This window comes from Leptothoe sp. EHU-05/26/07-4 (genome assembly GCF_043421015.1).
Classification (GTDB): Bacteria; Cyanobacteriota; Cyanobacteriia; order Phormidesmidales; family Phormidesmidaceae; genus Leptothoe; species Leptothoe turfae.
Genome location: NZ_JAXSQV010000002.1, coordinates 1,384,117 through 1,441,787 on the forward strand (window position 1 = coordinate 1,384,117; position 57,671 = coordinate 1,441,787).

The following is a 57,671-nucleotide window of genomic DNA, read 5'->3' on the forward strand; positions in this document are numbered from 1 at the left end:
TGCTGGCCACTACGTCAAGATGGTGCATAACGGCATCGAGTATGGCGACATGCAGCTAATTGCCGAAGCCTATGATCTGATGAAAAATGTCTTGGGTTTGGGACATCAGCAGCTCCATGAAATCTTTGCCCAGTGGAATACAACTGAGGAGTTGGATTCCTTTTTAATTGAGATTACGGCTGATATTTTCACCAAAACCGAAGGTGATACGGCTCTGGTAGAAAAAATCTTAGATGCTGCTGGTCAAAAAGGCACTGGTCGTTGGACAGTGATGAATGCCCTGGAAATGGGTGTGAGTATTCCCACCATCACAGCAGCGGTCAATGCGCGGATTATGTCTTCTCTTAAGGATGAGCGGGTGGCCGCATCTACCCAGATTAGCGGTCCCGATGGCACGATCACGGATAACACCACCCTGTGGATCAACAAGATTCGGGATGCGTTGTATTGTTCTAAAATTTGTTCCTATGCTCAAGGAATGGCCCTGTTGCGTAAGGCATCAGAGACCTATGATTATGACCTGGATCTAGGCGAATGTGCCCGCATTTGGAAAGGTGGCTGCATCATCCGCGCCAGATTCTTGAACAAGATTAAGCATGCATTCTCTGAGAATCCTGTACTGCCTAACTTGTTGTTGGCTCCTGAGTTTAAGCAGACAATTTTAGACCGCCAGTCTGCTTGGCGTGATGTGGTTGCCATGGCCGCCCAATATGGTGTGCCAGTGCCTGCCTTTAGTGCATCTTTAGATTACTTCGACAGCTACCGTCGGGCTCAGCTACCCCAGAACCTCACCCAGGCTCAGCGCGATTACTTCGGTGCTCACACCTATCAACGTGTGGACAAAGACGGTACCTTCCACACAGAGTGGACTAAGGAAACAGCCACGGTCTAACGCTTTACTGTTGATAAACAAGATTGGTTAAGTTCCAAAAGGGTCTGTCATTTCAGCAGGCCCTTTCTTTATGGGAGTAATCTAACCTTCAAAGAGTACCGGAAGAGGTTGGCATGCTGGACGCATTTCAAGTATCTGAGTCACATTGCTGTGATTCAGATACTATGTTCGCTGCTTCAAGGCGACTTCGAAACTCTGCATCATAGATAGCAAAGCCTTTATTTTTAGAAGTTTTGACCTGTTCGATCGTCAAACCTAAAGCTCCTCGAAAATCTGTACACAGCAGATCTGCATTATCTAAATTAGCGCCTGTCAGATCGGCACCGCTAAAATCGATACGGGCTAAATTGGCATCACTCAGATTGATCTCTTTAAGATTACTTCTTTGAAAATCAAAGCTCCCTAGATCCAAACCTGCTAGAAAATCACTATTTTGGAACTTTTCAAACGACAGACACGATAAATCCAGACGGTTTTCTTGTCGACGGCCTTCTAGATAACTCTTCAAGTTATTCTCTGTAAACTCGCCTTGGCCAGGTATATGTCCAATTACTGTGGAATTATATTTGGCAGATTCTTGCAGTAAAAAGTTAGCTATTCCACAAAGTTGATCTGTATTTCTAAGTTCATCACTGTAGATGGCAACACTATTGTTTGTTGCAGCAAGAATCTGTTCTACATCAATGTTTGCTGAGGGAATACCAGAAAAATTAGTGTAATATAAATTTGCCTCAGCCAACTGAGCATCGCTTAGATCGCTATTGGCAAGACTCACTCTAGTCAGTATGGAGTTGCTAAAATCTGCGCCTGAGAAGTTTTCTCCCTCAAAGAATTTTGTATTTTGAAAGACGGTTAAGTCATAACAGCTGAGATCAATAGTCTCGTATTCTCTTAGATTGTTCAAATATGCTGCCACCTCTGTTTTTGAGATCACCTCGTCCTCATTGCCTGAAGCTTGTTTCTTAGCATCATAGGAACGGATTGACCTCCTATCATTAGGGCGTTGTTTGATTAAGAACTGCACTTTCCTACACAGTTCTTCTTGACGCCTCATGGACTGGCTAAATAGAGCAACCTTCCAATTACTAGTTTCGGAGATAAGGTCTTCGAGATTGAGCTCATCCGAACTCACCTCGGTCAAGTCAGCATATTGCAGATCAGCTTCAGTCCAATTGACGTTGGATAAGTTACTTCCTTTAAAGCTAACTCGCGCTAACTTAGAATGACTAAAATTAGCCTCTGATAGGTTAGTTTCTTCTAAACTAAGCAAGACTAGATGTGAGCGACCAAAATCTGCCCTCTGTAAATCTTCTCCCTCAAAAAAATCTACATTACTGAAGTTTTTAAAGCTATAGCAACTAAAATCTAAGCTTCCACTGCCTCTTAACTCACCAATGTATTTTTTAAACTGAATTTCATCAAAGTGTCCTTTCCCCTCACCATTGGGATTGCCCCCCTTAGGCAAATGTCCCAAGACTTGAGAACTTGAATTACCATCATGTATAAGGAAATAAGGCTCGCCAATTGAGGAGAGCACAGAATTATCACCTTTACAAAATTCTCCCCTTAATTCCTTGCTGTAAGCTGCTAATCTTTCGTTTTTGGTTTTCACTAACTCCTTGACATCAATCATCTCAGGAGTAATACCTGTCAAGTTCGTGTGCGTGAGGTTGGCGTTTTTCAAAGAAGCATTAGAGAGATTTGTACCACTAAAGTTGACTTTATTTAAGGTTGAGTCTGTAAAATTGGCATTGATAAAAAGCTCAAGTTCATTGCTCAGAAAGTCTGAATCTCTAAAGGACTGAAAGTCAAAACAGTCTAATGGAATTTGTTTTATTTCATCATCCCCATTACTAGCAAGATTCTTTATATGGTCTATAAATTTTCCCTTTGTCATCTGACTGGGGAAGTGACCTAAAAACTTAGGAGGTGATTCTGTACTGAAAACAGAAAACTTAATTTCACCACATAGAAATCTATTACCTTCCGAAGTGCTTTTATATGTTCTCAGTTCAGGATCATATATGGCACTTTTCCAATTCTTTGCTTTTCGGAGTTCTTCAATAAAGACCTTATTATCTCCAGAAATCTTAGCACTTCTGAAATCTGCTCCTATTAAATCTGCACCATTAAACATATTTTCATTAATGCCGTCTCCAAATCCCCCAAATGTCGCCCATCTAAAATTTACGAACTCAAGAATGGCGTTTTCAAAGGTTACATTGGTTAAATCGGCATTGTAGAACGAGACATTAGTCAAATCAGTGCGGGTTTTATAAGCAACATCAGTTCCCTGATGTTGGCCCGAGGATTTTTTTTCATCAGGTTTGAGGCCTTCTTCAGAATCTGGTGCAGCTATTTCTGATATTGCATTAGAATCTACCTCCTGACTATCAGGAACAGACTCGTTACTTGGAGAACTTACCTGATTGTCAGAAGTCGTCGTAGCCTGAGCCGAACCATTGGACGTAGTATCATCACTCAACTTTACAACTTGGGCCGAAGCATTATTTTCCTCAAGACCCGTTTCATTTTCAAGCTCTGATGAGTCACTAAAATCAGCTTGAAGTAAATGGGCATGGTCAAATCTTGAGCTTTGCAGCTTTGATCCACGAAAACTTGAGCGAGCCATGCTGACACAGGTAATGCCGTCTCGAATACTGTTAGACCAGCCTTCCTGTTGAGATCTCTGAACGCAATTGGGTTCGGGCTCGGCATTAATGTCTTTTGTATCCGCTGTTCTATTCTTGGCGTTATTCCCTTTAAAAAAATCAGTGAACCAGGCCCATTGACCTCTGGCAGTTAGCGATTTCTTTATTTTCTCAAGGTTGTTGGGGCTAAGATTCAATAGAGTTAGATTTTTCTGATTTATCGTAATCCCATCTAGAGACCTGCCTTCAGCTGCGAGCAGTTCAATGGCACTTTTGATTTGTAGACTTCTGTCACCCACACCAGCTGTATCGATTGATTGTAGGGCGGCTTGGATCGATTGTTCTCGGGCTTGAAGGATTTCTTCTCGTCTTAGTTGATTACTTGCGGACCATTCCCAAATAAAACTTGACGCAGTGATTAAAGACGCAACTCCCCCGAATAGAACTACCCAACGCCCAGATAGATTAACAAACCAGATACCACTTGCCCGTAGCCAAATCAACGGTTTTGTAAAATCAATTCGCTGCGGGGTATGGCGGATCCTCTGGGCTACCATGAATTTATGATAGGACTTGCGGATCTCATCTTTAGGAATATCGAATTCTTTATTGATAAATTGAAAAGCTGTTTCCTTCTTGATCAGCCAGTTTTGGCTAAATAGTTTTTTGTTATTGTACAGGTCCTGTAACTCATCTATGGTCTCTCCTGTAATTAGCTTACTGCTATCAGATAAACCCTCATTACGACTTTTTAACTCCAGAGCAGATATATACTCGAAGATTTTATCGATTACGTCCCAGTTGCCAAGAAGGGCATGTGGTTTTTCTGAGGCTTCATCGGTTTTAGAAGACGTTTGTGACGTTTCCGAAGCTTGGCTAGTTTCTTGGGGTTCAGGGATTGGAGAAGAGTCGCTCATGGTGGTAAATTTCTGAATGTCAAAGATATGACTCCAGGGGCAGCAGCGAGATCAGCCATGGTTATCGAATACCCTTTATATGGAGAATGCTATTTTTGAACTCAGACGCTTTTAATGTCGCAGGTGCTTAAATTTTCTCTGAATATCTACGTTGCAATCGGTTATATCTAGTCTAAGCAATAAAAATTTGCATAATCAGCGCCAAACCCTGGCTAGATGCTAAAAAAATTGATTACTAGCTTTGGGTAGAAAAATAAATTAGCAATTTACTCTACTTGTGTAGCCATAAGGCATCTTGTACTGGTTTAAATTCAAAGGGCTCGTCATTTTCTAAAAATAACGAGCCCTTCGGATTATTGTTTATTTAATCAATCAGTGCTTAGCCCCTAAGGTTGCTGCTCAGTTTGGTTTTGTGTCAGTTGGACGGGAGCTGTAATATCCGCAACAGCCAGGTACAAAAAGCCAGAGAATAGACTAATGCAGCTGAGGGTAAACCAGGACCATCTAAATCGTGGTTGTTCGAGGTTGGGGTCTTGAGGGTGTTGCATATGACCAGTATAGGCAGAGGTATAAAAAGACACATCTATCTCAAGCTAAACGTGCCCACCTGGCTTCACTGACTATCGATAACAATATCGATTCACTAAAGTTTCAATTATTTCATTTTTAGGAGAGTTTATGGGTGTTTCTACTAAGTTGATAAAATCTATCTATCCGCAATTATCCTGAGATTTCTCAGTCGATTAATGATGGCGGCGAGTTCATAGCGACGAAATTCACTGAGGTCGGCCATGGGATAAGGAGTGAGTGAGTCAAAGTCTCCTCGGTTTACCCAGTCCATGATGTCGTCTAAGAGACTTTTTAATGAGTGGGAACGATTTTGCTGTTGCCAGGTGAGAATGGCGTGGGCGATGGCTCTGGTTTGATTGGGCTCTATGAGTTGTTCAATGCCGCGTAGGTCGATATTTTCTTGGCCGATGGTTAGGGTGGTGAGACTTTGGGTTTTGACTTTAGCCGGTTTGCGATCGGTGTCAAATTTAGGTAGCTGAATGTGTCGTTGGGTGATGGTGCCAAAGTTCTGACCGCCTTCTATTTTGCGATCGCTAGGATACTCAGCCGCAATTGCCTTAGCCTCAGCAGTGACATCCTTAGCCCCATAGTTATCCAGGGCAATCACATGGTCAGCCACTTCAAAATAGTCACCGCTGCCGCCCATGACCAAAACCGTAGAAATACCGTGATCGGTGTAAAGCTGTCGGACCTTATCAATAAATGGGGTGATGGGTTCTTTATCCTTGGCGATGAGCGTTTGCATGTTGCGATCGCGAATCATCAAATTCGTCGCCGCCGTATCCTCATCAATCAACAATACCTGCACCCCAGCTTCAATCGCCTCTAAAATATTGGCGGCTTGGGATGTACTGCCGCTAGCGTTAGTGGTACTAAAAGACCGGGTGGATATTCCCTGGGGCAGCCGATCAATAAACGGTGAAATATCCACACCGGTCACACTGCGACCATCCTCTGCTCGAATCTTGACAGTGGCTGTATTGGCGACTACCTGTTCACGACCGTCACCAGGGATATGATTATAGGCCCCCTGGGCAATGGCTTTGAGTACTGTCGATTTGCCATGGTAGCCACCACCGACTATTAACGTTACCCCCTGGGGAATACCGAGACCTGTGACGGGTCCACCATGGGGGGTTGGTAGGGTAGTCTCTAAAGAACCTGGCGATTTAAACGGCATGGCTGTTGCTAGAGGTCGAGAATCGACACCGCTACGTCTGGGTAAAATTGAGCCATTGGCGATAAAAGCTACGAGGTTTTGAGCCGACAACTGCTGTCTGAGGGCATTGGCATCTTCGACGGTCGCAATATGCTGCTCCACAGCCTGACACCATTGGGGCTGATAGTGTAGAGCCGTAGCCACAAGATGCGGTAAATCTTGAATTAGCAAATCCCTGACAGCGTGACCTGCGATTCTGCGGCCAAAGGCAGGTAAACCCACCCCCAGGCGCAGCTCTATCCCCTCGGCAGTGACCTGCACAGCTGTGCGCGCCAAAACAGCCTGGCTAGTGTCTGCAATGATCAGTCGACCGCTTTTGCCGGAGCCCCGCCGTTGCTGAATTTTGGGGATGGCCTGATGAATTTGCCGATGCAGAAAATCGGCTAGCACGATGCGTCGCGTTTGGTCATGCCAGTAGGTTTGTGGCCATTGACTGTGTTGGTGACTGGTCCAGAGGCTGACCCGACTGGGGGCAGCAAAGGGATCTCCCTGAATATGGGCCAGGATGAGCTTAAACCCAGGGAAGTCATAGCTGCCCTTGAGGCGTTTGTAAGCAGAGTAGCTGCGTCCATCAAGCTGCTCTAGCTGTTGCCTAAGGGCATTGTGTGACGTCATGGGTGGGATGTGAACGGCATTTGCGTCAAGCAATCATGATTTTACGGTTAAAGCTGATCATTTTCACCGCGTTAGATCTGTATAAGTCTTGCAATACAAGCAATACAGTTCATTGTGACGTCAGTCACATGACCCAGTGTTAGACGTCATCAGCCATGTCTAGAGGTATCACTTAGCTAGCCCAAAAATTCATCAATACTAGTTACATAAGAGGTGTAATCACGTATCCCATGGCTTATTTGTCAGTTCACCCCCGTTGCCCGAAATTCGTCAAGTCTGCTCTCGTTTTCCTCGGTGCTACCTTGCTAAGCTCAGCTAGCGCTCTAGCCAGTCCTTTATCTAATGCCCCCCTGGTAGACGGTGTTTATCTATATGGTCAACAACCAGCAGCGGCTCAACCTGGGTCAGTTTATATGGTGTTTGAAGTAACTGGCGATCGCACGGTTGGTGCTTTTTACATGCCTAGCTCTTCATTCGACTGTTTCCATGGTGATATCTCTGCGACCCGTTTAGACTTAATGGTTGTGGACAGTTACGAGCAGACAAGCCATCCCTACTCTCTTGCAGTTGAGACTCAGCCGACGCTAGCTGCCGGTGGTGCCGCTCCTGAATTTGGTATTGATGGATTTACTCGTATCAATACCCTATCTGAGCTAGATGAAAGAATTTTAGAAACTTGTCATGCCGATCAAGCTGGCGTTATCTAGGGTGTCTCAAAAGTAGCTGACAGACTGCCACACAAAGACGGTTCATGATTGAGTTTCTAAACTAAAACTTTGTTAAAACATTTGACATGAACAGACCGTAGAAAGTTGTGTACGTGTAATGGATATATAACTGGGCGGTTTTGCCCTGAGTTTTTATTGCTAGGTCTGATAGTTTTTCCTCTTGATTGATTTTTTTAGGTTATTTTTTACGGCTGATAGAATATTGCACCGTACCACTCGCCCTCTTGATAAATTCTTTCTAGAATTCTTCTTTTAAGCTGAAAGAAAATAATCAATTTAAATAGATTCCGTCCGGATGCCCCCCTGCTGACCACGAGCAAACATCAGTGAGGGGGCGATTTCTTTATCAATTTTTTATCCACCCTGCATAGATATGGAGATTCGGTCTTCGTTGATTCATAGACCTATAAATTCCTTTATCCTTCGGGCAAACTGAAACCATATCTGTTGTCTACAGGGCTATACGGATTACCCCACTTTCTCAACTTCGGCTCTCCAGGCTGTCGAGATGCAACGAAGATGGGTATATTTTTATTACATAGTTAAAAAACTTAATGTCTGGAGTAATCTTGGTTAACACCGATTACTTAGTGTCTTTTATAGGTTTCGACTCCATATCCTGGCAGAGGTCCACAAAATATGTTTGAACATTTCACCAATGCGGCAATTGCGGTGATCATGCAAGCTCAGGAAGAGGCAAGACGCCTGGGTCACAATTTCGTTGGTAGCGAGCAGTTACTACTTGGGATTGTGAAGGAAGGCTCTAGCATTGCCGCTCGAGTACTCAGTGATTTTGGAGTCAACCTGGCCAACTCTCGTGCTGAAGTGGAGTCTATTATTGGTCGTGGATCTGGTAACGGGCCTACTGAAATTCCTTTTACGCCTAAGGTTAAGCAAGTTTTTGAGCAGGCTTTCCAAGAGGCACGTAAGCTGGATCATCCCTACATCGAACCAGAGCATTTACTGCTGAGTCTGACTCAAAACGTAGAAAGCGTTGCTTATCGAGTCCTGACTAATTTAGGTGTAGATCCTACTCAGGTCCGTACACAGTTGATTCGCACCATTGGCGAGGTGTCGGCGGTGACGGCTGGTGGTCGTTCCCGTGATGGTGAGCGACCGGAACAGGCCTCTAAGCGCAACAGCGGTGTCCTGGCTGAATTTAGTACTGACTTAACGGAGCTAGCCGCCAATGGAAAGCTGGACCCAGTCATCGGTCGCTTTGAAGAAATTGAGCGGGTGGTGCAAATTCTGGGTCGGCGCACTAAGAATAACCCCGTGTTAGTAGGTGAACCGGGTGTAGGTAAAACTGCGATCGCAGAAGGTTTAGCCCAGCGCATCGTCAACCAAGATGTGCCTGAGGCGTTATTTGACCGTCGCGTTATCAGTCTTGACCTGGCAATGCTGGTTTCGGGTACCCGCTTCCGGGGTGACTTTGAAGAGCGTCTCAACCAGGTAATGTCTGAAGTACGGGAAGCTCAAAACATCATTCTAGTGATTGATGAAATTCATACCCTGGTCGGTGCCGGTTCGTTAGAAGGCAGCATGGATGCGGCTAACCTGCTGAAGCCCGCCCTGGCTCGCGGTGAACTTCAGTGCATTGGAGCGACGACCCTGGAAGAATACCGCAAGTACATCGAGAAGGATGCAGCCCTAGAGCGTCGTTTTCAGCGAGTGACTGTGGCACCGCCTTCCGTCGAAGATACGTTAGAAATTTTGGGCGGTATTCGGGGACGTTACGAACAGTTCCACCGGCTGACCATTACAGATGAGGCCCTTGAGGCCGCAGCGACGCTGGCAGATCGCTACATCAACGATCGTTACTTGCCTGATAAAGCTATCGACTTGATTGATGAAGCCGGCTCACGGGTGCGTTTGCGATACTCACAGAAAATTCCGGCTGGGGAGAAGCGCACGGAGCTGCGTCAGGTGCAGGGCAAAATTATGGAGCTTTTGGAAAGTCAGGCCTTCAATGATGTGGCAGCTTTAAGGGTTAAGGAACAGGGTCTATTGGCAGAGTTATTGCCCAATGGCACGCCCCATCCTGAGGTCACGAATGAAGACATTGCCGACATTGTGTCCTCCTGGACTGGCGTACCCGTTAACCGCTTGTCTGAGTCAGAATCTGCCATGATTCTGCATCTGGAAGATACGCTGCATGAACGTGTAATAGGCCAGAACGAAGCGGTCGAAGCGGTTGCTAAGGCGGTGCGACGTTCTCGTGTGGGCATGCGTAACCCCAATCGCCCCATTGCTAGCCTGATTTTCTCGGGTCCCACGGGTGTCGGTAAAACTGAGTTAGCTAAAGCGTTAGCAGCTTCTGTCTTTGGTGCAGAAGACGCCATGATTCGCGTCGATATGTCGGAATTTATGGAACCTCAATCGGTGTCTAAGCTGATTGGCTCTCCTCCGGGATATGTGGGCTATGACGAAGGCGGACAGCTAACCGAGGCCGTACGCCGTAAGCCTTACACCGTCATTTTGCTGGATGAAATTGAAAAGGCTCATCCCGATGTCTTTAACATTTTGCTACAGCTGTTGGATGATGGTCACCTAAATGATGCGAAGGGCCGCAAAGTTAGCTTCAAGAACACCTTGATCATCATGACTTCGAACATTGGTTCCAAGGTGATTGAGAAAGGTGGCGGTGGTTTGGGCTTTGAGCTCAGTACCGATGATGAGATGACGTCTCGCTATAACAATATTCGTAACTTGGTTAACGAAGAAATGAAGCAGTTCTTCCGCCCTGAGTTGTTGAACCGTATTGACGAGATTATCGTCTTCCGTCAGTTGATCAAGCAGGAGGTTGCTCAGATTGCCGATATCCTCCTTGCTCAGGTAACTGGACGCCTGGCTGAACGCAACATTACCTTTGAACTCACCGATGCCTTTAGGGAGCACCTGGTGAATGAAGGCTATGACCAAACCTATGGTGCTCGCCCCATGCGTCGAGCCATCTCTCGTTTGGTAGAAGATTACCTGGCTGAAGCCCTGCTGGCAGGAACGATCACAGATGGCGATACGGCTGTTTTTGATCTGGATGATGATGCTCGAGTTGTAGTTAGGTCTGCGAAACAGCCTGCGTTGGTGGGTGTTAGTCGTTAGCGACTTAGGTGCCTTAAGCCCTTAGGGCACCCCAATTTTTATGGGTGCCCATCTTTTCAGCTTTGAATTAGCGATTGCTCGGTCATCTATCCCAGTGGCTGAACCCGACTGGGTGGCCAGTAGATTTTGTAGGCTGCCCCTAGAATGTTGGCTTCAGGAACATATCCCCAGACATGGGAATCCTGACTGTTGTTACGGTTATCGCCCAATACAAAATAACTGTTTTCGGGCACGGTTTCCGGTCCCCACCCATAGGCAGATGTTGCTTGAGCGTAAGCTTCTGTAAGCGGGCGATTGCCGACATAAACACGACCCTCTTTAACGGTTATTTGCTGACCCGGTAAGCCAATCACGCGCTTTACATACAGTAGATTCTCGGCTGTCTCTGGCTCAGGAAGATCGAGCAGGGCCTCATCGGGTGGGGTAAATACAATAATGTCGCCAATGTTAGGGCGATACGTTTGATCACGCCGTACAAAAAGGCGATCGCCCACTTGCAGGGTCGGGGCCATGGACTCACTTGGGACAATGCATTGCTCAACCGCCCGTTGAATCCAGCCTGGTATTGAACCTAAGCACAGTCGGATCACCAGGAGACCGATAACGAGGCGTGCGATCGCGTCAGCGCTGGCTTGGTAGTTTGCACCTGATTTACCCCTGGTTCGATGGGGAAAACTGGCATACACGTGATAACAACTCAGTGCCCAAATCAGCGGTGGAATGGGCACCAACTGGGGAATAGAATTCGCTAGCCAAGCCGTCAGCAGACCTGTACCAAGAAATAACCCACCAGCCAAAGCCTGCTGTAGATACAAATGGCCTAATCCAGGCAACAGCTGTGATAAAAAAACGGCATACCAAGGATCGGACCTGCCCTGAGGTACTGAAATCCGGCTGGCGTACCCCGGTTGAGTGCCACGATAGGCATCCAAAATACTAAAGCTATAGACCATGAGGAAGCAGCCTATCGTCCAAAATCCCCACATGGTTTGGCCATGGGCCCCAAAAATAGACCATGTGGCATAGCCGATCATGACAACTGCCATTAGCACCAGGCTGATTCCTTTCCACCAGAAAGCGCTGTATAACTGCCCCAGCCCTGGAAACACCAGCGAATAATTCACGGCTAGCCAAGGGTTCAGATGGGTTGACCGGCTTGACTGAAACGATGGTTTCATGCTTCAAGTATCAGTAAAAATTGACGATAACCTGTCAAGGAGCGCGAACGTATAGCAACCAGTTATAGGCTAACAGCGTACTATGACGGCAAAAGACATTAGTAACATTCTTCGAGACCTTGCTGATCCTGTTATAGCAGAACATTCACAACGCTTCTTTAAGACAGGAAAAGGTGAATATGGCGAGGGTGACCAATTTCTCGGCATTCGTGTTCCTGCGCTTAGAAAACAGGTGAAAAAGCATCAGGCAACATCACTACCAGACGTCAAAAAACTGTTAATGTCCCCTTTTCATGAAGAACGCTTGTTTGCGTTGTTACTCCTGGTGCACAAATTTAGCCAAGGTAACGATGCCGAGAAAACAACGATTTATCAGCTATATTTGGACCATACTCAATACATCAACAATTGGGACTTGGTGGATAGCTCAGCTTACAAAATTGTGGGTGTTTACCTCGAAACAAGGGACCGACAAATTCTCTATCAATTAGCTCAATCCTGTAATCTCTGGGAAAGACGAATTGCAATCATGTCCACGTTTCAGTTTATTCGCAACGATCAGTTTGACGATACGCTACAGCTGTCAGAGTTGTTGCTAAATGATTCAGAAGACTTGATCCACAAAGCTGTGGGCTGGATGTTGCGAGAAATTGGCAAGCGGGATGTGGCAACTGAAAAAGCGTTCTTGAAAACCCATTACAAAACAATGCCTCGCACCATGCTGCGCTATGCCATCGAGAAATTTCCAAAGCAAGAACGGCAACAGTATTTGACCGGTGATTTGACTGGTGTAGTATGAAAATGAGAGTACATCCTTCACGCTATACCTACCGCTCCATGGCATCAATCTGCCTCACTGCGGTTAAGGCTGCATAGCTAACGCCAGCGGTTCCTTCCCCTGGATGCACACAGTCTCCTACCAGCCATAGCTTAGGAATCGGCGTCCGGGTGGCAAAGCCAAAGGGACCAAAGGTCGATAACCGCTGACCGATGCCGCCTACCATGCCCTGGTGTCGAGCTGTGTAGCGCTCAAAGGTGCGGGGAGTGCCCGATTCAGCGTGGATAATGTGCTGTGGGTCCAGGTTGAAGTATTGGTTTAGTTTTGCGATCGCATCCCGTTCATACTCAGCCTTCAAAGCCCCATAGTCATCACACTTTTGCCATGCCTGCACATCCGTAAATGACGACGCCACGATCGTTGCCTTGCCTTCAGGGGCACGACCATCTCCCGATCGACTGACTGACACAAACAGCGAGTTATTCTCCCCAATTGGGCCATCATAGTCATAGAGAAACTGTAGATGCGGTGGGCAATTTTCAGGAATCGCCGCTTGATCGACACCGAGGTAAACCACAAAAGCTCCCGATGACGGCATCAGCTTATCCACCCGCCGCTGATAGCCTTGGGGCGTTTGCTCACCCAGCAATGTGGTTAAATTCTGCACGGTCACATTAGCGACGATATGATCGGCAGACTCTAACCAGATGTCATCCGTTTTCTGATGGCGGACCTGGGCAAACCGGGGTCGATTATTCTCTAGCTGAATTTTCTCAACGGCATGTCCCAAAAAAACCTGACCGCCAAACTGTTTGATTGCGTTTACCAATGCAGTGCTCAACCCCTGCATACTGCCCTGTAGATGAAATAACCCCTGCGGCGCTTGGGATACGCCTAAGGCTGTTGCCGCATATAACAAAGCTGTTTCATCTGCACCCACCTGGGAATAGAGCTTGAGCTGTAGGTCCAAAAATGTTTTTAGTCGACGATTTTCATAGAGGCCATAGCCTTTAAGCAATTGGCCCACGGTTGAGAATGTGTAGGGCACTGTCAGCAGCGTGTCCGGTCGCAGTGCATTACCCAGCTGCCAAGCATCCCAAAGATTGCGCGGTGGCAACACCGGCTGTCTGGCCTGAAATCGCCAGCTATAGCTAAATAGATCGCTCAGCTTTTGCCAAAACGGTTCACTACCTGGAAACTGCTGTTGACGCTCGGTTTTCCACCGCTGCGGATCCCGCCAAACATTGATCGGCGTCGTTTCTCCGGGTAAGAAAACGGCACAAGCCGGATCGCAATGCTCAGCTGCCGGTAGATCTATCCCTAATTCTGAAAAAATTTGATGGTGAATTCCCCCTGGTTCTAAGCCAGCAACCTGGGTCGCACCGACATCAAAGGTAAACCCCCGTCGTCGAAAGGTAGACGCACAGCCCCCCGGCACCAGGGCCTGTTCAAAAACACGAACCTGGTAACCCCGTTTGGCCAGTAAAGCTGCAGCTGTCAGCCCGCCAATACCCGCCCCGACGACAAGCACCTTGGATGGGCCATAGTGTGTGTGGGATTCTACCAATGGGGTCATGTTTACATTTGTTTACCTGACCCTAGTGTAACGGTCTGTGCTGACCACTAGATATCTAGATCAATGATGCGGTGCTTGTTATCGACAGCTAGAAAATGCATCTGACCAGCAAATACAATCGTCAGCGTATTGCCTTGAACATCGTCAATGACTAAAACGGTTTGATCGTCTACTTCAACATGCTCTGCCTTAAGGATGCGTTGGGGCTTTTTCTCCGGTTTAGGCAATGTCCCTTCAGATAGGGCGATACCCAGGGTTTTAGTGGCCTTAATCAGTAAAAAAATCGGTTCGTTCTGATTGGCTTGACGGGTGATGGCTTCGGGAAGCCACAATGAATCCCATAGTAAACAAAGAACAGTTTCACCATAGGTTTCTGCACTTTGATACGTTCCTAGCAAATAGGCATCGTGCAATGTGTAAACCTGGCTGAAATGACTGTAAGCCTGACATAGACCATGTTGCCAAGGTAGATTCCCTAACAAAATATTTTCGCAGAGCCAGCGTGGCAGGGTGGGTTTGGTGCTAACAAATACCATAGTCAAGACGTATGGACTAAAGAAACGGCAATAATATGAGTCCCCTAGATGCCTCCAAAGACCTTTGGCATAGAATCAATCTTGAGCCATTGCATTTATTGATCATGCAGCGGCTCAAGCCATATATCATCCATGGGTAAGAAAAAATCCTATGCCGTGTTTGTCCATAGAATTATTCCTACTAACTTTATGAATCCAGTAGCTTCTTAATGAAATCTTTTTGATAAAATTTCTTTCTACTAGTGAAATAAAGACTCGTATATCTCACATAGGTAAATTACTGTATTCAGCATCTGACAGGTATCACAGGTGCTTTAAGGAATATTAGCTTAATAATTTAAAGTGTTGCTGCTCCGAACTATGATTCTATTCAGCCGGATCGGTAACAACATCTCATAATAAACCCATAATTGTGCTGATTGATGAGGCCAGTAAAAAAATAGGAACATTCCTACGCATGGGAGAATTAAGTGACACTAGATCCTCTTGCACAACAATAATAAGTTATTCATAACTCTCTGTCCATAACAGTTTCAGCGGCATCAATTGAAGCTGGGATTTTTGGCTACTGACTTCTTTCTGGCTACTAACCTCTGAGTACCATGCTTAGGAAAACGTCTCGATTTGAGTTGATACCCCGTTTTCAGAGAATAAGATCTTTGCCATTGCTGATCCTTGGGAAGATTTAAGTGAAAAAACATTGATGTAGAGTGATCTTGCCAGATCGATCCATTTTCTAAATCAACAACGGTAAGTCTTGCTGATCTCATCTAAATTCAGTAGGACATTAGATGAGGTAATTGTTTCTCGTCAGCGATTTTACGTTGTGCCTTTTGTCACTTCGTTAGTGCTTACATCAACTCACAAAAGAGAATGTGATTGCTATTTCCACGTTGCGGTAGGTCTTCATCACTTGCAAAGTTCTCTAATAACTAAGGCTTTAAATATTTTTTAGCAAAAATGTTTTCTCGGCTGTCTAGTTATACAGACAATCAAAAACATAGGGTTCTATGTCAGTGATCATTGCAACGTACTCAATGTTATGCTAACCGCCATAAACTTCGTAAGACCTACTAATAATAATGTCGGTCATAACAGAGTAAAAAAACTGGCTTCGCTGATCCTCGGCATAATTTCATCCTTCAGGTTATGGATTGATATTCTAATAGATTGCTCAGTTTCTCCCCTAAATCAGCAACAGCAAAAACTCAATCTAGTTGGATGTTTTTTCGAATTGATAGACCGTTGATCCGTCAACTTGCCGGTTTTCCTGGTCAAAACCTGATTAATTATTGGAGCCAGACTTCCCTGATATCAGGACTTTAGCTTGTGACACTAAAAAACTAACATGGCAATACTGAGTGAAGCCATGGCCGCCTAAATAACACTGAAAACATGTACCAAGATCATTGCAATTATTGTTTTTTGATGATAATGAAAAATGTTAAATAGGTAACTTTTTAGGCATTAGCATTAGCAAAATCTGACTTTACAGAAACTCCGCACAAAGAATATAAAGATACGTAGCTCATTTTTAAAATTTAGGTTATGTTAGACCCAGATATGCAGTTTAATTACTAACGCTTAGTGCTTCAGAATGTTTATCTGTTTTCATTTCTGAAAGCCCCTAAGAAAATTTTTCTTGTACGCATCTATGGTTAGATACAGTCAACAATGTCTATGTGAATCTAAAAGTCTTCTATTTTTGCTAGATACCTGATAATCGTCATTCATGCTCGTGGCTTTTAAGTTTTAAGCGTGGTTTCCCCATATGAGAACGCCTAAAAGCCAGAATGGCAAGCAAAATTTTGACTAGATGACATTTAAGTACTATGTTTACATCGACTCCGTTTCCCTTCTTGGGGTGAGTGCACAAGCAGATTGTGTCGGTAGTCCACGAGTCACTGTTTCCTGAATGGTTAGTTAAGGCTAGATCTTATTGTTGTCCTGTATGTAAGCTTACGAAGACTGGTTTTTCATCTATAGTGTGTGATCCCAAAAAATAAGAACTGTAGTAGACGGCAGAGTTTTAGTTAGATATCTGTAGGATACCTATGGGTATGTGGCTCTGTTGATTCTTAGCGTGCAGTTCTTGACGAGTTTTTCAAGTTTCAATGTTATCACTGCCTAAATTCTCTAGCCCTGTGGTGGGAAGAGTCTTGCATGTGGTTTACATCTGTGATCAGTGATGATGCGATCGCTTTAGGCATCTAGATGTTTGTATTTATTGTTGGCAGTCATCATGAAAAAGCATTTTTCAACTAGAGGAATATTTCTGATTAAGCTGACTCTGATGTGCCTGGTTCTAGGAGAATCTGCAGGCCGCTATGCGGTTGCCCAGTCTACGACTCCAGCTGAACCGTCGTTACCCCCCTTGCCTGTCGAAACATCAAGTTCATCAGAGTTGGCGGCCCCTGATCCTACAGTAGGAGAATCCTACATCCTGGGTGTTGGTGATTACTTACGCGTAGATGTGTTTAACATCCCTGACTACAGTGGTGAATTTCGAGTATTATCCAGTGGCAATCTAAATATTCCCATCGTCGGAGCCATTGATGTTGAAGGTCTTTCTCTCCAGCAAGCAAAAGTTCAGATTGAACAAACCCTTGAACCCTATGTTCAGCGTCCTGTGGTTACCCTGAGTGTGCTTGAGACGCGTCCTATTCAGATTGCCATCGCTGGTGAAGTCCATCGACCTGGCTCTTATCGAATCTCCGCGCAGAGCGGTACAAATGTTGCAGCTGAAGATATCCCCACCTTGACCCAGGCAATTGAGTTAGCAGGGGGAATCACCCAGTTAGCAGATATTCGCCAAATTGAAGTGCAACGTCGGCTGCCGCGCTCATCAGCTGCCTTAGTATCGAGTGCTACTTTATTAGCTGATCAACGTCATAAGGAAAATAAATCCCAAACAGTTGCCGTCAATTTGTGGAATCTCCTAAAAGAAGGTAATCTCAATGAAGACTTGCAGTTGCAAGATGGCGATCGCATTATCATTCCTACGGCTAGCAATCTGAATTCAGATGAAGCAGCTGAACTAGCCACGGCTAGCTTTTCACCTGATGAGATTTCCGTAAATGTTGTTGGGGAAGTAGAATCTCCTGGCAATATTCGGATCCCTCCCAATACACCGCTTAATCAAGCAATCTTAGCTGCAGGTGGGTTTAATAATCGGGCTCGAAAAGGAACCGTAAGACTTGTTCGCCTAAATCTCAACGGTACAGTATCCCAGAGCGATATCGACATTGATTTTGCTCAAGGGATTAATGAGGAGACTAACCCATCCTTACGCCCGAACGACACGGTTATTGTCCAACGTTCTGGAGTTGCTAGTGTAGGCGATGCATTCAGCTCGGTTTTATCACCTTTAAACTTTGTTTTGCGTTTGTTGGGCATTTAGGAAAGTGTGGGCTTTGAGTCGACAAACAACGACCTTCAGTACCATAAATAGAGATTCTTCAAGGATCTTTGTTCCCTCTAGATTGTTACTAATTCAACATTGTGATTATTTCTAGAGATTGGTTTTAGTATGAAAATTGCATTGGTGCATGATTACCTTACCCAGAGAGGCGGCGCAGAGCGTGTATTTGAGCTTCTTTGCAGACGATTTCCAGACGCAGATATTTACACCTCATTATATAGTCCGAAAGATACGATTAATCTGGGTGACCGACCTGTTCACACGACTAAGCTTCAGGCGATCCCCGGAGCAAGTCAGAATTTTAGATTGCTGGCTCCCTTTTATTTCCCAGCTTTTGAAGCCTTAGATTTGCAACAATATGAGCTGATTATTAGCAGTACAACCAGCTTTGCAAAGTCAGTGATCAAGCGTCCTAATGCGTACCACATTTGTTTCTGTCATAATATCACTCGTTTTCTTTGGGATACGCGTACCTATATTGATCAATACAAAAGTTATAAGACTTTGATGCCAATCATTCAGCCAATTTTCCAAAAGCTGAGAGAAGTGGACTTTGTACATGCCCAAAAACCAGACCTGTATATTTCTAACTCATCAATTGTCACTGAGCGCATTCAAGAAACCTATAAGCAACCGGCAGTTACCGTTAACTATCCAATTGATATCAGCCAGTTTGAATTTTCGGATCAGAAAGATGATTATTACCTGGTGTCATCTCGGTTATTGGGATATAAGCGTGTAGATGTAGTAGTAGAAGCCTTTAACTGGTTAGGGTGGCCACTGATTATTACGGGTGATGGCCCAGAGAGAGAGAGATTAGAAATGGCTGCTCTACCCAATATTTCTTTCTTGGGTCATGTCAGTGATGATCAGCGTAAAAGCTTGATGTCAAGAGCTAAAGCGGTAATTGTTACAGCCCTGGAGGATTATGGGTTGGTGCCTATTGAAGCAAATGTTAGCGGTACCCCTGTTGTTGCTTACGGTGCTGGAGGGGTGTTAGACACACAGTTGCCTGGGAAAACAGGCGTCTTTTTCTACCGCCAATCTCCAGAAGCTGTCCATCAGGCCTTGCTCAGAGCCGATACCATCGACTGGAATTATCGTCAGATTCGCGAGCATGTGCTCAAGAATTTTACTGAGAAAGTTTTTTTTGAACGGGTGCTGAAAATTATTGAAGAAGCTTACGCGAAACATAAAGCCGTTGCTCCAGTTTTAACTTCATCTGCATAGTGGCCACGATAGTTAGTGCAGCTCGATAAATCTGATGGCGAATAACAACACAGATATGCGAACATCACAATTTTCCTCCTCCTCAGATAAAACAGAGATTGGCTATGGTCAGCTTCTGAATATACTGCTAAGACGCTTTGTCTGGTTTGGTGGAGCCGTTGTGGGGACGGTGGGGATTGCGATCGCATTAACTTTAAAAGAAGATCCTCTTTATCAAAGTTCAATGCAGTTATTAGTTGAGCCTAACTATCGTCAGACGGTTGATATCACCAACGGACAACAGCAAGGGCGACGTTCATCCTCTTCCCAAACAGACTATGCAACTCAGCTCAATCTGATGCGCAGTAAGTCCTTTGTTGAAAAAACGGTTGAACAGCTTCAGTCTGAGTATCCAGAGCTATGTGATGCGTCAGCCCCACTATCAGAATGTGCTGATGGTTTTCAAAAGGCGTTGACCCTATCCCAGGTGGCTGAAGGCGATGCCAAAACTGGTATTTTCAAAGCAACCTTTACCGGTAAGGATCCAGAAGTTGTTCAAAGGTTTTTAGAAAAATTAGGCGATGTCTATTTAAGCTATAACAAAGATCAGCAAGAGCAGCGCCTTAAGCGAGGATTAGCCCTGGTTAATCAGCAAATAGAAAGCGTGCAAGAAAATCTTGCTGTGTCTCGTCAGGCCTTAAAAGAGTTTCGCGAGTCAGAGAACCTGATTGATCCAGAGCAGCAATCACTGACGGTTGCTGAATCCCTCAGACAGATTGAGCAATCGAAAGTGGATGTCGAGACTGAATTTTTAGATGCTCAGGCTAAATATAATTCCCTGCAAGATCAACTGGCCGCCGATCCTCAATCGGCGATGATTGCTTCACGTTTAAGTCAGTCATCGCGTTATCAGCAGCTTTTAAATGCATTGCAGGCAACCGAGCTAGAGTTAGAGGAACGGCGATCACTTTATGCAGAAGCTGATCCCGGAGTGCAGGATCTGGTAAGTCGACGGGAGGGAAATATTTCTCTGTTGCAATCAGAGGTTGAACGGGTATTAGGTGATATTCCACAACAGATTAATCTGGATGAAACGGCGTTGTTAACCGAAGGGCAGTTGGGTGAAATTGAACTGGGATTGGCCGCTGAGCTGGTGCAGGCTACGATTAGCTTACAGCGTTTTAAAGCACGAAAAAATGGGTTGGAACAGGCTGCGCAACAATTAAAATCTGAACTCTCTAAATTCCCTAGCTTAATTGCAGAATACGACCGCATTCAACCCGAAGCTCAAATACAACAGCAATCGTTGGAACAACTGTTACAACTACGCCAAGAACTAAGTAATGAATTAGCTCAGGGTGGTTTTAGTTGGGATATTGTTGAACCTTCGCAGCTAGGTGAACAAATTTCACCTCAACCCAAGCAAAACATACTGTTGGGTGTAGTGGCTGGTATATTCATTGGCGGTGGGTTAGCCTTTGGTCGAGAAGCGATAGACACGGTGGTACGTACATCGGATGAGCTGAAAAAACAAGCTGCTTTACCTCTCTTAGGGGTGATTCCTGAAATACCCACCCGCAAAGCCGATGCCTTGCTGACCATTCTGGATGCTGAGCGGGCTCCTGCGGATTCTCCTGCCCTCAGCCAAAGTCAGCCATTTCGAGACGCTGTCGATCTGATTTATAAGACTATTCAGCTGACCAATTCTCAGTCATTGTCTTCTTTACTCGTCACATCGGCTCTGATGGGAGAAGGGAAAACAACATTATCCATTGGCTTAGCGCTTAGTGCAGCTCGATCTCACCAACGGGTGTTGTTGATTGATGCTAATTTCCGTAATCCATCGTTGCATCAATATCTGGGTCTATTAAATGTTCAGGGTTTATCAACCCTGTTGCATCCAAATTTGGCACGGTGGAATAAAACAAAAATTTCTCCTGTTTCTCTGTCTCATTCCGGCACCAGTGTTGATGTTCTGCTGGCAGGAGCGGTACCTGAAGACCCCATGAGGCTTCTAAGCTCACAACAAATGCGACAGGTGTTAGAAAAAGCTGAAGCAAATTATGATCTTGTGATTGTTGATGCCCCTGCTATTTCAGGCCTGGCTGATGGACTACAGCTGGCATCCATGTGTAACGCATCCATTATTGTCAGCCGCCTAGATCGCATTACTCAGGCTGATTTAACCCATACCACTACCATGCTGGATCAAGTAAATACCATTGGTATTGTCGCCAATGGTCACCGCGAGAGTATGCGACCTATGAAACATTATGAGCGAAATGGCTCTTCAAAACTCTCCAAAGAGCCCGTAATGCTCTGGCGCAGCTAGACTTTACTCTACTAGTTCAGTCACTGAATTGACACAATTGTAGTTAATCGGACATACCAAATGGAGATTTATTTGCTATAAGTTTATCTAAGACAAGTTTTTAGGCAACAGGCTTAACTTGAATCAGGCTTTCTATTAAGAGACTCTTCAGACGTATGACAACTTCTACAGTTTTGTTAAAGGCTCCCATTGTTTTTCAAGTGCCACCTACCAAGAGAACACCATCTGCATTTGAAAACTGTACATTGATTTGGGAAAAAGATGCATTAATCGTAAAGCCTCGCTCGTCTAAATTAGAACCCGAGATTCCTGCTCTCAGCAATAAAGTTTGGTTGCGAGACTGTCTGCGCCGCTCACCTGTCAAGCGAGTATATCTTGACCCACAGTTAGAATCATCGAAGTTTACTGCCTGGGCAGATATTTGTAGCGCTACTAAAAAGCAGGTCTATTTGAGAGTACCTTTGGCTCCCGATTTACCCCAGGCTCGACAACCCATCCTCTGGCGAGTAAAACGGTTGGCAGATTGGTTAGTTGCATCTTTCCTATGTATTCTACTCAGCCCATTAATGGGGCTATTGGCTTTATGGGTTCGATTAGATTCTCCTGGGCCTATCTTATTTCGTCAGTGGAGAGTGGGTTACCAAGGCAGACTGTTTCAGATTTGCAAGTTCCGCAGTATGAAGACAGATGCCGAAGCACAGCACCATAAGGTTATGAGGAATCAGACCGGCCTACATAAACTGGAAAAAGATCCACGGGTAACAGGGGTGGGTCGTTGGCTACGAAAATTTAGCTTAGATGAGCTGCCTCAGCTGGTTAACGTGTTGCGCGGTGAGATGAGCTTAGTAGGGCCAAGACCTTGGGCTCTATATGATGCGGTAAGGATTGAGCCAGTATTGCGGAGACGATTGAGAGCGTTACCTGGTATGACCGGCATGTGGCAGGTAACGACCCGCTCTCAAGGATGCGATCTGACATCGGTCAATCGAATGGATTTGGATTACCTTCGACAGTGGACATTCCAGGAAGATTTAAAACTGTTGCTAATGACAGTCCCTAAAGTCATGACAGGATTTGGTGCGTTCTAACGTATTGCTTACTTACCTTGTTTCTTTTCTTAGATGTGAGTAGTTTCTTATGAGTTTGCGACAGAAAGCAATTCAAGGAGCAATGTGGTCCGCTATAGAAAAATGGGGGGCTCAGCTTGTCTCAACTGCAATTTTTCTGTTGCTAGCTCGGCTGCTCGGTGCTGAAGCCTTTGGTTTAGTAGCTCTGGCAAATGTATTTATGTATTTTATGCAGATCTTTTTGGATCAAGGCTTTGCTCAAGCCATTATTCAAAAAGATAAGCTGGAGCCGGAGCATCTAGATACAGCTTTTTGGACCAGTGTATTGATGGGGGCATTGTTCCTTTTAGCTGTTTTAGCTGGAGCTGGAGCTGTTGCAAACTTCTACAGTGAGCCAGAGCTAGCACCGATTATTCGGTGGATGTCCATCAGTTTTCTGTTTGCAGGGCTAAGTAGCGTGCAGTCTGCAATCTTGCAACGTAATATGCAGTTCAAGGTTTTTGCAGCACGTTCTTTAGTGGCAACGGCAGCCTGTGGGGTAGCCGGCATTGGGGCTGCCCTTATGGGGTTAGGGGTTGGGAGTCTGGTTATTAAAGAAATAGTATTTGGCTCAACGGGAGCCTTAATGTTGTGGAGTTCGAGCGACTGGCGGCCAGGATTTAGGTTTTCTCCTCAACATTTTAGAGAACTCTTCTCATTTGGCATCAATATCATTGGCTTTAACTTTCTAAACTTTTTGAGCCGTCGCTCAGACGACTTGTTAATTGGCTACTTCTTAGGAACAGTTGCTTTAGGCTATTACAATGTGGCCTATCGATTGCTGTTAATTATGATTAAACTGCTAACAAATGTCACAGCTCAAGTTGCATTGCCTACGTTTTCTCGACTTCAAAAAGAACCAGAGAGAATGAGAAATGCTTTTTATCGAGTCACTCGATATACGAGTCTTGTTTCGTTTCCTGCTTTTTTAGGGATGGCAGTACTTGCCCCAGAACTTATCCAAACTGTTTTTGGCGATGAGTGGTTACCAAGTGTGCCAGTTATGCAAATATTAGCGCTAATTGGCATTCTGCAGTCAGTACAATATTTTGCTGGAACGGTACTCTTAGCTATGAATAAACCTTTGTGGCGACTGCGAGTTATCTTCATGATTACAGTGTGTAATATTGTTGGATTTTTCGTAGCAGTGCGTTGGGGGATCAGCGCAGTTGCCGCATCCTATGTTATCTGTGTGTATCTATTTTCTCCTGTATTTTTAGTCCTAATCAAGAAGCTCATCAATATAGACTTGAAAAAATATTTTCTTCAGTACACTGCTCCATTGCTAAGCAGTCTACTGATGGTGACTTCTATTCTAGGTGCGAAACAAATCTTGTACGACTGGGATAATGCTTATATAACGCTGATATTGTATTCAGCCATAGGATTTCTAGTCTACTTATTAGGAATTATGATTTTGTCACCAGGGTTATTCAATCAGGCCTATAGCCTTGCCATTTCTTCTCTCCCTAGATCATTCCAGAGTAAAAAGTAAGTATTCTTCTTGAGCTTAAAACTATGTTTGGATTAATTAGGAAACTCAAGTTTGCTTTAGGAAAAGAGATTGTTAGATTGGTTCTTTGGGCTGAGCCAGCGATCTTGGCAGAAAATAATCGACGGGTAATTGCTCAAATGAAACATTCTGGTCAAGGAGTTTTTCTCAATGGTCGTATCTCTATCATTCAACCTGAAATGCTAGAGGTCCATGATAATGTTCACATTGGCAATAATGCCTACATTGATGCTCGTGGAGGTATTGTTATTGGTGCAAATACTCACATTAGTCGAAACTTTGTAGTTCATTCTGCTAATCATAGATATGAAGGGAAATATCTTCCCTATGATGAAACCTATGACTTGAAACCAACTATTATTGGACGAAATGTGTGGATTGGTACCAACGTAGTTGTTGTCCCAGGTGTCAATATTGGAGAAGGGGCCATTATTGGAGCAGGTGCTGTTGTGACTCAAGATGTCCCACCACTTGCTATCTTTGGCAATCAACGTGGAAGAGTCATCAAGTATAGAGATGAAAGCCATTATCAAAAACTAGAATCACAAAAACTATATAGTACTGCTAAAGGTCAAAAGCTCCATGCTTGAAAAGATAATATGTCAGTTTTTTCTAAGTGATTAAAATGTTACTGAAGTAACTTTAATAACCTAATGAATATGACTAAAATTAAAAAACGAGTATTTTTAGTAGGGTGTCCTCGTTCTGGGACAACTTTACTTCAAAGTGTTATTTCATCTCATCCTAAAATTGCTTCTTTCCCAGAGTCTAAGTTCTTCAAATTTCTTACTAACCCTGGTTCGAAACGACATTTTTTCAAGCTGGCAAAGCCTGCTGTTCGAGAAAAAGTTTCTGATTTCTTGAGGGCCATTGATAGAGAAGATCTACTTCATCAATTCCCCTGTAAGCCTTGTTTTATAAAGACTTATTCTACAGCATTTGTAAATATTTTAGATACGCTAACGCTGGAGCAAGACAAATCTATATGGCTGGAAAAAACTCCAGAGCATATACAACGTATTAATTGTATTGAAGAGAATATTAGAGATGCCGCATTTATTCATATTGTTCGAGATGGGAAAGATGTCGTCTCATCTCTATACGAAGTGAGTCATAAATTCCCAGAATTCTGGGGATGGCCTCGAACGGTTGATCAATGTATCCAAAGATGGATCAATGATGTTGAAATAACTAATTATAATGTTCATAAATTGAATCATCTTTTAGTTAGATATGAGAATTTGGTGGCAGATCCTGAGAATGTCTTTGAGAGAATTTGTTCTTTTCTTGCTATAGATTTTCAAGCTAGTCATTTAAATAATAGAGGTAAGTCTGGTGACACAATTATTTTAGATCGCGAGTCATGGAAAGCATCTATTCATAACCCTATTGAGGAAAGTAAAGATAAAAAAATCAATCGCCTCTTCAATGATTCTCAGATAGAACATATTACTCAAAAAATTTCATCTTTAGATATCAATACTGCTGGAAGAAAGCTAAAAACTTCTAACAATACTGATTGTGATTTCCGATAGTGCTGAAAATCTATGAACAATCATCTAACAAACATACATACAAGAATACTGTCAGTTTCCCAGCAGTTTTCTCCAGAAACGAATCCGACTGCGATTCGTTCTAGTAAAACACTAAAATATTTGCCAGATGCTTGGCAGGTCCATGTTTTATCTGGTAACCAAGATGCAGCGCTAGAGCATACTCAGGTTCATTTTGTTCGATCTTGGCTGCCTGAAAAACTGCTTAATTTTATTAGATCGATTAAGTTTGGCAAATTACTAGATTGGTTTGTCTGGCCTGATGAAGATATTTTTTGGTTGTTGCCTGCTGTTTTCAAAGGCATAAACGTTATCAAAACCTATGATATTGATTTAATCATTGTCTTCCTCAAACCCTATTCTGCAGGCCTCATTGGTATTTTGCTGAAATGGCTAACGGGTAAACCTCTGGTTATTAATGTCTGTGAACCTTCAACCTGTGATGATCTCTATGCGGTTTTTCCAACTAAACTTCACTACTATCTCAACCGTTGGCTCGAAGACATTTATGTTAGACAGTCTGATGCTATTGTTTATGTATCACAACTAAGTTTAGAACAGGTATGTTCTAGACAGACTAAAGAGCAACATTCTAAATTTCACCTTATCCGTGGCGGGGCTGATCCTCAAGATTTTCAAGGGATTATTGGCAGTAACGCTGTCTCAAATGATTTTAAAATTGTCTTCACAGGTGGTATGACAGGCTGGGAAGAATTTTTGAACTTCCCGAATCAGCGCGTTATTAAGAAGCTACGTCACGCATGGATGAACTGGGGACGGTACTTTAATGTCAACGTTAACCCTGCTAGCTCAAGCCCTATCTTTATTGGTCGTGCTATTAAACAGGTTGTTGCTCAGAATCCTGATTGGGCAGGTAAGATCAAATTAAAGATCTACGGCAATAAATTTGAATCAGCGTCAGCCGTTTTAAAGGATCAGGATCTATCTGATGTGGTGACTGTAACCGGACCGGTGCCATACAGTGACGCACTCCAGAAACTGCAATCGGCAAATTTGTTATTTATGCCTTTACCCGATCGTCTTGACGGAACTCCTGGCGATCGCATATCGCTCAAAACCTATGAGTATTTGATGACTGACCGCCCCATTTTGGCCGCTGTGCCACCCGGTGAGAATCGCAACTATTTGAGTGATAAGCCAGGTGTGCATTTAGTTAATCCCTTTGATGTGAAGGCGATGGCTCAGGTGATTGAGCAGCTAGTGGCTAAACATATGGTAGGCGAAACGTTAGTGGTCGATAGGGTCGAGACGCAGAGAAAGATTAGTTATTCTAAGCGGGGAGATGAATTAGCAACGCTAATTCTTGATGTTTTGCATAAGGCAGATGATGGCAAGTCCTTGACAGGGCCACTAGTCATGGGGACGACAAATATTTCTGGGCAGAGATGAATCCTTTTCCAGGCATAGGTTAGAGAACTATTTAGCGTATTATTACATCGATGGAATCTAGTCCTAAAAAGCTACTCATGATTTTCCCCTCCACATTACGTGGAGGTGTGGAGCAATATAACCTCACAGTTTCTGGAGGGGCTGTAAAGCATGGATGGGATGTGCATGCTGCATTTCCTAATGTGCATGGGACGGCTTCACTAATTCAAGATTTTGTGGAAAGCGGTGTAACCTATCATCCACTCTCCATTGCTGAAGATAGAAACTGGCTGCCGGGCATCGCTCGACATGTGCCTCGTTTTTTTAGAACACTACGGTTGTTGATGACGCTTAAACCTGATGTTGTTCAAATCACCTTGCCTGCTCCAGAATATTGTTTTGCCAGTATCCTTGCCTGTGGACTGTTGAAGATTCCAACGGTTGTGCGATTTGGATTGGTTTTGCCACTGGAGATACCGGTTAATCAATGGCGAGTTAAGCTTTATAACTGGGTTAGAACTCGTCAGCAACAGTGGGTGGTGATTTCACAAAATAATAGACGTTTACTATCTAATCTGTTTCAAATTCCTGAAAGCGAACTTACGTGTATCTATAACGGTGCTAACTCAGATGCGTCTCTTCCATTAACGGCTGCTCAGCAGCAAACAAGTCGTCGGCAAATTCTCGACGAGCTGACGTTACCTGATACGACCAAGTTACTGATCACCGTTGGTCGGTTGAATTTTCAAAAGGGCCATTGTGATTTAATCCCAGCGATTTCGCACATTATTCGAGATTTTCCCGATGTGCGATTCATTTGGGTTGGTGATGGCGATTTGCGAGGGACTCTAGAGAGTCAACTAAATGAGTATCAGGTTACAGATAAAGTCTTTCTTTTAGGCTATCGTTCAGATGTGTCCCAATTGTTACAAGCATCTGACTTATTTGTATTTCCTACTCATTTTGAAGGGGGACAATCATTTGCTATAGCAGAGGCGATGGCGTCTGGCTTACCGATTATTACCTCCAATGCCAGTGGCATTCCAGAAGTGATCCACCATCAAATCCATGGGCTTGTTTTTAGAACAGGGGATAGCTGTGATTTGCTGGAGTCTGTTCGCTGGGCGCTTAAACATCCTGACGAGATGAAGCAGATGGCGAATAATGCCTGCGATCGCGCTCAGGACTTTACTGAAGAAAAAATGCTCCAGAACTATATAGAGATTTGGCAAAACCTTTGCCGGGCTGTCCCTAGTTCTGCCCAAACGTTGTCGCCGTTGCTCAATACCGATCGTGCTTAGTTCCATGAGAATCTTACTTATTTCCTGCCGATTTCCTACGGATCTTAAACGAGATGTTCAGGGCACCTTTAGGCGGTTTAATTTATTTCTGGATGCGTTGAAGGCGATGGCACAGCTTGACGTCCTGTTTTATGTGCCAGCGGATGTCGATTGTTCTGTGGATGCGATCGCAACTCATCAAAAAGCCCTATCAGAACATTGGGGAGCACCCATTAACCTGTTCCTATGCCCGCAACACACAGCTGACAATTCAGGCCCCAAATGGCAGCGACAGTTTGCCCCCATCTTTGACTATCGTGCCCAGGGGAACTTTGTGGCAACTAGCGCGGCTAAACAGGTAAAGGCTTTAGAGACTTGCTTAGAACGGCAGCCCGATGCAATTTTCTGCCATCGCCTAGAATCAATGACGCCTATTTTGCAAACTCAGAAAACCCTGCCGCCATTGTTCTTTGACCTGGATGATGTTGAACATATTTCCTTTGCCCGTCAGATTCGTCAGCCGCCCACTCGATTGATAACAAAGCTTTATTACTTGCAAATTCCTGCCCTCTGGTGGGGAGAACGGCGCAGCGTGCAAACAGCTCTACGCACATTTGTTTGTTCTCAGTTAGATCAGCAATATTTGACTCAGCAAGGACGACTAAAGGGAGTGGTGAGCGTGCCCAATGCAGTGGCAATTCCCAAGCCACAATCCCTCTGCCCTGAACCTACCATCATGTTTCTCGGCGGCTATTACTATTACCCTAATCTCAATGCCGCTAACTTTTTGATTGAGCAAGTCTGGCCCCAGATTACCAAGGTCAGATCCGATGCTAAGTTAATCATTGCTGGCACCCATCCTGAGAATATTCGCAGCTATCACTCAAGAATTCCGGGAGTGGAGTTTACTGGCTTTGTTGAAAATTTGGATGAGCTCTATGCCCGTAGCCGAATAGTCTGCTGCCCAATTTTGTCGGGTGGCGGCACCCGTGTCAAAATTATTGAGGCCGCAGCCTATGGCAAACCCATTGTCTCCACTTCCATTGGCGCTGAAGGATTATCTCTCAATGACGGTGACGATGTACTGATTAGAACGTCAGCCCAGGGGATGGCGCAAGCCTGCATTGACTTGTTGAGCAACGATCATCTCTGTCAACGTCTGGGCTCTGCTGCCCACCAACAAGCGTCTCAGCAGTACGATCGCGCCAACGTTATTCAGCTGATTCAAAACCATGTGCGAGCTGCTTTGGCACCAGATTCAACAGTTAACGTGCCTTCATTAGCCACCTCTTAGTTCAATACTCTTTTGATGATGGATAATCCTTTAGAAAAAACGCATAATTCAGAACTGCCACTGATTAGTGTGATTATTCCCACCTATAATCGTCCGGCTTATTTAAAAGAAGCGATCGCAAGTGTCGTTAATCAAACCTATGCCAATCTTGAGATCATTGTTTCGGATGACTGTAGCGATCACAGTCCGGAAGACATGGTTAATTCATTTCAAGACCCCCGCCTGCGCCTCAGACGTAATTCTAGAAATCTGGGTGTTGGCTTAAACACGAGCTATGCTTTTGCTGAGTCTAATGGCAAATATGTGGCCAGTCTCAACGACGACGATCGCTGGGCCAGCGACTTTCTAGAAACACTGGTGCAGCCGCTGGAAGAAAATTCAGAATTAGTGCTGGCGTTCTGTGACTATTACGTGATTGATGACAATGGTATTGTCCAATGGTCAGCCAGTAAAAAACAGACTCAAAAAGAAAAACGTCATCACCTACAAGAAGGTGTTTATCAGCCTTTCTGGAAGATTGGTTTAGTTGATCAGGCGGTCTTTACCGCATCCGCTGCATTAATTCGTAGGGCTGCTGTACCTTGGGAGCAGCTATTTAAGGCAGGGGTGTTTTGGGATTACTACATCGCTTATCTAGCCTGCCGTTCAGGGAAAGGGGCCTACTACTGCGATGAGCGCTTGGCCTATTATCGGGTGCATGCTCAGTCTGAAAACATGGTTAGTGGAAGCCGTAATATTCAGGCAAAAATCCGTAAGGGCAAAGCTGCTACATTTTGTCATCAACAGTTTATGGAGGATGAAAATCTCCAAGACTATCGGCCTTATTTTCAACGGGAATTGGCCCACGCCAGTACTACCTTAGGAATTGGTTTTCTGCGGCTTGGGCAGCTTGACGATGCCCATTTTCATCTGAAACAAGCCTTACGGCATCAGACTTTCAATTTGCGTACGCTGGTGGCACTTAGCGCCAGCTACCTACCACAGTCCATGGCCTACTCCTTAGCCCATATGCGCAGTCCTGGACTGTTCACAAGATTCCGATAGCAGACAGCGCTGGCTATTTATTTTCTGATGCTAATAATTCCAAGACAGATTTCTGAGATAGACCTCTAACGCCATTAGATGATCTTGCAAGAGCAACAACCAGGCAATTATTTCCCGAGCCATGGCACGTTTTCATGGCTGCGTTTTCGGCCTGCGTTAGCCTGGACCGGTATTCTGAGCTTGGTGCTAATCACAGGCCTGGGCACGGTTGCTGGAGCAGGCAGCCTGTTACGGCTGTTATTTCCATTGATGGCCACTGCCGTCGGTGTTTTGTTGTATGTGCGTTATCCCTTACTCTACATAGGATTTACCTGGTGGATTTGGTTTTTAACGCCCCTGGTACGTCGGTTAATTGATCAGCGCAGTGGTTGGCAAGATCCTAGCATTGTCTTATTGGCACCCCCTTTGGTGACCTTAATCTCTGCTGCCACACTGGTGCGCTATTTGCCGAAGATTCATCGTCAGGGGGGACTGCCCTTTATTCTCTGTTTTGTCAGCGTCTTTTATGGATTTCTGATGGGCCTAGTGCAAAACTCGGTAGCAGGCACCCTTGTTGCATTGTTAAACTGGCTGCCCCCACTCCTATTTGGCTTTCACCTATTTGTTAACTGGCGTCAATATCCTGTGTGTCGTCAAACAATCCAGCGCACCTTCCTCTGGGGGACTTTGGTGATGGGGGGCTACGGCGTATGGCAGTATCTAACAGCTCCGGAATGGGATCGCTTTTGGTTAAGCAATGCGGTGGATACAAATGTGTTTGGTTATCCAGAACCCTTAGGGATTCGGGTATGGAGCACGATGAATTCTCCTCAGCCGTTTGCAGCTGTGATTATGGCAGGGCTGATTTTGCTGTTGAGTAATCGCGAAAGCATAAAGTTTGTTGCCACTGGCGTCGGATATCTCTCCTTTTTACTGACCCTGGCTCGCTCAGGGTGGCTGAGCTGGGTGGCTGCGCTAATGCTTTATCTGCCCTCACTTAAATCACACTTGCAAGTTAGGTTGCTCATTACTCTAATGAGTATGGCTTTATTGGTAGTTCCATTAGCCTCCGTAGAGCCCCTGGCCAGCGAGATTGCTCCTCGATTAGAATCTCTGTCAAACACCCAAGAGGATGGTAGTTATCAAGCCCGTTTGGATGGCTATAACGAGTTGCTCGGGCAGGCTCTTACTGAAGGTGTGGGTCGCGGTTTGGGAACAGTGGTAGAAAGTAGCCGTTTAGGAAGCCAGGACAGCGGTATTTTGACATTGTTATTTTCTTTGGGGTGGATGGGAACAATTCCTTACATTACCGGAGTATTTTTGATCTTCTTCAAGCTGTTTGAGGGAACCGAAGCGAGTTTTGATACATTTGCCAGTGCGTCACGTGCGATCGCATTTGGCATTTTTGCTCAGATGGGTCTCAATGTCTCCATGGTGGGTGTTGTTGGCATGGTGCTGTGGGGCTTTTTAGGCATTGGCCTAGCGGCATCCCGCTATCATGCCAAATCCAAATTTGAGCGTTATGAAATTTGGGACCAAAATTAACTCCATAATCTAAACAGTTAAAATCATGATTGCTAAAGGCCTGATTAAAAATACAAAATATCGAACAGGACACATCATGGGACGCCATGAAATCCTGTTTCAGTTCCTTCCTTTTTCTGAAAAAAACCGATGGAAGAAAATATCACCTGATAAAGATATTTGTATAGAAGGGTTCCCCCGCTCGGCGAACTCTTTTTTTGCGAAGATGTTTCGGTTGTATAATCCGACTGCTAAAGCCGCGCACCATATGCACGCGCCATTGCAGGTCATTAAAGCTGTCAACTATGGCATTCCCTGTGTTGTGTTGATTCGCAATCCCATTGATGCTATCGCTTCTGTTTTGGTAGTTGATCGTACTCTGTCTACACGTTTTTCCATTCAAAGCTACATCAATTTTTACGAGAAGATTTGGCCCGTTCGCGATGATGTCACCATTTCAGACTTCAAAGATACAACCCAACGCCCCCAGTATGTGGTGGAAAGAATCAACCAGCGCTATGGCACTTCATTTCATATGGAGCCCATTACCCCTGAAACCCGAGATACGATTTTTAATCAGCTACAGGAAACTCAAAAACAACTGAAACAACCTGAGCATTTAGTTGCTATTCCAACTGTAGCTAAGGCTCGAATTAAACAGGATGTGCTTCAAGAACTGAAAGAACATCCGCTCTTACCCACCGCTAATTCGCTCTATCGGAGATTTTTGGAAATCTAAACCTATGAAATCGTTGTTGTCACCCTGGATTCAGCGTCGTCAGTATTTGCTTGTGTTATTGGTGAGCACTGTATTTGCCTGTAGTACGGTGCTGCCAGGTCAATCCCAGAACCCATCCGAAACGGCTCACGCGGCTAGCTCATTTATTGATTCACTGGGTGTTGTTGTCCATCTAAACAGATCCAATAGTGCCTACCGTAATTACGATTCCATTATTAAGCCGAGATTACAAGAACTGGGTGTTCGTCATATTCGAGACGGCGTTCGGCTAGATGATCGAGAAACCCAGCAAAAATTTGTGGATCTTGCCACCGTCGGTATCAAGTCCACGTTAGTAATGGATCCCAGAGATCAGCAAGATGCCTCCGTTGCCGTTGATATTGTGAAGGCAATACCCACAGCGGTCGAGGCGGTTGAAGGTCCGAATGAGTGGGATGTTTGGCCTGATTTATCCTACAAAGGACAGCCCTTTCCCCAGGGAGTAAGATTGTTTCAGTCTGAACTTTTCAATGCTGTCAAGCAAGATCCAGCCACCGCCAGACTTGACGTACTGAGCCCGACGGTGGCCCTTTGGCATAATGCCACATCGCTGGGTGAAGTTGTTTGTGATTATGGAGCGATGCATAGCTACCCCGGCGGCCAGCCTCCGACAGCGGGCTTAGATTGGCACTGGATTCCATCTACACGACAAATCTGTCCTGATAAGCCTCTGATCGCAACAGAGACTGGCTGGCATAATGCAGTTGCAGCTGAATCTGGTCAGCCAGGCATTTCAGAAGCAGCGGCTGGAAAGTATGTCCCTCGCCTTTGGCTGGAATATTTTAATCGCGATATTCAGCGAGTATATATCAATGAGTTCATCGACAAGTGGCAGACGGCTGATAAGGAGGGGAATTTTGGTATTCTGCGGCAAAATGGCACCCCTAAACCAGCGTTTACTGCGCTACAGAACCTAATAGCGCTATTGCGAGATGGGGAAGGTGTATTCTCGCCAGGTGCTCTCAGCTACACTATGGTTGGAGCAACAACAAATGTGCATCACACCTTGCTACAAAAACGGGATGGACGCTTTTATCTGATTCTCTGGCAAGAGGTGCCAAGCTTTGATGTATCCAACAAGCGAGATATTTCAGTGCCAACCCAGGCAGTGACAGTGAGATTAACCACGGCCATTAGATCCGCCAGCCTCTATCAACCCCTAAGGTCAACGGATGCTACGGCCAGGTATAACAATCCTCGGTCACTGGTCTTAAATGTTGCTGATGAACCCTTGGTGGTGGAGCTTGCTCCAGCGTAGATGCAATATAGCTTGTGCTCTCTACGGCTTAACGAGTAGCGATTGATGCCAGAGATTTTGTATTCGATCTTTAAGAGTCAAAATGCCAAAACCATTTATTAGTTTATTTATTCCCAATCTTGATGGCGGCGGGGCGGAGCGAGTCATGCTCCACCTGGCGGAAGGATTTGCTGAGCGAGGATTTGCTGTTGATCTAGTGGTTGCCAAGGCTGAGGGAGCCTATCTATCGAATATTCCAGACAATATCCGGCTGATAAATTTAGAGGCCAAATCACCTGTACTTCTGTTTAAGACATTGGCCCTAAAACAGTATCTGAAGCAGGAACAGCCTGCTTTCTTAATCTCAACGCTGGATATTTTTAGCTCTGCTACTTGGGCAAAACTTTTAGCGGGGGTGAACACGCGGGTGGTGATGTGTGTTCAAACCAATCTGTCCCAACAGTTTCAAGATCGCCACGCCATGCTGATGCAAAAGATTAAGTGGGCGGTGGTCAAGCGGTTTTATCCATGGGCCGATGCCATTGTGACCGCATCAGAGGGGGTGGCCCGTGATTTGGAGCAACATACCCAAATCTCAATGCAGCAGATGACGGTTATCCATAACCCCGTGGTTACCTCAGACTTTACTCAGAAAGCGCAGGAAACCATTGCTCATCCATGGTTTGAAGAAGGTCAACCGCCTGTGTTGTTGGGGGTGGGACGGATTGTTAAACAAAAGAGTTTTGCCACCCTTGTACAGGCGTTTGCCCTTGTGCGTAAACAACATCCGGCACGGCTAATGATTTTGGGAGATGTAGATCCGCGAGAGCCTGAGGTTAAGCCTGAGTTGGATGCCTTAATTGAAAAGTTTGGATTACAGGACGATGTGTTGTTTCTGGGCTTTGTGGAGAATCCCTATGCCTATATGGCGAGAGCCAATGTCTTTGTGTTGTCGTCTATCTATGAGGGCTTTGGCAATGTGGTGGCAGAAGCGATCGCAGCTGGCACTCCGGTGGTATCCACTGACTGTGAGAGCGGTCCGGCGGAAATTTTAAACAAGGGTCAGTACGGTGCACTGGTGCCGGTGGGTAACTATGAAGCGATGGCTAATGCTATCGTCTCGACCCTGAAAGACCCCATGGATACCACGGTGCTGAAGGCGCGATCGCAAGCCTTCACCATAGACTGCATCGTTCGCCAATATCTAGACGTCTTAAACAGTTTACAGGCTATGCAACAAACCACTGCTGGAGCCATATAATGCGAGTCCTACACATCCTCAACCATATTCAAAAAGTAGGGAATGGGATTGTCAACGTTGCGGTGGATTTGGCTTGCCTTCAGGCTCAAGCTGGATATGAGGTCAGTGTTATCTCTGGTGGTGGTGAATATGAAGCATTGTTAGACCAATATCAGGTGACCCATTTTCGGTTAAACCAAACCCGAACCTGGCGTAATTTGATGCATGCAACGTCCCAGTATCGTACGATTGTGCGTCAGGTAAAGCCTGACATTGTCCATGCCCACATGATGACAGGGGCTGTCCTGGCTCGTGGTTTAAAGCTTTGGAGCCAATACGGTTTAGTGGCAACCGTTCACAATGAGTTTCAAGAGAGTGCTAAATTCATGGGTTTGGCCGATCGCGTCATTGCCGTGAGCCAGGCGGTATCTAAATCGATGCAGCAGCGAGGTATTCCCACACGCAAGCTGCGAGTTGTCACCAACGGTACCCTTGAGAGTCCTCGGGTTGGTGCCCTAACAGAGTGCTCCCCTGCCTATTTACAGCGCCCGGCAATTACCACAGTAGCTGGCATGAATTCTCGCAAGGGTATTTCTGAGCTGATTGCGGCATTTGAACGAGTGGCTTCAGATTTTCCAGAGGCCCATCTGTACCTGGTGGGCCATGGTCCGGAAAAAGAACAATTTCAGTCCCAGGCCCGCCAAACCCGTGTAGCACATCGCATTCATTTTGAAGGGTTTCAGTCTGATCCTCGCGCCTATCTATTATCGACGGATGTTTTTGTTCTAGCCTCCCATCGAGAACCCTTTGGGTTGGCTATTTCAGAAGCTCGAGAAGTTGGTTGTGCCATCGTCGCTAGCCATGTCGACGGTATTCCTGAAGTATTGGAACATGGCAAAGCCGGGTTGTTAGTGCCACCAGGCGACAGCCAAGCCCTGGCCACAACCATAGCCGACCTGCTGAAGCATTCTACCAAGCTCAATTATTGGAAAGAACAAGCCCAAAAAAATCTTGACTGGCTTAATGCTACCCGTGTTGCCACCGAAACTCTCGGAGTATATGGCGAGCTCAAACCCAATTGACTGATATAAAAAACTACTCCCTATTCCCTATTCCCCCACTCCCTACTCTCCAACTTAAAGCAATACCAGGGATCTATGACGTACGCCAATAAAATGAGAAAACAACCCCCTCAAAAGTTGGAGCTTTTAGAAAGTCTTAGAGGGATCGCAGCTCTACTTATTGTTACCTTTCATGCAGCGGAGTTATTTACGCTCAAATTTGATCAACCCTTTTTACTATCTTTATTTGATTTTGGAGATTCGGGCGTTGATTTCTTTTTTGTCTTGAGTGGCTTCTTCTTAGCACTGTCGAGCTTTAAATATATGGGTCATCGGCATACGGCAAAAGCTTTTCTAATCAAGCGCTGTGTTCGTATTTATCCCCTCTATTGGTTGCTGAGCCTCTGCGTAATTCCAGTTTACTTTTTAGTCCCATCCTTTGGAAAAGGTCATGAGCAAGATATTGGTGTCATTATCAAGTCATTGCTACTTATTCCCCAGGAGCATCCGCCCATACTTTCCGTAGCCTGGTTCCTAAGCCATTTAGTATTATTCTACTTAGCGTTTACTACTGTTATTCTGTTGCCTAAAGTGGCATCTAAACTTATTCTTGCTGGTTTGTCAGTGTCAGCAGTTTTTATGCTAACTGATATACTCTCAGGTTTTCAGCTTCGGAACAACAATCACTTTCTGCTAAATTTTATTTTCTCTTACTATAATTTTGAATTTGCAGGCGGATGGTTAATCGGTATTTTCTTTAGACGAATCCAACTGAAAAAGTCAGTCAGTTTATGGATATTATTAACGGGCTGCTGCACCTTTATGATGTCAGGATTATTAGATGTGTATATTCTCCAGACAAGTGCTAATAACTCGGGCTTTGCCCACTATTATGAATTTGTAGCCTATGGCCTATCGTCAATCTTAATTGTAGGAGGTGCTGCTTTTCTAGAAAAAGATCATAAGCTGTCGGTTAGTAAAGGATTCGTGGTTTTAGGAACAGCTTCTTTTTCCATTTATCTCACCCACTATCTGATCTTGTCCATATTCACCAAAGTGATTCAGGTCATAGGTATCAACAGTATTGGTTTTTATACAATAGGGATGATGTTGGCCTGTGTGGCAACGGTTTTGATTGGGTGTATTATCCACTTTTATGTTGAAAAGAGACTCGCGTCAATATTTAAAAATCGTCTAATGTATAAACGAGCATGAAGATCCTGTTTCTAGACCAGAGTAGCAAGCTAGGAGGTGCTGAACTTTGTTTAGCCGATATTGCGCAGCAGTTTTCTACAACTAGCCTGGTGAGTGTGTTTAATGAGGGAACATTCCCAGAGCACCTACGCCAAAACAATATTCCGATCAAAATCCTTGCCGACCAAGCTTTGCAGGTACAAAAGGCAAGTGGTCTGCTGGCAGGACTCAAAAGTCTCAACCGGTTAATCCCTTTGATTATTAGGGTAGCCCAACTCAGCAAGCAATATGATGTGATCTATGCCAACACCCAAAAAGCTTTAGTGGTTGGAGCCTTTGCCAGTGTTTTAAGTGGTCGTCCTTTTGTTTATCATTTGCACGACATTGTTTCCCCTGACCACTTTAGTTCGGTCAATCGTCGCATTATTATTACATTGGCCAACCGAGCGGCTTTAGTGATCGCTAATTCTCACGCTAGTTGTGAAGCATTTATTCAAGCAGGCGGACGAGCAGATCGAGTGCATGTTGTTTATAACGGGTTTCGCCTGGAAGACTACGCTGACTGTAGTAGCCATCAAGAGTTTTTAAAAGGAGAAATAGTCTCCGAACTATCTGATCTCACAGAGGGTATGTCTCCATTTGTGGTTGGACATTTTAGTCGTCTTTCTCCTTGGAAAGGTCAGCATGTGCTGATCGAAGCTCTGCAACATTGTCCGGAGAATGTTATGGCCGTATTTGTGGGTGATGCTCTTTTTGGTGAGCAAGAGTATGTGCAACACCTACTTCAACAGATTCAGGGCCTTAATCTGGAGCATCGAGTAAAGTTTATGGGGTTTCGGTCGGATGTTCCTCAACTGATGGCAGCCTGTGATTTAGTCACCCATACGTCTACAGCCCCTGAGCCCTTTGGGCGGGTGATTGTGGAAGCGATGTTGTGTGGTACTCCAGTGGTAGCAGCAGCGGCTGGAGGAGCTGTGGAGTTGATTGACCATGGGCAAACAGGCTGGTTAACGCCTCCTGGAGATGCTGAAAAGTTGGCAGACATTATCAGCACCTGTCAGGATCAGTCTAGTCAATCGAAAGCCCTTGCACAAAAGGCACAGGTGCAAGCTGGTCAAAGGTTTAATTTAGAAACGACAAATGGTCAAATTTCACAGTTGCTCAGTGAGACGATCAAGGTTTAGCTTTGAGCCACTTAAACCTTGCCGCATAAATACTTGTGCATAGACTCTCTAAAGAATTAGAGACTCTCTAAAGAATTAGAGCATTATGCTACTTCACCTGCAGCTTTAACCAGCTTAAATTGAAACTGAATGGACGGTACTGGGCTCGAACCAGTGACATCCTGCTTGTAAGGCAGGCGCTCTACCAACTGAGCTAACCGTCCGCAATTGCCTGTGCCAACAGGACTTAAGTGACTTACCTATAGGGTAAGTATGGACGGTACTGGGCTCGAACCAGTGACATCCTGCTTGTAAGGCAGGCGCTCTACCAACTGAGCTAACCGTCCGTGAACATGCGTGTTTGCACAGGAATAGATATTAACAGATGACAGCGACTAAAGGCGAACTTTTTTTCAAAGAAAATGTAATGCAGGTGACAGCGGTCAAAGGTAATCTTTTTTCAAAACAGCGGTAATTCATTTGTATTATTAAAGCCCGAGGAACGCGCGCTGTGCTGTTGAGGACCTATGCCATCTGGAAAACATCATGACCGAATTACGCTGTGGCTATTACCTCTGGTGCTGATAGGCGCTTTTTTCATAACCCTTGATATGCCGCTAACGGTTATTGTCGGTCTCAGCTTTTTGCTCAGTGGCTTGATGATGGGTCCCGATCTAGATATTCAGTCAGTGCAATATCGCCGATGGGGTCTGATGCGCTGGATTTGGTATCCCTATCAGGTAGCTATCAAGCATCGTTCTAGGTGGTCCCACGGCCCTCTGATTGGCACGATAGTTCGGGTGCTTTATCTAGGTGTTTGGATTGCGCTGTTTGCAACTGTAGGGGTACTTGCAATCAATCATTTCTGGCAGGCCCAGCTATCTTGGCAAAGGCTCGAACCCATCTTAGTCAGCCTGTTTGTTCAATACTGGAGGGAGTGGCTAGCGTTGCTAGTGGGTCTTGAACTCGGGGCACTAAGTCATTACACCAGCGACTGGCTAGTCTCCGCATATAAGAAAAAGCGGCGTCATCAGGGCCGTCGTAAACGATAGGCTGAGCTTAGTCACAACCTGCCTCTATTGCTAAAATCCATGACCATAAACCTGCAATCTAAAACATTAGAATCCCTCCAGCGTCTGATTGATGTCGTGGCTCAGCTGCGTAACCCTGAAGGCGGCTGCCCGTGGGATCTGGCCCAGACGCCTGAGAGTCTGACTCCCTACGTGCTGGAGGAAGCCTATGAGGTGGTCGATGCAATTCAACAAGGTGACCGTGATCATATGGCTGAGGAGCTAGGGGATTTGTTGCTGCAGGTGGTGCTGCAGTCGCAAATCTTTAGTGAGACAGATGCGTTTGACCTTGGAGATGTGGCTCAAGGCATTGCGGAAAAACTGATTCGACGTCATCCCCATGTATTTGGTGACAGCCAAGCGGCAACCCCCGAAGAGGTGCATGTTACTTGGGAAGCCATCAAAGCGGCAGAGAAGGGCAATCAAGATGAGCAGACCTTAACCTCTAAGCTGGCTCGTTATGGCCGTACGTTGCCTCCAATGACTGCCACCATGAAAATTTCTAAGAAAGCGGCTAAGGCTGGGTTTGAGTGGGAAACCCTGGATGGTGTGTGGGAAAAGGTGGAGGAGGAACTGGGAGAATTTCGCCATGCTCTGGCCCATGAAAGTGCCGAGAACCAGGCAGCTGAGTTTGGTGATGTGCTGTTTAGTTTAATGCAGGTGGCCCGCTGGTGTGACATTGACCCGGTGGCGGCTCTACAGGGGACAAATCGTCGCTTTGTGCAACGGTTTGGACTGCTGGAGCAGTCAGCGGAAAAGCCTTTGGATGATCACAGCATTGAGGAACTAGAGGCACTCTGGCAGCACGCAAAACGGAAGATTGCGGGGGAAGGTTGAGGACGCATAGGACGCGTTATTCTAGGTAACCTAGATGAAATGAGTAAACATCCCACGGAACCCCATGTCTGTATCTTCGGTTGCTGTTGAGAATTCTTTGGTTGCGATCGCAACCAGCACACGTCAAGCAGCCCGCACCCTGGCCAGTCTGTCCACCCAGCAAAAAAACGAGGCCATTGAGGCCATTGCCCAGGCGTTAGAAGCGGCGGCGGCAGATATCACAGTCGCCAATGAAGCTGATTTGCAGACGGCGTTAGCCGATAACCTGGCGAAGCCCCTTTACGGACGGCTAAAGCTGGATGCTGTAAAGCTGAAGGGAGCGATTAAGGGTGTCCGGGATGTGGCTAAGCTGCCCGACCCAGCTGGTGCAGTCCAGATTCATCGGGAATTGGACGATGGCCTAGAGCTCAAGCGGATCGCCTGTCCGCTGGGAGTACTAGGGATTATTTTTGAATCCCGCCCCGATGCTGTCATGCAGATTTCTACATTGGCTGTGAAGTCTGGTAACGGTGTCATTCTCAAAGGGGGAAAAGAAGCTGTGCGCTCTTGCCAGGCGCTGGTCAAGGCCATTCGTCAGGGCTTGACTAATGTGGGTTTGGACCCCAATGCCGTGCAGCTATTGACTACGCGGGAAGAGACGCGGGCGCTGCTGGAGCTAGACAGCTATGTGGACCTGATTATTCCCCGTGGTTCCAATGCCTTTGTCCGTTTTGTTCAAGAGAATACTCGCATTCCTGTGCTTGGCCATGCGGATGGTATCTGTCATCTCTATGTGGATGTGGCCGCCGACTTAGAAAAGACGGCCAAAATTGCTGTGGATGCCAAAGTGGGCTATCCATCGGCCTGTAATGCCATTGAGACGTTGCTAGTTCATAAAGATATTGCAGTTCAGGCCTTGCCCGTTCTAGCTGAGGCTCTAGGGAAAGAAGGGGTGAAACTGCTAGGGGATGATGCTACACGACAGGTTTTAACTGATATTCAGGCAGCAACGGAGAGCGACTGGTCCACTGAATACAGTGATTTGATTTTGGCGATTCGAGTGGTGGATTCAGTGGATGCGGCGATTGACCACATTAATACCTATGGGTCACGGCATACGGATGCGATCGCAACCGAAGACCAAGCCACTGCCGATCGATTTATGGCCCAGGTGGATGCCGCAGGCGTTTATCACAACTGCTCTACCCGCTTTGCCGACGGTTTTCGCTATGGCTTTGGCGCTGAAGTAGGCATCAGCACCCAAAAGATGCCTCCCCGTGGCCCGGTTGGGTTAGAGGGTTTGGTGACCTATAAATATCAGGTAGTCGGCAACGGTCATGTTGTTGCCACCTACTCAGGAGAAAACGCTAAACCATTTACCCATCGCGATTTAGCCTGATTGTTAATGGATGTTGTTAATCGACAGCTGGATTATGGGGACAGCATCAGCCTTTCTATAGACCATTTAAGCCCCTTCATGACTTTAGTCACTAGATTGTGGCCACCTATGGCCAACCCCATATTGTGTCGCCTAGAATGAAACGTCCCCACAACAGAACAACAAAAAGACTTTCATGATTGCACTGATTGGCACGGCTTTCCTGTTGATAGGAGCTGTCAATATGGCCTGGTTTCTCCTATGGTTTCTATTGGCATGGAGTAGCACGCTTGGGGCAAAGGTTTCCAAAAAAGTTGGCACCGACAATGAAAGTACAGATAGCAATATTCAACTAGGAGAGGCTTTTAAAAGAGAAGCACTACAAAAATTCGCCATTAGTACAGCTCTTTTGATAGTGGGTTCGGTACTTTCCCATATTGGCAGCTGATTTTAGTGGCCGCTGACTGAACCCGCTACAGTCAGCGGCAAGACTAGGACCCATAGAGGTTCACCTGGCAGTAGAGATTCCTTGATTGGAAATAGTTTAGATAACTGTTAAATGGCTGATCGTATTAGTGTGACCGGCATCCGTGCCTATGGCTACATTGGGGCCCTGCCCGAAGAGAATGTTTTAGGTCAATGGTTTGAGGTAGATCTGACGCTGTGGATGGACTTGTCGGTGGCGGGCAAATCCGACAGTCTGACAGATACCCACAACTATGCCGATATTATTCAGCAGACACAGCAGATTATTCAGACGGAAAAATTTAAACTCATTGAGCGGCTAGGAGATGCGATCGCAACCCAAGCCCTTGCCAACGATGAACGTCTAGAAAAAATTCAAGTGACAGTCACTAAACTGACTGCTCCAGTGCCTAATTTTGATGGACGAGTGGCCATAACAATGGTGAGAACCCGTTCTTAATCTGGAGTGAATCGGCTACCATGCTGGGGGCACCATTAGCGAGAGCAAACCATTGCCTAAGCTGAGGCTAAATCAACAACACCCTTTAGCGCTGATTTTATTACTGGCAGCGCTCCTGCGATTGTGGCGTCTAGCGGCTAAGCCCCTTTGGGTGGATGAGCTTTACACCACGTTCTATAGTCTTGGGAAGAATCTGAATGAGATTCCCATGAATACGTTACTGCCGCCGGAACGTTACTGGGCGCTATTAGATACTCCCGGTTCTACCCTACAGGCCGCCCAGGCATTAACCACCTATAGCAACCATCCACCGCTGTTTTTTATGGCGATGAATGTTTGGTTACACGGACTGGGAATATCCATTTGGACGCTACGAACCTTTGCCGTGCTCTGGGGGATTGTGGCTGTCGCTGGCGCATTTTACCTGGGACGTCGATTGGCGGGAGAACGCGTCGGCACCACAGCCGCCCTGCTGATGGCAGTGTCGCCCTACGGCATCTACCTATCCCAGGAAGCGCGGCATTATAGTTTGGCCGTTGCGATCGCACTGTTTGCCCTCACCAATTGGATGGCCTTACTCCAGGGTGATCGGTCTCCCTGGCGCTGGTTGAGCTGGGTTGGCTTAAATGCAGTAGGTATTTACGTTCACTACTTCTATAGCTTTAGCATTATTGCCCAATGGTTGATCACCGCTAGCCGCATCCTCTGGCGTCGAGACCGACGCTCTGAAGCCTTGCCTTGGTTGCTAGCGATGGCAGGTACAGCGCTGTTGTATGTGCCATGGTTGCCCACCGCCTTCATCCATTTTCACAGAGAAGGCGGCACTGGTTGGCTGAGTCAGTCGGCCCCCCTTTGGGAAACCCTGATATTGCCATGGCTACAGTCCCTGGTGACCGGGCTGTTTATGCTAATTTTGCTGCCTGTAGAGCAGGTGCCGCAATGGGTCACCATTGGGTCAGCCCTAATTATGCTGGTGGTTTTTGGCATTGTGCTGCGTCCGTTAATTAGGGGGTGGCATTTGGAACCGCAGCTGGATTTAGGCGCTCCACTTGTAGGCTATGGTGTGGCCGTATTTGCCATCATGATTGCCATTACCTATGGTTTGGGCAAAGATCTCACCCTGGCCCCCCGCTACTTTTTTATGCTGTATCCAGCGGTAACGGTGATGGCAGCCATGGCAATGGCTCGATGTAAACCCTGGGTATTGGGGGTTGCGATCGCAGCTGGTGTCCTCAGCCAGGTTTTGATCAGCTACGATATCGCTTTACTCAAACCCTACCTGCCCGGTCAAATTGGTCGACGTATAGGGGCAGATCCTGAAGCTACGGTTGTTTTGGTAGCCCCCCAGCGAGACGGCTATCGTGCCCGTGCCTTAAGCTATGTGTTAGCTATTCCCCAGCGTGAAAATATCCAAGTTGCCTTTACGGGGTCGGCTGATGTCAAAACTTGGCAGCCCAGCCTGAACAATAGCGCAGCCATACCAACCAATAATTTCACCCTTTGGTTAGTAGAACCACAACGTCAGGGGCCATTTCCACCCACTGTTAGCCTGTCTCAACACAGGTGTTTTCAGATAGGCAAACGGGTTAAAACAGAAGGCACTCGTCAACAACAATATCAGTGTCATACAACGACTTAAGGGGCGCAGTTAGCACCGCCTCACACTATGACAGCTTAAAGAGTTTCATAGATTACCAGTAGTTTATGAATCAAGTCGCTATACTCATTTCTTGAAAGCGCCCATGCAAGCGCTGCCATCGTTCACAGCGCCCACTTCATTAGGATAGGCACCATGACGTTTCGAGTTTTGAATTTTTTTAATCGTCCCAAACGCTCTTTAAAGTTCTTCGGGGCGCTAATGGCCGCAACACTGACCATAACGACGTCTCCGGCGTTAGCTGGCGACCCATTTCGCGCTGGTGACGAGCGCAATATTGGTCCCCATGCCGAAGAGGCCTTTGAAGCCTTCTTTAAAGAAGGTGACTATGTGGGAGCCCGGGCTGCTTTGGAATTGGCAAAGGATTCTGAAGCAGGCGAACCTTTGGTACATAGCATGGCGGCATCCATGGCCTATCTCGATGAAGACTGGGACAAACTAGAGGAAGAAGTGGCATTAACCAGATCCACCGCTGAAACTCTGTTGGAAACGGATCCATTACGAGGACATATTTACTCGGCAGTAGGTATTTTTATGGAAGGGGCTCACATGATGAGCACTCAGGGTGTGGCCCGTAGTACACCGGCTGCATTGGCAATGTTACAACAGGTTTTTGGCCATATTGGTGAAGCAGAAAAGATTGATAGCACTGACCCAGAACTTAACCTGGTCAAAGGGTTTATGGATTTAATGTTGGCTGTTAATTTACCTTTCTCCAATCCTGAGGACGCCATTGAGCGCCTGTCACAGTATGGCAACCCTAGTTATCTAGCCTACCGTGGTATTGCGCTGGGCTATCGCGATTTGGGTCAGATGCCCGATGCCATGGAAGCTGTAGAACAGGCGTTAGAAACAGCCCCAGAAAACCCAGAACTGTTTTATCTCAAGGCACAACTCCATCGACGCCAGGAAGAGACTGATGACAGTGTTGCCATGTTTGATAAGGCACTGGAGTATGCGGCGCAGCTACCCCCTAGCCTTACTCGCAAAATATATAAGGAAAAATGTCGCACTTTGGGTGGCTCCCATGAGACCTGTGGCAAAGAAGCAAGTGACTTTGTTGCGGAACTAGGTAAGTCTGAATAATCACCTAAAAACCGTTACTGATTTAGAATGAGACGCGGAGAAGAGGAGATATGGAGACGCGAAGCGTTTAAGCAATCAACGTCTCCGCGTCTCCGTGTCAGCCTTACCCAAAATTTTGACTTTGACAGACTACTAGTTTCTGGTTAAACCCGGATTTCAATAGTTTAAATAAAAATCCATAGTTAATATTGATTTATCTAAATCAATTAGGAATAAAAGACTACTATTTCAATTTATAAATAAATAATAAATAAAGTAAAAATTAATACTGAATTACTTTTAAAAAAGTAGCAGCCCTGTCGATAAATTAGCCGATACGGGCTTCAACAGGGCTGGAGACGCAGTTAGGAGGTATCTTGGTTACTACCATAACTGTCGTAATAGTGATTGCTCCCTAACTTAACAAGTTCTTAACCGTCACCAGATAAAAACCATCGGCATTTGTTTGGGATTGTTTAAAAAAGTAAATAATCAATGCAGAAACTGCTTTTCTGAAGACGGAAATTGTCACATTTGTCACATTAGAGATACCTTCTGGGTTTGGGTTGGGTAAGCCAGCTGATGGAAAATGTGCAGTGTATCCGACCTTGACTGTTTTGCTACATCTGACCCACCCAATGGATGATGGCCTAGACCTAGGCCAGATGAGAAGACCTACGGGAGGTCCGCGATGGCAATTCAAAGTATTAACCCGGCCACTGGTAAAGTTTATAAAACCTATTCTCCTCTGAGATTAGACGAGATAGAGCAAAAATTAGCAGCAGGAGAAGCACAATATCAGCACTATCGATGGACATCATTTAGCGATCGCAGCACTTGGCTACGGGCTGCTGCTGATTATTTAGAAGACCATGCTGAGGTGCTGGGTCGCATCATGACCCAGGAAATGGGTAAGCCCATCGGGGCTGCGATCGCAGAAGTAAAAAAGTGTGCCTGGGTTTGTCGTCACTATGCTGAGCATGGGGCAGATTATCTAGCAGATGAGCGCTCAGCCATAGGCTACGTCCGCTATCAGCCCCTAGGGATTATTTTGGCGGTGATGCCGTGGAATTTTCCCCTATGGCAGGTGTTTCGGTTAGCTGCACCCGCTCTGATGGCCGGTAACGTGGTCGTACTGAAACACGCCTCCAACGTCCCTAAATGCGCTCTATCTATAGAACAAATTTTTCGCAAGGCTGGTTTTCCTGAGGGTGCATTTCAAACGTTGCTAATTACGGCTGAGCAAACGGCTACAGTGATTGCCGATGAGCGCGTCCGTGGCGTTAGCCTCACTGGCAGTGGCCCTGCTGGCTCCCAGGTGGCTGCCACCGCTGGACAGCATTTGAAGAAAGTAGTGTTGGAGCTGGGGGGAAGCGATCCCTTTATTGTCCTACCCAGTGCTGACTTAGATCAGGCGGTGGAGACCGCTGTTATGGCCCGTTTGCAAAACAATGGCCAATCTTGCATTGCGGCTAAGCGGTTTATCTTGGTTAGCACCATTGCGGATGAGTTTGAGACACGCTTAGTGGATAAGTTTAATGCCTTGAAAGTAGGCGATCCCATGCAGTCTGAAACAGACATTGGTCCATTGGCAACACCGTCTATCTTGCAGGACATTCACAAACAGGTCCACGATTGTCTGATTTCAGGGGCCAAGGCTCTAGTGGGGGGTAATCTAGAAAAACTAAAAGCCACATTACCCCCTGAGTTAGAGCTGGGTAATTTTTACCCACCGACGATTTTGAGTCATATCCCCCCCGGCACCCCGGCTGATCAAGAAGAGTTTTTTGGTCCTGTGGCCCTGATTTTCCGAGTCCAGGATCTAGACGAGGCGATTCAGTTAGCTAACGCTACTGCCTTTGGCTTGGGTGCCAGCGGTTGGACGCAAGATTCAGCGGAACAACAACGTTTGGTCAATGAGATTGAAGCCGGTGCTGTATTTATAAACAGCATGGTAAAATCTGACCCGCGTTTGCCCTTTGGCGGGATTAAACAGTCAGGTATTGGCCGTGAACTTGGCAGACATGGCATTTTAGAGTTTGTCAATGCCAAGACAGTTTGTGTGAATTAGGGCATTTTGTTGTTTTGTAGGGGCGTTCCATGGAACGCCGTCACCTATGGAACACCCCTACAAATAGAATTTTGACGTTGCATTACCCATTCCCTAGGTATCTTTTATGAACACTGCAGAACTCCTTGTCCGTTGTCTCGAAAATGAAGGAGTGGAGTACATTTTTGGTGTGCCCGGAGAAGAGAATCTCCAAGTACTTCAGGCGTTGAAACAGTCTTCTATACAGTTTGTCACTACTCGTCACGAGCAAGGGGCGGCGTTTATGGCCGATGTCTATGGTCGGCTAACGGGCAAGGCGGGGGTGTGTTTATCCACACTGGGGCCAGGGGCAACCAATTTAATCACAGGGGTGGCCGATGCCAATCTAGATCGTGCCCCATTGGTGGCGATTACTGGTCAGGTGGGGACTGACCGCATGCACATTGAGTCTCACCAATATTTAGATTTGGTGGCGATGTTTGCCCCCGTGACTAAATGGAACACTCAAATTGTGCGACCTAGTAATACAACGGAAATTGTGCGTAAAGCTTTTAAGTTAGCGCAAACGGGTAATCCAGGGGCTGTGCATATTGACTTACCCGAAAATATTGCCGATATGGAAGCGGAGGGAAAACCGCTGACCTGCGATCGCAACGGTAAAACCTTTGCGGCCTTTGACACCATTCAGAAAGCGGCGGACGCGATCTCTCGGGCAGAACGACCGCTAATTTTAGTGGGTAATGGGGCTATTCGAGCGCGGGCTAGTGGAGCGATCACTAAACTAGTAGATGAATTGCAGATTCCTGTTACCAATACCTTTATGGGTAAGGGAGTCATTCCATATCAGCATCCCCTGGCCCTTTGGACTGTTGGTCTGCAGCAGCGAGATTTTATTTCCTGCGCCATTGATAAAAGTGATTTAGTCATCGCCGTGGGCTATGACTTAGTAGAATATCCACCGAAAAAGTGGAACCCCCATGGACAAATTCCCATTGTGCATGTGAGCTTGACCCCCGCAGAAATTGACAGTAGCTATGTCCCCATGGTGGAAGTGATTGGGGATATTGAAGATTCCCTTGAACAGATTTTGAAACGGGTGGAACGTAATGCAAAATCAAGCTATCCATTCCAAGCGGTACGAGATGAGATGCGGGCTGACTATGAACAATATTGTAACGATCTGGCATTTCCCATTAAGCCCCAGAAACTACTCTACGATCTGCGTCAGGTAGTAGGACCCGATGACATTGTGCTCTCAGATGTAGGAGCCCACAAAATGTGGATTGCCCGCAACTACCATTGTGAGCAACCGAATACCTGTCTGATTTCCAATGGGTTTGCCTCCATGGGTATTGCCATACCGGGTGCGATCGCAGCTAAACTTGTCTATCCCAACCGTAAGATTGTTGCGGTCACAGGTGATGGCGGCTTTATGATGAACTGCCAGGAGCTAGAAACAGCACTACGTTTAGGGACTCCCTTTGTCACCATTATCTTTAACGATGGTGGCTATGGTCTAATTGAGTGGAAACAACATAATTACTATGGTGAATCTGCGTTTATCAAATTTACCAATCCTGATTTTGTTGCCCTGGCCAAGAGCTTTGGTCTCCAGGGTTATCGAGTAACGTCCACAGAAGACTTTATCCCCACACTCAAAGCAGCTCTGGCAGCTGATGTGCCCGCTGTTATTGACTGCCCCATTGACTATGGTGAAAATCTTCTATTCACTGAAAAGTCACGGGAACTGGCCTGTATTATTTGATAGCTAGAGTACGGTACCCATACCCAAGTCCATACCAATGGTGTATTTGAAGTTGCCCTCACCAACGCTTTCTCTGAGTTTGGCAATAATTTTATCTGGATTGTCATAGGGGCCAGCAAAGTAATAGGGCTTACCGTTTTTACCAAATTCATGGCGAGGCAGATTATCCATGCGAGGGCCGAGATTATGCTTGGCCCGTTCGAAGTCTTCATGGGGGTCAAGGCCTAGACGTTTAGCATAGTCCACAGCACCGTAGATAACTGATTGAGCCTGTTCCAGGGATATCGTTCTATAGCTATCATCCATGGTGTGGGCATAAGCATTCTCTCGCATTAACGGATAGTCAGTGGTTTTAACTTTTCGAGGTCCCATGGCATCTTTTACCCCCAAACACCATGCATCAATCAGAAAAGTGGTGACCAGATAATGGGTGCCATCGGCACGGGTCACCATTATCTGGGACAGCCCTTTACGATCTTTGCGGATATTTTGGCTACCAAAAAAGCGATCAAATCCTTGGGAGTCAATTAAGCACTCTTTAAGTTTGGAGGGCCTTTTAGGCTGACTATGGTTTTCAGGATTCGCGCTTAACTGGGTTTGGATAATATTGTTGACCTCAGCGGGTCGTAGACCTAGCTTACGGGCGATTTGTTTGGGACCTACTTTGCGATCGCGTAGCGCTAAAACTTCTTGGATTTGCTCAGGAGTAGCTACCATAGGTACAGGTCTAAGATGTGCTCATCGTAGTGCCCATTCTTGCGCAGGTCTTGAGACATTGCACAAATGGTTTGCAAGTTTTTACCTAACCAGCCCATCACTTCAGATATGGCTGACAGGAGCTCAAGAGCAGTCTGGGATTTTATGATAAGGCATTCTAGTCCACAACAACAATTCGAGTGCCATATCGGGTGTGGCTAGTCTCAATGCTTTCGAGCATGCCATTGTTGTCATAATCAAAGTCAACATATTCAATTGCCTCTAGTCTGCCTCGGGGGCCATAGTCAATGTTTGTACGGCCAATGCGTCGTAATACACCTCTGCTGTTATATCTGAAATGAATGCCACCAATTTTTCGGATGCGATTATTGCTGTAGTACCTAAACCTAATATTGCCAATGGAACGAATATTGCCGTTGGGATAATAGTCTACTTCTCTTGTGTAATTTCTTAATTGGAGTTCAACATGGCCATCAGCATATACTTTAACTTTAGCTCCTGGCACATTGCAAAGGTGCCAAGTAGATTTCCTGCATTATCTACATACAGGGGCTGAGAGCCCGGTCTTCTTAACATCTGCAGACAGTTATGGTCAGCCCTGCCACCTTATCCAATTTTGATAGCCAAAGACTGTTAATAGCGTTAGCGCTTTTTGAGCAAACCTACGGTAAGGCCAGGTCCGACCTGGAATGCCAGGCTATTCTGGCAGCGTTAATCATAGTGATGGACATCACAGGCCAGAAATCGGGCCAGGAATTGGGCATCTCAATTTACAAACTGCATCATGATTACCGTCAGAATTACCGACAGATAGACTGGCTAGAGCGTTTGGATAAGTACAGTGATGCAAACGGAGACGCTGTTCTTACAGCCGCTGTTCACCAAGTAAAAGCCCGTTTAGATGATGCAGCAAAAACACTCATCTTCTTAATTCGCACCTATCTACAGCGGATTTCATCAAAACTATCGGCATTAGACTTTGTCAACTTGACTAAGGCTGCGATCGCGATACTCAATAACGCTCAACCAGAGCCAAAATTGAGCCTGCCTGAGAAAAAACGCCTCCTATATATTGCCCTGCAAACGTTTGGCACTCAGTTATCCCAACCCATTCCTCCCCTAGGTACAAAAATTCCAACACAAATTACGGCATTAGTGACTCAGCTGGTGCAGCATCAAAAAATAGTGCTTACCGATGGTGTAAAAGCTTTCTGCGCCAATTTTATTGCCCAACTTCCAAACAATCAGTCCCATCCACCAAGCGTCAGATTTATCCGCACTGCCCTGAGAAACAGCAACGTCAAAATTTCCAAAACATTGGACACCCAAGAAAATCTATACGCCTTAGCCAGTATTCTTTTTTTCGAAAAACAGCTGCAAATCCAATCCCCTAAAGCCCCAAAGTCTGAGCAAGAAATTATCCACCAAATAAATCAAGCAATTGCTCAATTCAGAGCGAATTACCAATCTCTAGCACAGGTCAGTCAGCCCCAGTGGGATAACGAACTATCAGTCAGCAGCCAACTCTTTACGGCCAATAATTTTGAAACCGCTGACCAAGACTTGACCTGGTTCCCCCAGAATCACATTGCGAACATTTCAAAAGACAAAACAAATTCTTAGCATTCTGTTTTATTTATTTTCAAATAAAACATTCTTAACATTATGCTGAGTGATAACTGTTGAATATTCTTTAGCCAGATCCACATCAGCCATGGGTAAGTCTAACTGAACCCAGTATTCATTCCCCAGTCAAAATGGAGCTCCACTGTAGGGGCTGTGCCTCGTGCCAGCCCTACAAAAGCTGAGGATAATGAAGTGTCTTATCAGACTAAATCTTAGGGCACTCCCAAGGGAAGACTCTACGAAATAAGTTCAAACAACCAGACATCTTTTAGCCTGAAACACCCTTTGAAATGGATTTATTCAAGTCTATATAAAACGACGAAAGTCTTTTAGGAGAAGGAGATAGAAGCATTTCAAAAATTTGCTTTTTGATCCATATTTTATTTAATTAGACCCTAAAAATTATATTAACTGCCCAAATAGCCTTTTTCTAAGCTTAAAAAGCCTTGACTAATTATTTTGAAATAAATTCTGATTCAGAAAGCATTTTTGGTAGTCATCCATTTTCTTGAACCCTATCCAATCAGCCGCTGATTACCCACAATGACCCACAGACATGGTCGCTTAGACCAACCCACCAGAAGGAGACAACGAGCGTGAAACTCTCGGTCTATGGAAAAGGCGGCATTGGCAAATCCACCACCAGCTGCAACATCTCTGTCGCACTTGCTAAACGCGGCAAAAAGGTCCTGCAAATCGGTTGTGACCCTAAACACGACAGCACCTTTACCCTAACGGGCTTTTTAATCCCCACCATTATTGACACGCTACAGGAACGGGATTATCACTACGAAGATATTTGGCCCGAAGATGTTATCTACCAAGGTTATGGCGGTGTTAGCTGCGTAGAAGCGGGCGGTCCCCCCGCAGGTGCTGGCTGTGGCGGCTATGTGGTCGGCGAAACCGTCAAACTCCTTAAGGAGCTCAACGCCTTTGACGAATACGATGTCATTCTATTTGACGTCTTGGGGGACGTGGTCTGTGGTGGCTTTGCCGCACCGCTTAATTATTCTGACTATTGCATGATCGTCACTGACAATGGCTTTGATGCCCTGTTTGCCGCTAATCGCATTGCGGCATCCGTCAGGGAAAAAGCCCGCACTCACCCGCTGAAGCTGGCTGGACTCATCGGTAACCGTACATCTAAACGGGATCTGATTGACAAGTATATCGAAGCGGTGCCGATGCCGGTGCTAGAAATTTTGCCCCTGATTGAAGATATTCGTGTTTCACGGGTCAAGGGCAAAACCATGTTTGAAATGGCTGAATCTGATCCATCATTGGAGCCAGTGTGCCAGTACTATCTGAACATCGCCGATCAGCTCATTGCTCGTCCTGAAGGTGTGGTACCTAAAGATGCTGCCGACCGTGAGCTCTTCTCACTGCTGTCAGACTTCTATCTCAACCCCCCTGAAGACGCCCCTGTTCAGAAAAATGAAATGGATCTAATGATGGTTTAGCCCAACATTCACGGGTTAATCCGATAGGTTGCTAGTCATTTATTTGCTTTGAGTTTCTCAAAAGACTGGCCATTCTGACGCTGAGGTGCTAAATTGCTGCGTGCCCGCTGATTTAAAAATCTCAAGATATGGCCTTTTTTGAGAATTTCACCACCGCTATCCGCGACAAGTGGTTGAACTATGTGCAAGACAATCGCGCCTGGTTAGAGCTACAGATGAACAACGTCTCCGTTAGAACGCCTGACGGTGGACGGCGGCCATCTTCGCTCCTGATTTTAGGGGTGATCAATGCCATAGAACCTAAGCTATCAAATTTGATGGTGCCGTTCTATAAGCTCAACTCTGACGAAGATGCACTAGTCGAAGTGTTAGGTCTTAATTTTGATCCAGAGATGGCCTTAAATGGCACAGGTGAAGATGGTCCAACACTAGATGCTTCATCTGGTGACGATCCCCCTCTTTTAGAAGGTCTGGAAGGACTCTAAAGCGCCATCTCAGTCACAACCTATCGGATTATTGCCCGGTGAACCATCGCTACAGAGACTCAGTTACCCCCCTTTTCACCGTTCCTCTTTAGCGAGAGTTATTACTGCTCTAAGGACGATAATCACGATGACAACACCTGCTAACACTCCCTCTCTTGAATTTGACTGCGATACGGGCAACTACCATACGTTTTGCCCGATTAGTTGTGTTGCGTGGCTTTACCAAAAGATTGAGGATAGTTTCTTTTTGGTCATTGGTACAAAAACCTGTGGTTATTTTTTGCAAAATGCCATGGGTGTCATGATCTTCGCTGAGCCACGCTATGCCATGGCTGAGTTGGAAGAAGGGGATATTTCTGCCAAGTTGAATGACTATGAAGAACTGAAGCGGTTGTGTTTGCAGATAAAGCGCGATCGCAACCCCAGCGTAATCGTTTGGATCGGCACCTGCACCACCGAAATCATCAAAACCGACCTCGAGGGCATTGCCCCCATGCTAGAAGATGAAATCGGCGTTCCCATCGTCGTCGCCCGTGCCAATGGCCTTGACTATGCCTTTACCCAGGGTGAAGACACCGTACTCGCTGCCATGGCCCAGCGCTGTCCCACTGCAGAGCCCGCGACTAAAGCCATCGAACCAGAAAAGCAAGAACGCAATGGTCTTGGCAAGCTATTATCCCTAGGTCGCAAAAACGAAGCCGTCGCTCCGGACGAAGCCCCTGCTGCAGATGAGTATTACGACCACAGCCCCCTGATCCTATTTGGTTCGGTCCCTAACCCAGTGGTCACCCAGCTTAATTTAGAACTTAAGAAGCAAGGCATCAAGGTATCTGGCTGGTTACCAGAAAACCGCTACACCGATCTGCCCGTAATCAAAGAAGGCTACTTTGCATCTGGCGTAAACCCCTTCTTATCTCGCACTGCATCTACTCTAATGCGACGGAAAAAGGCAAAGGTCATCGGTGCCCCCTTCCCCATCGGTCCCGATGGTACCCGTGCCTGGGTTGAGAAAATCTGCTCAGTCTTAGGCGTTGAACCCAAGGGGTTAGCCGAACGAGAAGCCAAGATTTGGGAATCCGTAGAAGATTACGTCAGTCTTATCCGTGGCAAATCTGTTTACTTCATGGGTGACAATCTCCTTGAGATTGCTATGGCCCGCTTCTTGATCCGCTGTGGCATGACTGTACCGGAGATTGGTATTCCCTACATGGACAAACGCTTCCAGGGAGCTGAGCTACAGTTCCTAGAGCGCACCTGCGAGGAAATGGGTGTACCCAAGCCCAAGATTACGGAAAAACCAGACAACTACAACCAGATTCAACGCATTCTAGAAATTGAACCCGACCTGGTGATTACGGGGATGGCCCACGCCAATCCCTTAGAGGCCAGAGGCATTAATACCAAGTGGTCAGTAGAATTCACCTTTGCCCAAATTCACGGCTTTGGCAACACTCGCGACATTCTTGAGTTAGTGACTCGGCCTCTACGCCGCAATAGCAATCTCAAAGATTTGGGTTGGAATAAGCTGGTGCGAGAAGAAGCAAATGCCTAGCGGCTAAGCCTTAAGATACGTTTCACCGGCTGTTGTTTGAGAACAATTGCCGGTGAAGAAGAACATCTCAAACTATACAAAAGCTTAAGTCAGGCTAAAGGGTTGGCCTATATACAACTTCAACTGTTACTATTCAAGTCCAGTGCGGATGTAGTTCAGTGGTAGAACGTCATCAAGTGCATAAAACCTTTATTTCAAAAGGATTTCAAATTTCTGAAAATTTACTGGACTAAATTTGGACTGTGTGATTCGTTTGCTCGAAACAAGTTGAAAAACTTGGGGATGAGCAGCAAGAGTGAACGCTACGAGCGTACCTTGACAACTAGATAACCGTGTAGGTGAGAGTTAGTATCCTAGAATGCTCAAGTCCTACCCCCAAAGTGCATGGGTGACAGCGTATTCCCCACCTAGCGACTGGCTATCAACGGGTGAAGCGGGAATAAAAGGCGGTAACCAGGGAGCCTCACCTGGAATCCCGTTGAGCATGAACATATGGAGAGCGAAAGCGAAGGTGTGTCTGAGTCATCGTTAATTAGAACCAGCCGCTGAGGCCAACCGGCTGGGGCCAAAAAGGCAAAGGATATGGGGCTGACCTGCAGGCCATGGATCAGTAAGCACTCCCGATAAACCCGGTGGATAGCATCCTCCTAAACGTTCAAACCAACGGTTATCTGGAACGAAGTAACCTGCTATGAGACTCTCAGGTGATGGTCGATAGCCTGAGTAGGGGCCACCTACATGTCCATCGCAGGCAGGATTGTCTAAGAAGCAAAGGCCCCGCTTAATCGCAGGGATACGCTGACGTAGACACGATGATGTAAAAGATAGAGCTGTTAGTCGTGGTGAACATGTCATGAACCCGTCGTTTCAGACGAGGTATGAATGGAAAACACTGCCTTGGCGAAAGCTAGAACGGCAGGTTTTTAAGCTGCAAACCCGAATCTATCGAGCCTCTCGCCGTGGTGATGTCAAGGCAGTCCACAGATTACAAAGACTCCTACTGAGATCCTGGGCCGCCCGATGTCTAGCGGTCCGTCGGGTCACTCAAGATAACCAAGGCAAGCGAACAGCCGGTGTTGATGGCATAGCGTCATTAAACCCACTGCAACGCATGTTCTTGGTCAAGACGATGAACCTCACGGATAAGGCGCAACCAACTCGTCGGGTATGGATACCCAAACCTGGCAAGAACGAGAAACGCCCGCTCGGCATTCCTGTTATGGCTGATAGAGCCCGACAGGCACTGCTAAAGCTCTCCCTGGAACCCGAATGGGAAGCCAGGTTCGAGCCTAACAGTTATGGTTTCCGGCCAGGACGCTCGGCCCATGATGCCATCGAAGCCATTTTTAACTGCATCCGCGTTAAACCCAAGTTTGCGTTAGATGCCGATATCTCGAAATGCTTTGACCGCATCAGTCATTCTGCACTGCTGACAACCCTCAATGCCCCGCCGACCATTTACCGTCTGGTAAACGCATGGCTCAAAGGGGGTGTGATGGAATCAGGTCAATGGTTTCCAACGGATGCGGGGACACCACAAGGGGGCGTTATCTCTCCCTTGCTGGCAAATATCGCACTCCACGGAATGGAAACCCAAATCCAGCAGGTGAACCCTCAGGCTCGTCTGATTCGTTATGCTGATGACTTGGTCATTTTGCATGAACAGCTTGAGGTCATTCAAGCCTGTCAGCAGGCCATTGCTCAATGGCTAGCCGAACGGGGATTAGCCTTACATCCTAGTAAAACCCGGTGTACCCATACCTTATATGAGCATCAGGGCAATGTGGGCTTTGACTTTCTGGGATTCACGGTTCGACAATATCGAGTTGGGAAGAACCAATCAAAGTCTCATCAAGGATTCAAAACGCTGATTACTCCCAGTCGGCAAAATCTCAAACGCCACCTGAAGCAAGTCAGGTCTATCATTCATACTCATCAAGCATCTCCACAAGAGGTGCTCATTCGGACACTCAATCCGATAATTCGAGGATGGACAAACTACTACGCTACTGGCGTCAGTAAAAAG

At 46.0% G+C, this 57,671-nt stretch carries 45 protein-coding genes and 2 tRNA genes (2 of these 47 only partly in view); 36 read left to right on the forward strand and 11 right to left on the reverse strand.

Going from position 1 to position 57,671, the window contains the following annotated elements:
* Positions 1 to 892 carry the 3' portion of an NADP-dependent phosphogluconate dehydrogenase gene (gene gnd, locus U2F10_RS07640; RefSeq protein WP_499871552.1) on the forward strand. Its footprint begins 527 nt before the window's first position, so the window shows 892 of its 1,419 coding nt (coding positions 528–1,419); its start codon lies beyond the left edge, outside the window; it ends in the stop codon at positions 890 to 892.
* 127 nt (positions 893 to 1,019) lie between these two features.
* On the opposite strand, the gene U2F10_RS07645 is transcribed toward gnd, so the two are convergent.
* Positions 1,020 to 4,460 carry a pentapeptide repeat-containing protein gene (locus tag U2F10_RS07645; RefSeq protein WP_499871554.1) on the reverse strand — a complete coding sequence of 1,147 codons (3,441 nt, stop codon included), beginning with the start codon at positions 4,458 to 4,460 and terminating at the stop codon, positions 1,020 to 1,022.
* Between the two features lie 706 nt (positions 4,461 to 5,166).
* Positions 5,167 to 6,864 (reverse strand): ABC-ATPase domain-containing protein, encoded by a 1,698-nt coding sequence (locus U2F10_RS07650; protein WP_499871556.1) that lies wholly within the window; start codon positions 6,862 to 6,864, stop codon positions 5,167 to 5,169.
* Between the two features lie 302 nt (positions 6,865 to 7,166).
* Here U2F10_RS07650 and U2F10_RS07655 point away from each other — a divergent pair, with 302 nt between their 5' ends.
* Positions 7,167 to 7,571: a hypothetical protein gene (locus tag U2F10_RS07655; protein ID WP_163700838.1), complete on the forward strand. Its 405-nt coding sequence runs from the start codon at positions 7,167 to 7,169 to the stop codon at positions 7,569 to 7,571.
* A 660-nt stretch (positions 7,572 to 8,231) separates the two neighbouring features.
* Complete coding sequence (locus tag U2F10_RS07660) at positions 8,232 to 10,694, forward strand: ATP-dependent Clp protease ATP-binding subunit (protein ID WP_163670910.1); 2,463 nt, start codon at positions 8,232 to 8,234, stop codon at positions 10,692 to 10,694.
* An 86-nt stretch (positions 10,695 to 10,780) separates the two neighbouring features.
* On the opposite strand, the gene lepB is transcribed toward U2F10_RS07660, so the two are convergent.
* Positions 10,781 to 11,872: a signal peptidase I gene (lepB, locus tag U2F10_RS07665; protein WP_163670908.1), complete on the reverse strand. Its 1,092-nt coding sequence runs from the start codon at positions 11,870 to 11,872 to the stop codon at positions 10,781 to 10,783.
* Between the two features lie 82 nt (positions 11,873 to 11,954).
* Between lepB and U2F10_RS07670 the strand changes: the two genes are divergently transcribed.
* On the forward strand, positions 11,955 to 12,671 hold the full coding sequence (locus tag U2F10_RS07670; protein WP_499057306.1) for a DNA alkylation repair protein: 717 nt from the start codon (positions 11,955 to 11,957) through the stop codon (positions 12,669 to 12,671).
* 28 nt (positions 12,672 to 12,699) lie between these two features.
* Here the strand turns inward: U2F10_RS07670 and crtD are convergent, their stop codons facing one another.
* Both crtD and U2F10_RS07680 read right to left on the reverse strand, forming a co-directional pair.
* Positions 12,700 to 14,226 carry a C-3',4' desaturase CrtD gene (gene crtD / locus U2F10_RS07675; RefSeq protein WP_163670902.1) on the reverse strand — a complete coding sequence of 509 codons (1,527 nt, stop codon included), beginning with the start codon at positions 14,224 to 14,226 and terminating at the stop codon, positions 12,700 to 12,702.
* Between the two features lie 47 nt (positions 14,227 to 14,273).
* Positions 14,274 to 14,762 (reverse strand): hypothetical protein, encoded by a 489-nt coding sequence (locus U2F10_RS07680; protein ID WP_006519472.1) that lies wholly within the window; start codon positions 14,760 to 14,762, stop codon positions 14,274 to 14,276.
* Between the two features lie 2,242 nt (positions 14,763 to 17,004).
* Between U2F10_RS07680 and U2F10_RS07685 the strand changes: the two genes are divergently transcribed.
* The 18 genes from U2F10_RS07685 (at position 17,005) to U2F10_RS07770 (ending at position 39,100) form a co-directional block, all read left to right on the forward strand.
* Positions 17,005 to 18,162, forward strand: coding sequence for an SLBB domain-containing protein (locus U2F10_RS07685; RefSeq protein WP_163670900.1), 1,158 nt, complete (start codon positions 17,005 to 17,007; stop codon positions 18,160 to 18,162).
* Between the two features lie 129 nt (positions 18,163 to 18,291).
* On the forward strand, positions 18,292 to 19,413 hold the full coding sequence (locus U2F10_RS07690; protein ID WP_499871558.1) for a glycosyltransferase: 1,122 nt from the start codon (positions 18,292 to 18,294) through the stop codon (positions 19,411 to 19,413).
* Between the two features lie 34 nt (positions 19,414 to 19,447).
* Positions 19,448 to 21,724 carry a GumC family protein gene (locus U2F10_RS07695; RefSeq protein ID WP_499871560.1) on the forward strand — a complete coding sequence of 759 codons (2,277 nt, stop codon included), beginning with the start codon at positions 19,448 to 19,450 and terminating at the stop codon, positions 21,722 to 21,724.
* Positions 21,725 to 21,879: 155 nt separating this feature from the next.
* Complete coding sequence (hepC, locus tag U2F10_RS07700) at positions 21,880 to 22,812, forward strand: heterocyst development glycosyltransferase HepC (RefSeq protein ID WP_163670894.1); 933 nt, start codon at positions 21,880 to 21,882, stop codon at positions 22,810 to 22,812.
* 49 nt (positions 22,813 to 22,861) lie between these two features.
* Positions 22,862 to 24,325 carry an MOP flippase family protein gene (locus tag U2F10_RS07705; protein WP_499871562.1) on the forward strand — a complete coding sequence of 488 codons (1,464 nt, stop codon included), beginning with the start codon at positions 22,862 to 22,864 and terminating at the stop codon, positions 24,323 to 24,325.
* A 23-nt stretch (positions 24,326 to 24,348) separates the two neighbouring features.
* Positions 24,349 to 24,933 carry an acyltransferase gene (locus U2F10_RS07710; protein WP_499871564.1) on the forward strand — a complete coding sequence of 195 codons (585 nt, stop codon included), beginning with the start codon at positions 24,349 to 24,351 and terminating at the stop codon, positions 24,931 to 24,933.
* Positions 24,934 to 25,002: 69 nt separating this feature from the next.
* The gene (locus U2F10_RS07715; protein WP_499871566.1) at positions 25,003 to 25,878 is read left to right on the forward strand and encodes a sulfotransferase family protein; all 876 of its coding nucleotides are present in this window, start codon (positions 25,003 to 25,005) and stop codon (positions 25,876 to 25,878) included.
* Positions 25,879 to 25,890: 12 nt separating this feature from the next.
* The gene (locus U2F10_RS07720) at positions 25,891 to 27,306 is read left to right on the forward strand and encodes a glycosyltransferase (RefSeq protein WP_499871568.1); all 1,416 of its coding nucleotides are present in this window, start codon (positions 25,891 to 25,893) and stop codon (positions 27,304 to 27,306) included.
* Positions 27,307 to 27,356: 50 nt separating this feature from the next.
* Positions 27,357 to 28,586, forward strand: a complete 1,230-nt coding sequence (locus U2F10_RS07725; protein ID WP_499871570.1) for a glycosyltransferase family 4 protein — start codon at positions 27,357 to 27,359, stop codon at positions 28,584 to 28,586.
* Positions 28,587 to 28,590: 4 nt separating this feature from the next.
* Positions 28,591 to 29,859, forward strand: coding sequence for a glycosyltransferase (locus tag U2F10_RS07730; RefSeq protein ID WP_499871572.1), 1,269 nt, complete (start codon positions 28,591 to 28,593; stop codon positions 29,857 to 29,859).
* Between the two features lie 15 nt (positions 29,860 to 29,874).
* Positions 29,875 to 30,903 carry a glycosyltransferase family 2 protein gene (locus U2F10_RS07735; protein WP_499871574.1) on the forward strand — a complete coding sequence of 343 codons (1,029 nt, stop codon included), beginning with the start codon at positions 29,875 to 29,877 and terminating at the stop codon, positions 30,901 to 30,903.
* Between the two features lie 78 nt (positions 30,904 to 30,981).
* A complete protein-coding gene (locus U2F10_RS07740) occupies positions 30,982 to 32,427 on the forward strand; it encodes an O-antigen ligase domain-containing protein (RefSeq protein ID WP_163670878.1) in 1,446 nt (481 codons plus the stop codon).
* 247 nt (positions 32,428 to 32,674) lie between these two features.
* Complete coding sequence (locus U2F10_RS07745; RefSeq protein WP_163702756.1) at positions 32,675 to 33,145, forward strand: hypothetical protein; 471 nt, start codon at positions 32,675 to 32,677, stop codon at positions 33,143 to 33,145.
* 4 nt (positions 33,146 to 33,149) lie between these two features.
* Positions 33,150 to 34,442, forward strand: a complete 1,293-nt coding sequence (locus U2F10_RS07750; protein ID WP_163702755.1) for a glycoside hydrolase family 17 protein — start codon at positions 33,150 to 33,152, stop codon at positions 34,440 to 34,442.
* An 82-nt stretch (positions 34,443 to 34,524) separates the two neighbouring features.
* Positions 34,525 to 35,682, forward strand: a complete 1,158-nt coding sequence (locus U2F10_RS07755) for a glycosyltransferase (RefSeq protein WP_163670873.1) — start codon at positions 34,525 to 34,527, stop codon at positions 35,680 to 35,682.
* Entirely contained in the window at positions 35,682 to 36,743 is a 1,062-nt protein-coding gene (locus U2F10_RS07760; protein ID WP_499871576.1) for a glycosyltransferase family 4 protein, read from the forward strand. Before U2F10_RS07755 ends, U2F10_RS07760 begins: the two co-directional genes overlap by 1 nt.
* 75 nt (positions 36,744 to 36,818) lie before the next feature.
* The gene (locus U2F10_RS07765; protein ID WP_163670870.1) at positions 36,819 to 37,937 is read left to right on the forward strand and encodes an acyltransferase family protein; all 1,119 of its coding nucleotides are present in this window, start codon (positions 36,819 to 36,821) and stop codon (positions 37,935 to 37,937) included.
* Positions 37,934 to 39,100 (forward strand): glycosyltransferase, encoded by a 1,167-nt coding sequence (locus U2F10_RS07770; RefSeq protein ID WP_163670868.1) that lies wholly within the window; start codon positions 37,934 to 37,936, stop codon positions 39,098 to 39,100. The genes U2F10_RS07765 and U2F10_RS07770 overlap by 4 nt, the downstream gene beginning before the upstream one ends.
* Before the next feature lie 130 nt (positions 39,101 to 39,230).
* Here U2F10_RS07770 and U2F10_RS07775 read toward each other — a convergent pair.
* Together U2F10_RS07775 and U2F10_RS07780 are read right to left on the reverse strand one after the other, a co-directional pair.
* Positions 39,231 to 39,303: transfer RNA gene (locus U2F10_RS07775), tRNA-Val, on the reverse strand.
* A 50-nt stretch (positions 39,304 to 39,353) separates the two neighbouring features.
* Positions 39,354 to 39,426 (reverse strand) — tRNA-Val (locus U2F10_RS07780).
* Positions 39,427 to 39,606: 180 nt separating this feature from the next.
* Here U2F10_RS07780 and U2F10_RS07785 point away from each other — a divergent pair.
* The 9 genes from U2F10_RS07785 to U2F10_RS07825 all read left to right on the forward strand — a co-directional run bounded on the left by U2F10_RS07785 (position 39,607) and on the right by U2F10_RS07825 (position 49,805).
* The gene (locus tag U2F10_RS07785) at positions 39,607 to 40,131 is read left to right on the forward strand and encodes a metal-binding protein (protein ID WP_499871579.1); all 525 of its coding nucleotides are present in this window, start codon (positions 39,607 to 39,609) and stop codon (positions 40,129 to 40,131) included.
* 39 nt (positions 40,132 to 40,170) lie between these two features.
* Complete coding sequence (mazG, locus tag U2F10_RS07790; RefSeq protein WP_499871581.1) at positions 40,171 to 40,986, forward strand: nucleoside triphosphate pyrophosphohydrolase; 816 nt, start codon at positions 40,171 to 40,173, stop codon at positions 40,984 to 40,986.
* A 64-nt stretch (positions 40,987 to 41,050) separates the two neighbouring features.
* The gene (locus U2F10_RS07795; protein ID WP_499871583.1) at positions 41,051 to 42,364 is read left to right on the forward strand and encodes a glutamate-5-semialdehyde dehydrogenase; all 1,314 of its coding nucleotides are present in this window, start codon (positions 41,051 to 41,053) and stop codon (positions 42,362 to 42,364) included.
* A 175-nt stretch (positions 42,365 to 42,539) separates the two neighbouring features.
* Positions 42,540 to 42,791, forward strand: coding sequence for a hypothetical protein (locus U2F10_RS07800; RefSeq protein WP_163668935.1), 252 nt, complete (start codon positions 42,540 to 42,542; stop codon positions 42,789 to 42,791).
* A gap of 111 nt (positions 42,792 to 42,902) precedes the next feature.
* A complete protein-coding gene (folB, locus tag U2F10_RS07805; RefSeq protein WP_499871585.1) occupies positions 42,903 to 43,268 on the forward strand; it encodes a dihydroneopterin aldolase in 366 nt (121 codons plus the stop codon).
* 52 nt (positions 43,269 to 43,320) lie between these two features.
* On the forward strand, positions 43,321 to 44,907 hold the full coding sequence (locus tag U2F10_RS07810) for a glycosyltransferase family 39 protein (protein ID WP_499871587.1): 1,587 nt from the start codon (positions 43,321 to 43,323) through the stop codon (positions 44,905 to 44,907).
* A 153-nt stretch (positions 44,908 to 45,060) separates the two neighbouring features.
* Positions 45,061 to 46,011, forward strand: a complete 951-nt coding sequence (locus U2F10_RS07815) for a Sll0314/Alr1548 family TPR repeat-containing protein (RefSeq protein WP_163668929.1) — start codon at positions 45,061 to 45,063, stop codon at positions 46,009 to 46,011.
* A gap of 670 nt (positions 46,012 to 46,681) precedes the next feature.
* On the forward strand, positions 46,682 to 48,061 hold the full coding sequence (locus tag U2F10_RS07820) for an NAD-dependent succinate-semialdehyde dehydrogenase (protein WP_499871589.1): 1,380 nt from the start codon (positions 46,682 to 46,684) through the stop codon (positions 48,059 to 48,061).
* A 106-nt stretch (positions 48,062 to 48,167) separates the two neighbouring features.
* A complete protein-coding gene (locus U2F10_RS07825; protein WP_163702745.1) occupies positions 48,168 to 49,805 on the forward strand; it encodes an acetolactate synthase large subunit in 1,638 nt (545 codons plus the stop codon).
* A 3-nt stretch (positions 49,806 to 49,808) separates the two neighbouring features.
* On the opposite strand, the gene U2F10_RS07830 is transcribed toward U2F10_RS07825, so the two are convergent.
* Both U2F10_RS07830 and U2F10_RS07835 read right to left on the reverse strand, forming a co-directional pair.
* Complete coding sequence (locus U2F10_RS07830) at positions 49,809 to 50,522, reverse strand: DNA-binding response regulator (RefSeq protein ID WP_499871591.1); 714 nt, start codon at positions 50,520 to 50,522, stop codon at positions 49,809 to 49,811.
* 157 nt (positions 50,523 to 50,679) lie between these two features.
* Entirely contained in the window at positions 50,680 to 51,027 is a 348-nt protein-coding gene (locus tag U2F10_RS07835) for a hypothetical protein (RefSeq protein WP_499871593.1), read from the reverse strand.
* Between the two features lie 83 nt (positions 51,028 to 51,110).
* Between U2F10_RS07835 and U2F10_RS07840 the strand changes: the two genes are divergently transcribed.
* The 4 genes from U2F10_RS07840 (at position 51,111) to U2F10_RS07855 (ending at position 55,645) form a co-directional block, all read left to right on the forward strand.
* Positions 51,111 to 52,145: a hypothetical protein gene (locus U2F10_RS07840; protein ID WP_499871594.1), complete on the forward strand. Its 1,035-nt coding sequence runs from the start codon at positions 51,111 to 51,113 to the stop codon at positions 52,143 to 52,145.
* A gap of 599 nt (positions 52,146 to 52,744) precedes the next feature.
* The gene (bchL, locus tag U2F10_RS07845) at positions 52,745 to 53,608 is read left to right on the forward strand and encodes a ferredoxin:protochlorophyllide reductase (ATP-dependent) iron-sulfur ATP-binding protein (RefSeq protein ID WP_348918250.1); all 864 of its coding nucleotides are present in this window, start codon (positions 52,745 to 52,747) and stop codon (positions 53,606 to 53,608) included.
* A 128-nt stretch (positions 53,609 to 53,736) separates the two neighbouring features.
* A complete protein-coding gene (locus U2F10_RS07850) occupies positions 53,737 to 54,093 on the forward strand; it encodes a DUF5331 domain-containing protein (protein ID WP_163703670.1) in 357 nt (118 codons plus the stop codon).
* A 127-nt stretch (positions 54,094 to 54,220) separates the two neighbouring features.
* Complete coding sequence (locus U2F10_RS07855) at positions 54,221 to 55,645, forward strand: ferredoxin:protochlorophyllide reductase (ATP-dependent) subunit N (protein ID WP_163668917.1); 1,425 nt, start codon at positions 54,221 to 54,223, stop codon at positions 55,643 to 55,645.
* Between the two features lie 369 nt (positions 55,646 to 56,014).
* On the opposite strand, the gene U2F10_RS07860 is transcribed toward U2F10_RS07855, so the two are convergent.
* Both U2F10_RS07860 and U2F10_RS07865 read right to left on the reverse strand, forming a co-directional pair.
* Entirely contained in the window at positions 56,015 to 56,137 is a 123-nt protein-coding gene (locus U2F10_RS07860) for a hypothetical protein (RefSeq protein ID WP_499870316.1), read from the reverse strand.
* A 36-nt stretch (positions 56,138 to 56,173) separates the two neighbouring features.
* Entirely contained in the window at positions 56,174 to 56,500 is a 327-nt protein-coding gene (locus U2F10_RS07865) for a hypothetical protein (protein WP_499870315.1), read from the reverse strand.
* Between U2F10_RS07865 and ltrA the strand changes: the two genes are divergently transcribed.
* Positions 56,499 to 57,671: the 5' portion of a group II intron reverse transcriptase/maturase gene (gene ltrA, locus U2F10_RS07870; protein WP_499870313.1), read on the forward strand. It continues 567 nt past the right edge of the window; the window shows 1,173 of its 1,740 coding nt (coding positions 1–1,173); it begins with the start codon at positions 56,499 to 56,501; the stop codon falls past the right edge of the window. The genes U2F10_RS07865 and ltrA overlap by 2 nt on opposite strands.

Bases quoted from the DNA above. Each gene is read 5' to 3' on its own strand.
- lepB (WP_163670908.1), bottom strand. From the start codon at position 11,872: ATGAAACCATCGTTTCAGTCAAGCCGGTCAACCCATCTGAACCCTTGG.
- U2F10_RS07735 (WP_499871574.1), top strand. From the start codon at position 29,875: ATGATGGATAATCCTTTAGAAAAAACGCATAATTCAGAACTGCCACTG.
- U2F10_RS07725 (WP_499871570.1), top strand. From the start codon at position 27,357: ATGGAATCTAGTCCTAAAAAGCTACTCATGATTTTCCCCTCCACATTA.
- U2F10_RS07705 (WP_499871562.1), top strand. From the start codon at position 22,862: ATGAGTTTGCGACAGAAAGCAATTCAAGGAGCAATGTGGTCCGCTATA.
- U2F10_RS07650 (WP_499871556.1), bottom strand. From the start codon at position 6,864: ATGACGTCACACAATGCCCTTAGGCAACAGCTAGAGCAGCTTGATGGA.
- U2F10_RS07820 (WP_499871589.1), top strand. From the start codon at position 46,682: ATGGCAATTCAAAGTATTAACCCGGCCACTGGTAAAGTTTATAAAACC.
- U2F10_RS07710 (WP_499871564.1), top strand. From the start codon at position 24,349: ATGTTTGGATTAATTAGGAAACTCAAGTTTGCTTTAGGAAAAGAGATT.
- U2F10_RS07690 (WP_499871558.1), top strand. From the start codon at position 18,292: ATGAAAATTGCATTGGTGCATGATTACCTTACCCAGAGAGGCGGCGCA.
- U2F10_RS07795 (WP_499871583.1), top strand. From the start codon at position 41,051: ATGTCTGTATCTTCGGTTGCTGTTGAGAATTCTTTGGTTGCGATCGCA.
- folB (WP_499871585.1), top strand. From the start codon at position 42,903: ATGGCTGATCGTATTAGTGTGACCGGCATCCGTGCCTATGGCTACATT.
- crtD (WP_163670902.1), bottom strand. From the start codon at position 14,226: ATGACCCCATTGGTAGAATCCCACACACACTATGGCCCATCCAAGGTG.
- U2F10_RS07830 (WP_499871591.1), bottom strand. From the start codon at position 50,522: ATGGTAGCTACTCCTGAGCAAATCCAAGAAGTTTTAGCGCTACGCGAT.
- U2F10_RS07850 (WP_163703670.1), top strand. From the start codon at position 53,737: ATGGCCTTTTTTGAGAATTTCACCACCGCTATCCGCGACAAGTGGTTG.
- U2F10_RS07785 (WP_499871579.1), top strand. From the start codon at position 39,607: ATGCCATCTGGAAAACATCATGACCGAATTACGCTGTGGCTATTACCT.
- U2F10_RS07715 (WP_499871566.1), top strand. From the start codon at position 25,003: ATGACTAAAATTAAAAAACGAGTATTTTTAGTAGGGTGTCCTCGTTCT.
- U2F10_RS07730 (WP_499871572.1), top strand. From the start codon at position 28,591: ATGAGAATCTTACTTATTTCCTGCCGATTTCCTACGGATCTTAAACGA.
- U2F10_RS07670 (WP_499057306.1), top strand. From the start codon at position 11,955: ATGACGGCAAAAGACATTAGTAACATTCTTCGAGACCTTGCTGATCCT.
- U2F10_RS07855 (WP_163668917.1), top strand. From the start codon at position 54,221: ATGACAACACCTGCTAACACTCCCTCTCTTGAATTTGACTGCGATACG.
- hepC (WP_163670894.1), top strand. From the start codon at position 21,880: ATGACAACTTCTACAGTTTTGTTAAAGGCTCCCATTGTTTTTCAAGTG.
- U2F10_RS07740 (WP_163670878.1), top strand. From the start codon at position 30,982: ATGATCTTGCAAGAGCAACAACCAGGCAATTATTTCCCGAGCCATGGC.
- U2F10_RS07645 (WP_499871554.1), bottom strand. From the start codon at position 4,460: ATGAGCGACTCTTCTCCAATCCCTGAACCCCAAGAAACTAGCCAAGCT.
- U2F10_RS07765 (WP_163670870.1), top strand. From the start codon at position 36,819: ATGACGTACGCCAATAAAATGAGAAAACAACCCCCTCAAAAGTTGGAG.
- U2F10_RS07825 (WP_163702745.1), top strand. From the start codon at position 48,168: ATGAACACTGCAGAACTCCTTGTCCGTTGTCTCGAAAATGAAGGAGTG.
- mazG (WP_499871581.1), top strand. From the start codon at position 40,171: ATGACCATAAACCTGCAATCTAAAACATTAGAATCCCTCCAGCGTCTG.
- U2F10_RS07760 (WP_499871576.1), top strand. From the start codon at position 35,682: ATGCGAGTCCTACACATCCTCAACCATATTCAAAAAGTAGGGAATGGG.
- U2F10_RS07815 (WP_163668929.1), top strand. From the start codon at position 45,061: ATGACGTTTCGAGTTTTGAATTTTTTTAATCGTCCCAAACGCTCTTTA.
- U2F10_RS07660 (WP_163670910.1), top strand. From the start codon at position 8,232: ATGTTTGAACATTTCACCAATGCGGCAATTGCGGTGATCATGCAAGCT.
- U2F10_RS07745 (WP_163702756.1), top strand. From the start codon at position 32,675: ATGCACGCGCCATTGCAGGTCATTAAAGCTGTCAACTATGGCATTCCC.
- U2F10_RS07840 (WP_499871594.1), top strand. From the start codon at position 51,111: ATGGTCAGCCCTGCCACCTTATCCAATTTTGATAGCCAAAGACTGTTA.
- U2F10_RS07680 (WP_006519472.1), bottom strand. From the start codon at position 14,762: ATGGTATTTGTTAGCACCAAACCCACCCTGCCACGCTGGCTCTGCGAA.
- U2F10_RS07720 (WP_499871568.1), top strand. From the start codon at position 25,891: ATGAACAATCATCTAACAAACATACATACAAGAATACTGTCAGTTTCC.
- U2F10_RS07860 (WP_499870316.1), bottom strand. From the start codon at position 56,137: ATGTTCATGCTCAACGGGATTCCAGGTGAGGCTCCCTGGTTACCGCCT.
- U2F10_RS07800 (WP_163668935.1), top strand. From the start codon at position 42,540: ATGATTGCACTGATTGGCACGGCTTTCCTGTTGATAGGAGCTGTCAAT.
- U2F10_RS07865 (WP_499870315.1), bottom strand. From the start codon at position 56,500: ATGACATGTTCACCACGACTAACAGCTCTATCTTTTACATCATCGTGT.
- U2F10_RS07770 (WP_163670868.1), top strand. From the start codon at position 37,934: ATGAAGATCCTGTTTCTAGACCAGAGTAGCAAGCTAGGAGGTGCTGAA.
- U2F10_RS07750 (WP_163702755.1), top strand. From the start codon at position 33,150: ATGAAATCGTTGTTGTCACCCTGGATTCAGCGTCGTCAGTATTTGCTT.
- U2F10_RS07695 (WP_499871560.1), top strand. From the start codon at position 19,448: ATGGCGAATAACAACACAGATATGCGAACATCACAATTTTCCTCCTCC.
- U2F10_RS07685 (WP_163670900.1), top strand. From the start codon at position 17,005: ATGAAAAAGCATTTTTCAACTAGAGGAATATTTCTGATTAAGCTGACT.
- U2F10_RS07755 (WP_163670873.1), top strand. From the start codon at position 34,525: ATGCCAAAACCATTTATTAGTTTATTTATTCCCAATCTTGATGGCGGC.